The organism is Borreliella japonica (genome assembly GCF_030438115.2).
GTDB classification, from domain to species: Bacteria; Spirochaetota; Spirochaetia; order Borreliales; family Borreliaceae; genus Borreliella; species Borreliella japonica.
On the sequence record NZ_CP124062.1, the window covers coordinates 346,029 to 403,699 of the forward strand.

Annotated in this window: 55 protein-coding genes (2 of these 55 cut by a window edge); 19 read left to right on the forward strand and 36 right to left on the reverse strand. The window is 28.5% G+C overall.

Going from position 1 to position 57,671, the window contains the following annotated elements:
* The 3 genes in view from QIA21_RS02245 to QIA21_RS02255 are tightly spaced (at most 11 nt apart) and all read left to right on the forward strand, a layout consistent with a single transcriptional unit that may run on beyond the window.
* On the forward strand, positions 1–144 hold the end of the coding sequence (locus QIA21_RS02245; protein WP_301392977.1) for an ABC transporter permease. It extends 906 nt beyond the left edge of the window; 144 of the gene's 1,050 nt are visible here — the last part of the coding sequence; its start codon lies beyond the left edge, outside the window; it ends in the stop codon at positions 142–144.
* An 11-nt stretch (positions 145–155) separates the two neighbouring features.
* Positions 156–1,028, forward strand: coding sequence for an ABC transporter ATP-binding protein (locus tag QIA21_RS02250; RefSeq protein WP_301392978.1), 873 nt, complete (start codon positions 156–158; stop codon positions 1,026–1,028).
* Positions 1,029–2,000, forward strand: a complete 972-nt coding sequence (locus tag QIA21_RS02255; RefSeq protein WP_091972465.1) for an ATP-binding cassette domain-containing protein — start codon at positions 1,029–1,031, stop codon at positions 1,998–2,000.
* 13 nt (positions 2,001–2,013) lie between these two features.
* On the opposite strand, the gene QIA21_RS02260 is transcribed toward QIA21_RS02255, so the two are convergent.
* Complete coding sequence (locus QIA21_RS02260; RefSeq protein ID WP_301393367.1) at positions 2,014–2,745, reverse strand: early set domain-containing protein; 732 nt, start codon at positions 2,743–2,745, stop codon at positions 2,014–2,016.
* Between the two features lie 135 nt (positions 2,746–2,880).
* Here QIA21_RS02260 and eno point away from each other — a divergent pair, with 135 nt between their 5' ends.
* A complete protein-coding gene (eno, locus tag QIA21_RS02265; protein ID WP_301392979.1) occupies positions 2,881–4,182 on the forward strand; it encodes a phosphopyruvate hydratase in 1,302 nt (433 codons plus the stop codon).
* 67 nt (positions 4,183–4,249) lie between these two features.
* On the opposite strand, the gene rpsI is transcribed toward eno, so the two are convergent.
* Genes rpsI through QIA21_RS02310 form a run of 9 tightly spaced genes read right to left on the reverse strand, consistent with a single transcriptional unit; the run spans position 4,250 to position 13,126 of the window.
* Positions 4,250–4,660 carry a 30S ribosomal protein S9 gene (rpsI, locus tag QIA21_RS02270; protein WP_091972461.1) on the reverse strand — a complete coding sequence of 137 codons (411 nt, stop codon included), beginning with the start codon at positions 4,658–4,660 and terminating at the stop codon, positions 4,250–4,252.
* Positions 4,657–5,121, reverse strand: a complete 465-nt coding sequence (rplM, locus tag QIA21_RS02275; RefSeq protein WP_301392980.1) for a 50S ribosomal protein L13 — start codon at positions 5,119–5,121, stop codon at positions 4,657–4,659. Before rplM ends, rpsI begins: the two co-directional genes overlap by 4 nt.
* Positions 5,122–5,173: 52 nt before the next feature.
* The gene (locus QIA21_RS02280) at positions 5,174–5,983 is read right to left on the reverse strand and encodes a hypothetical protein (RefSeq protein ID WP_301392981.1); all 810 of its coding nucleotides are present in this window, start codon (positions 5,981–5,983) and stop codon (positions 5,174–5,176) included.
* Positions 5,976–7,433: an Asp-tRNA(Asn)/Glu-tRNA(Gln) amidotransferase subunit GatB gene (gatB, locus tag QIA21_RS02285; RefSeq protein ID WP_301392982.1), complete on the reverse strand. Its 1,458-nt coding sequence runs from the start codon at positions 7,431–7,433 to the stop codon at positions 5,976–5,978. Before gatB ends, QIA21_RS02280 begins: the two co-directional genes overlap by 8 nt.
* On the reverse strand, positions 7,423–8,868 hold the full coding sequence (gatA, locus tag QIA21_RS02290; protein ID WP_301392983.1) for an Asp-tRNA(Asn)/Glu-tRNA(Gln) amidotransferase subunit GatA: 1,446 nt from the start codon (positions 8,866–8,868) through the stop codon (positions 7,423–7,425). The genes gatB and gatA overlap by 11 nt, the downstream gene beginning before the upstream one ends.
* A gap of 12 nt (positions 8,869–8,880) precedes the next feature.
* A complete protein-coding gene (gatC, locus tag QIA21_RS02295; protein ID WP_301392984.1) occupies positions 8,881–9,156 on the reverse strand; it encodes an Asp-tRNA(Asn)/Glu-tRNA(Gln) amidotransferase subunit GatC in 276 nt (91 codons plus the stop codon).
* A 9-nt stretch (positions 9,157–9,165) separates the two neighbouring features.
* Positions 9,166–11,262 (reverse strand): ATP-dependent helicase, encoded by a 2,097-nt coding sequence (locus tag QIA21_RS02300; RefSeq protein WP_301392985.1) that lies wholly within the window; start codon positions 11,260–11,262, stop codon positions 9,166–9,168.
* 2 nt (positions 11,263–11,264) lie between these two features.
* Positions 11,265–12,464, reverse strand: coding sequence for a BB_0345 family helix-turn-helix protein (locus QIA21_RS02305; protein WP_301392986.1), 1,200 nt, complete (start codon positions 12,462–12,464; stop codon positions 11,265–11,267).
* An 11-nt stretch (positions 12,465–12,475) separates the two neighbouring features.
* Positions 12,476–13,126 carry a LolA family protein gene (locus QIA21_RS02310; protein WP_091972450.1) on the reverse strand — a complete coding sequence of 217 codons (651 nt, stop codon included), beginning with the start codon at positions 13,124–13,126 and terminating at the stop codon, positions 12,476–12,478.
* A 192-nt stretch (positions 13,127–13,318) separates the two neighbouring features.
* Here QIA21_RS02310 and QIA21_RS02315 point away from each other — a divergent pair, with 192 nt between their 5' ends.
* From QIA21_RS02315 to amrB, 3 genes are all read left to right on the forward strand, one after another.
* A complete protein-coding gene (locus QIA21_RS02315; RefSeq protein WP_301392987.1) occupies positions 13,319–14,734 on the forward strand; it encodes an NFACT family protein in 1,416 nt (471 codons plus the stop codon).
* A gap of 94 nt (positions 14,735–14,828) precedes the next feature.
* Positions 14,829–16,262: a pyruvate kinase gene (gene pyk, locus QIA21_RS02320; protein WP_301392988.1), complete on the forward strand. Its 1,434-nt coding sequence runs from the start codon at positions 14,829–14,831 to the stop codon at positions 16,260–16,262.
* Between the two features lie 17 nt (positions 16,263–16,279).
* A complete protein-coding gene (gene amrB, locus QIA21_RS02325) occupies positions 16,280–17,020 on the forward strand; it encodes an AmmeMemoRadiSam system protein B (protein ID WP_301392989.1) in 741 nt (246 codons plus the stop codon).
* 18 nt (positions 17,021–17,038) lie between these two features.
* Here amrB and rpmB read toward each other — a convergent pair whose 3' ends face one another.
* A complete protein-coding gene (gene rpmB, locus QIA21_RS02330; protein WP_091972434.1) occupies positions 17,039–17,317 on the reverse strand; it encodes a 50S ribosomal protein L28 in 279 nt (92 codons plus the stop codon).
* A gap of 17 nt (positions 17,318–17,334) precedes the next feature.
* Positions 17,335–18,900 (reverse strand): hypothetical protein, encoded by a 1,566-nt coding sequence (locus tag QIA21_RS02335; protein ID WP_301392990.1) that lies wholly within the window; start codon positions 18,898–18,900, stop codon positions 17,335–17,337.
* Positions 18,901–19,010: 110 nt separating this feature from the next.
* On the opposite strand from QIA21_RS02335, the gene QIA21_RS02340 reads away from it, so the two are divergent.
* Positions 19,011–20,138 (forward strand): hypothetical protein, encoded by a 1,128-nt coding sequence (locus QIA21_RS02340; RefSeq protein WP_301392991.1) that lies wholly within the window; start codon positions 19,011–19,013, stop codon positions 20,136–20,138.
* A gap of 3 nt (positions 20,139–20,141) precedes the next feature.
* On the opposite strand, the gene QIA21_RS02345 is transcribed toward QIA21_RS02340, so the two are convergent.
* The 6 genes from QIA21_RS02345 to QIA21_RS02370 are packed head-to-tail and all read right to left on the reverse strand — an operon-like array spanning position 20,142 to position 26,230.
* Positions 20,142–21,941: a hypothetical protein gene (locus QIA21_RS02345; protein WP_301392992.1), complete on the reverse strand. Its 1,800-nt coding sequence runs from the start codon at positions 21,939–21,941 to the stop codon at positions 20,142–20,144.
* Between the two features lie 12 nt (positions 21,942–21,953).
* Entirely contained in the window at positions 21,954–22,916 is a 963-nt protein-coding gene (locus QIA21_RS02350; protein ID WP_301392993.1) for a hypothetical protein, read from the reverse strand.
* 34 nt (positions 22,917–22,950) lie between these two features.
* Positions 22,951–23,439 (reverse strand): CarD family transcriptional regulator, encoded by a 489-nt coding sequence (locus tag QIA21_RS02355; RefSeq protein ID WP_091972425.1) that lies wholly within the window; start codon positions 23,437–23,439, stop codon positions 22,951–22,953.
* 39 nt (positions 23,440–23,478) lie between these two features.
* Positions 23,479–24,072, reverse strand: coding sequence for a hypothetical protein (locus tag QIA21_RS02360; RefSeq protein ID WP_091972423.1), 594 nt, complete (start codon positions 24,070–24,072; stop codon positions 23,479–23,481).
* Entirely contained in the window at positions 24,065–24,796 is a 732-nt protein-coding gene (locus tag QIA21_RS02365) for a 16S rRNA (uracil(1498)-N(3))-methyltransferase (protein WP_301392994.1), read from the reverse strand. The genes QIA21_RS02360 and QIA21_RS02365 overlap by 8 nt, the downstream gene beginning before the upstream one ends.
* Before the next feature lie 3 nt (positions 24,797–24,799).
* A complete protein-coding gene (locus tag QIA21_RS02370) occupies positions 24,800–26,230 on the reverse strand; it encodes a S41 family peptidase (RefSeq protein ID WP_301392995.1) in 1,431 nt (476 codons plus the stop codon).
* Positions 26,231–26,294: 64 nt separating this feature from the next.
* Here QIA21_RS02370 and QIA21_RS02375 point away from each other — a divergent pair, with 64 nt between their 5' ends.
* From QIA21_RS02375 to mgsA, 5 genes are all read left to right on the forward strand, one after another.
* Complete coding sequence (locus tag QIA21_RS02375) at positions 26,295–26,720, forward strand: hypothetical protein (RefSeq protein WP_363323797.1); 426 nt, start codon at positions 26,295–26,297, stop codon at positions 26,718–26,720.
* Between the two features lie 3 nt (positions 26,721–26,723).
* Complete coding sequence (locus tag QIA21_RS02380) at positions 26,724–27,866, forward strand: MinD/ParA family protein (RefSeq protein ID WP_301392996.1); 1,143 nt, start codon at positions 26,724–26,726, stop codon at positions 27,864–27,866.
* The gene (lgt, locus tag QIA21_RS02385) at positions 27,866–28,852 is read left to right on the forward strand and encodes a prolipoprotein diacylglyceryl transferase (protein WP_301392997.1); all 987 of its coding nucleotides are present in this window, start codon (positions 27,866–27,868) and stop codon (positions 28,850–28,852) included. The genes QIA21_RS02380 and lgt overlap by 1 nt, the downstream gene beginning before the upstream one ends.
* A gap of 20 nt (positions 28,853–28,872) precedes the next feature.
* Positions 28,873–30,885, forward strand: coding sequence for an EAL domain-containing protein (locus QIA21_RS02390; protein WP_301392998.1), 2,013 nt, complete (start codon positions 28,873–28,875; stop codon positions 30,883–30,885).
* Positions 30,886–30,963: 78 nt separating this feature from the next.
* On the forward strand, positions 30,964–31,347 hold the full coding sequence (gene mgsA, locus QIA21_RS02395) for a methylglyoxal synthase (RefSeq protein WP_091972410.1): 384 nt from the start codon (positions 30,964–30,966) through the stop codon (positions 31,345–31,347).
* A 42-nt stretch (positions 31,348–31,389) separates the two neighbouring features.
* Here mgsA and p22 read toward each other — a convergent pair whose 3' ends face one another.
* On the reverse strand, positions 31,390–31,977 hold the full coding sequence (gene p22, locus QIA21_RS02400) for a lipoprotein P22 (RefSeq protein WP_301392999.1): 588 nt from the start codon (positions 31,975–31,977) through the stop codon (positions 31,390–31,392).
* 122 nt (positions 31,978–32,099) lie between these two features.
* On the opposite strand from p22, the gene QIA21_RS02405 reads away from it, so the two are divergent.
* Both QIA21_RS02405 and QIA21_RS02410 read left to right on the forward strand, forming a co-directional pair.
* Positions 32,100–33,476 carry an aminopeptidase gene (locus QIA21_RS02405; RefSeq protein WP_301393000.1) on the forward strand — a complete coding sequence of 459 codons (1,377 nt, stop codon included), beginning with the start codon at positions 32,100–32,102 and terminating at the stop codon, positions 33,474–33,476.
* 11 nt (positions 33,477–33,487) lie between these two features.
* Positions 33,488–33,766 carry a PTS sugar transporter subunit IIB gene (locus QIA21_RS02410; protein ID WP_091972404.1) on the forward strand — a complete coding sequence of 93 codons (279 nt, stop codon included), beginning with the start codon at positions 33,488–33,490 and terminating at the stop codon, positions 33,764–33,766.
* 21 nt (positions 33,767–33,787) lie between these two features.
* On the opposite strand, the gene QIA21_RS02415 is transcribed toward QIA21_RS02410, so the two are convergent.
* From QIA21_RS02415 to QIA21_RS02440, 6 genes are read right to left on the reverse strand one after another with little or no spacing between them, the layout of a single operon-like run.
* Complete coding sequence (locus QIA21_RS02415) at positions 33,788–34,846, reverse strand: NAD(P)H-dependent glycerol-3-phosphate dehydrogenase (RefSeq protein WP_301393001.1); 1,059 nt, start codon at positions 34,844–34,846, stop codon at positions 33,788–33,790.
* 17 nt (positions 34,847–34,863) lie between these two features.
* Positions 34,864–37,158, reverse strand: a complete 2,295-nt coding sequence (locus QIA21_RS02420) for an AAA family ATPase (protein ID WP_301393002.1) — start codon at positions 37,156–37,158, stop codon at positions 34,864–34,866.
* A gap of 10 nt (positions 37,159–37,168) precedes the next feature.
* On the reverse strand, positions 37,169–38,386 hold the full coding sequence (gene tyrS / locus QIA21_RS02425) for a tyrosine--tRNA ligase (protein ID WP_301393003.1): 1,218 nt from the start codon (positions 38,384–38,386) through the stop codon (positions 37,169–37,171).
* Positions 38,383–39,720 carry a glycine--tRNA ligase gene (locus tag QIA21_RS02430; RefSeq protein ID WP_301393004.1) on the reverse strand — a complete coding sequence of 446 codons (1,338 nt, stop codon included), beginning with the start codon at positions 39,718–39,720 and terminating at the stop codon, positions 38,383–38,385. Before QIA21_RS02430 ends, tyrS begins: the two co-directional genes overlap by 4 nt.
* Before the next feature lie 17 nt (positions 39,721–39,737).
* Complete coding sequence (gene gltX / locus QIA21_RS02435; RefSeq protein ID WP_301393005.1) at positions 39,738–41,210, reverse strand: glutamate--tRNA ligase; 1,473 nt, start codon at positions 41,208–41,210, stop codon at positions 39,738–39,740.
* A gap of 12 nt (positions 41,211–41,222) precedes the next feature.
* Positions 41,223–41,990 (reverse strand): hypothetical protein, encoded by a 768-nt coding sequence (locus QIA21_RS02440; protein ID WP_301393006.1) that lies wholly within the window; start codon positions 41,988–41,990, stop codon positions 41,223–41,225.
* A gap of 125 nt (positions 41,991–42,115) precedes the next feature.
* Here QIA21_RS02440 and pdeB point away from each other — a divergent pair, with 125 nt between their 5' ends.
* The 4 genes from pdeB to QIA21_RS02460 are packed head-to-tail and all read left to right on the forward strand — an operon-like array spanning position 42,116 to position 45,633.
* Positions 42,116–43,252 (forward strand): cyclic di-GMP phosphodiesterase PdeB, encoded by a 1,137-nt coding sequence (gene pdeB, locus QIA21_RS02445; protein ID WP_301393007.1) that lies wholly within the window; start codon positions 42,116–42,118, stop codon positions 43,250–43,252.
* 22 nt (positions 43,253–43,274) lie between these two features.
* The gene (locus QIA21_RS02450; RefSeq protein ID WP_091972389.1) at positions 43,275–43,988 is read left to right on the forward strand and encodes a 5'-methylthioadenosine/adenosylhomocysteine nucleosidase; all 714 of its coding nucleotides are present in this window, start codon (positions 43,275–43,277) and stop codon (positions 43,986–43,988) included.
* Positions 43,985–45,163 (forward strand): methionine adenosyltransferase, encoded by a 1,179-nt coding sequence (gene metK, locus QIA21_RS02455; RefSeq protein WP_301393008.1) that lies wholly within the window; start codon positions 43,985–43,987, stop codon positions 45,161–45,163. The genes QIA21_RS02450 and metK overlap by 4 nt, the downstream gene beginning before the upstream one ends.
* Entirely contained in the window at positions 45,160–45,633 is a 474-nt protein-coding gene (locus QIA21_RS02460; RefSeq protein ID WP_301393009.1) for an S-ribosylhomocysteine lyase, read from the forward strand. Before metK ends, QIA21_RS02460 begins: the two co-directional genes overlap by 4 nt.
* A gap of 10 nt (positions 45,634–45,643) precedes the next feature.
* On the opposite strand, the gene QIA21_RS02465 is transcribed toward QIA21_RS02460, so the two are convergent.
* The 11 genes from QIA21_RS02465 to rpoC form a co-directional block, all read right to left on the reverse strand.
* Entirely contained in the window at positions 45,644–46,306 is a 663-nt protein-coding gene (locus QIA21_RS02465; protein WP_301393010.1) for a hypothetical protein, read from the reverse strand.
* Positions 46,307–46,332: 26 nt separating this feature from the next.
* Positions 46,333–46,752, reverse strand: a complete 420-nt coding sequence (locus QIA21_RS02470) for an HIT family protein (RefSeq protein WP_301393011.1) — start codon at positions 46,750–46,752, stop codon at positions 46,333–46,335.
* Between the two features lie 49 nt (positions 46,753–46,801).
* Positions 46,802–48,166 carry a magnesium transporter gene (gene mgtE / locus QIA21_RS02475; RefSeq protein ID WP_091972381.1) on the reverse strand — a complete coding sequence of 455 codons (1,365 nt, stop codon included), beginning with the start codon at positions 48,164–48,166 and terminating at the stop codon, positions 46,802–46,804.
* Between the two features lie 53 nt (positions 48,167–48,219).
* Positions 48,220–49,644 (reverse strand): MGH1-like glycoside hydrolase domain-containing protein, encoded by a 1,425-nt coding sequence (locus tag QIA21_RS02480; protein ID WP_301393012.1) that lies wholly within the window; start codon positions 49,642–49,644, stop codon positions 48,220–48,222.
* 111 nt (positions 49,645–49,755) lie between these two features.
* The gene (gene bmpB / locus QIA21_RS02485) at positions 49,756–50,787 is read right to left on the reverse strand and encodes a nucleoside ABC transporter substrate-binding protein BmpB (RefSeq protein WP_301393013.1); all 1,032 of its coding nucleotides are present in this window, start codon (positions 50,785–50,787) and stop codon (positions 49,756–49,758) included.
* An 87-nt stretch (positions 50,788–50,874) separates the two neighbouring features.
* A complete protein-coding gene (bmpA, locus tag QIA21_RS02490; protein WP_301393014.1) occupies positions 50,875–51,894 on the reverse strand; it encodes a nucleoside ABC transporter substrate-binding protein BmpA in 1,020 nt (339 codons plus the stop codon).
* A gap of 40 nt (positions 51,895–51,934) precedes the next feature.
* Complete coding sequence (gene bmpC, locus QIA21_RS02495) at positions 51,935–52,996, reverse strand: nucleoside ABC transporter substrate-binding protein BmpC (protein WP_301393015.1); 1,062 nt, start codon at positions 52,994–52,996, stop codon at positions 51,935–51,937.
* Positions 52,997–53,304: 308 nt separating this feature from the next.
* The gene (gene bmpD / locus QIA21_RS02500; RefSeq protein ID WP_301393016.1) at positions 53,305–54,330 is read right to left on the reverse strand and encodes a nucleoside ABC transporter substrate-binding protein BmpD; all 1,026 of its coding nucleotides are present in this window, start codon (positions 54,328–54,330) and stop codon (positions 53,305–53,307) included.
* Between the two features lie 99 nt (positions 54,331–54,429).
* Positions 54,430–54,903 (reverse strand): 30S ribosomal protein S7, encoded by a 474-nt coding sequence (gene rpsG, locus QIA21_RS02505; RefSeq protein ID WP_091972369.1) that lies wholly within the window; start codon positions 54,901–54,903, stop codon positions 54,430–54,432.
* A 24-nt stretch (positions 54,904–54,927) separates the two neighbouring features.
* Positions 54,928–55,302 (reverse strand): 30S ribosomal protein S12, encoded by a 375-nt coding sequence (rpsL, locus tag QIA21_RS02510; protein WP_002656492.1) that lies wholly within the window; start codon positions 55,300–55,302, stop codon positions 54,928–54,930.
* Between the two features lie 68 nt (positions 55,303–55,370).
* Positions 55,371–57,671, reverse strand: partial view of a DNA-directed RNA polymerase subunit beta' gene (gene rpoC, locus QIA21_RS02515; protein ID WP_301393017.1) — the 3' portion only. It continues 1,833 nt past the right edge of the window; the window shows 2,301 of its 4,134 coding nt (coding positions 1,834–4,134); its start codon lies off the right edge, out of view; the stop codon is at positions 55,371–55,373.

Sequence of the window (57,671 nt, forward strand, 5' to 3'; positions counted from 1 at the left end):
TTAGTACAAAATGGAATTGCTACATTTGTTGAATATCCATGGAAAGTTTTTATTCCGGCCATAGTTATGACAATATTTCTATTATTTATGAACTTTTTAGGTGACGGATTAAGGGATGCTTTTGATCCAAAAGATAGTATCTAGGGAGAAATTGAATGGAAAAAGAAAATATATTAGAAATAAAAAATTTAGCAATTGAATTTAGATTAAAACATACAACAATTCATCCCGTAAGCAATATTAACCTATCTGTAAAAAGAGGAGAAATTAGAGCCATTGTCGGAGAATCTGGAAGTGGAAAATCCGTAACAAGCATGGCTATTTTAAAATTATTACCAGAACTTACAACAGTATATAAAAGTGGAGAAATACTATTTGAAAATCAAGATCTGCTAAAACTTAGTGAAAAAGAACTTTTAAAAATCAGAGGGAATAAGATATCAATGATATTTCAAGACCCAATGACTTCATTAAACCCATTTTTAAGAATATCAACTCAGCTTGAAGAAACAATAATCCTACACCAAAGATTGGGAAAAAAAGAAGCCAAAGAAAAAGCAATAGAAATGCTAAAAACTGTTGGCGTCGTAAATGCAGAAGAAAGAATAAAACACTTCCCTCATCAATTTTCAGGAGGGATGAGACAAAGAGTCATGATTGCCATGGCGCTCAGCTGTCATCCGTCCTTACTGATAGCAGATGAACCGACAACAGCCCTTGATGTTACAATCCAAGAGCAAATATTATTATTAATCAAAAACCTATCTAAAAAATTCAATACTTCTATCATATTTATAACTCATGACCTTGCGGTTGTTGCTGAAATTTGTGACACAGTATCTGTCATGTATCAAGGAAAAATTGTAGAAGAAGGAACAGTAGAGGAAATATTTAACAACCCTAAACACCCTTACACCATTGGACTTTTAAAATCAATTCTTACTCTAGAGCACGATCCAAATAAAAAACTTTATTCAATAAAAGAAAATCCTGTTAAAATCACAAAAACTAGTATTGAGGAGTTTTAAATGAGTAGTAAAAAAGAAATAATTCTTAAAGTAGAAAACTTAATACAAACATTCACAACTGGAGAAGATTTTTTATTTTGGAAAAACAAACAAAAAGTAAATGCAGTAAACAATGTTAGCTTTGAAGTTGAAAAAAATAAAACTTTAGGACTCGTCGGAGAATCTGGGTGCGGAAAATCCACTACTCTTCGCTCAATAATGCAACTTTACACACCAACTTCTGGAAATATTTACTTTAACGAAAAAAACATAACTAAACTTTCAAAAAAAGAACTCTTAAGAACAAAAAAAGATATGCAAATGGTATTCCAAGATCCCCATACTTCACTTGATCCGAGAATGACAATAAAAGAAATAATAGCAGAACCACTAGAAATATATAATGAAAACAAAATTCTTCCAAAAACAAAACAAGAAATAGAGCAAAGGGTAAACGAACTAACAGATATTGTCGGGTTACATAAAAGCATGTTAGCTAGATATCCTCATGAATTTTCGGGGGGTCAAAGACAAAGAATAGGAATTGCTAGAGCACTAGCTTTAAATCCTAAACTTTTACTTTTAGATGAAGCCGTTTCTGCACTTGATGTATCAATCAGAGCTCAAATTTTAAATCTGCTAAAAACACTGCAAAAAGAATTCAATTTGTCTTATTTGTTCATTTCTCACGATCTTGCTGTAGTAAAATATATGAGTGATAAAATCGCTGTAATGTACCTTGGAGTTATACTAGAACTTGCACCCAGAGAAACACTATTTTCAAACCCAATTCATCCATATACTAAAATGTTAATAGCATCAATTCCCGAAATCAACCCTGAAAAAAGAAAAAATAAAAATATAAAGCTAGACGAACAAACTCTGGCAAACATTAGAAAAATTCACTTATCAACCCAAGTACACCCAAAACTTGAAGAAGTAGAAAAAGATCACTTTGTATCTCAATACCTTTTTGATGAGATGAATAAATAAACAATTTAAAAGCTCATTTATGGTCAAAATAGGAGACTTCAAAATCTATTTTATTATCAATCCCCTCAACAAAGTATAAATTAATTCTATTAACATTATTTTTATCTATTACTTTGTTACCAGAATCAATAAAATAATAATAAATTCTATCCTTGGGTAAATTTTTAAGCTTAATAGTATAAATTCCTTTATTGTCTTCTTTTTCAACAAGCCTATTTAAAAAAGGATTAAAATTGTTAAAACTACCAGCTATTGTAACTATTTGTCCAGGACGACCTATGTAAAAAATTTCAATCTCATTATTTTCATACGATTGTATTGGATTTCTCAAAGAAATATAGCTAGATTTCTCTTTAGCAACCTCAATTTTAGAAAACGGAATTAAATCCTCATTATAAACCACATTTTTATTATACTCGTCATTAGTCCAAACACCGTCTACAATAAGTCTATATTTTATATCACTTGTACCATGAGGAATATTAACTTTAACAAAAAAAACTCCATACTCATTTTTTTTGAATAAATATTTCTTGGAATACTGATCAAAATCAAAAGCAGCAAAAATTTTTCTAATTTCTCTACTAGGAGGATAAAACAATAATACCCGCTTGGAATCAACCATAGGTTCAAGATTGTCTTTTCTTGTTGAAACTTCTAAAAAATCATTTAAACTTAAATCAAAATCATACATTATATAATCATTCGAAAAAAGATTGTTAACACATAAAGTTGCAAAAATCAATAAACATAAAAGCCTTTCTCTCATAAATTATATACAAAACTCACAATAATTCTTTTGATAAAATACTACACATTTAGACTTTTTAACATTATACTAAAAACATACATTAAAGTAAATAATACAAGGAGTACAAAAATGGGTTTTCACATTTATGAAATCAAAGCCAGACAAATTATTGATTCTAGGGGGAATCCAACAGTTGAAGCTGATGTCATTTTAGAAGATGGGACTTACGGAAGATCTGCTGTACCATCAGGTGCATCAACAGGAATTAACGAAGCTGTTGAGCTTAGAGATGGTGATAAATCTGTATATATGGGAAAAGGGGTTTTAAAAGCAATTGAAAATATAAAAAACATAATTGCCCCAGAACTTGAAGGCATGAGCGCCTTAAATCAGGTTGCAATTGACAGAAAAATGCTTGAACTTGATGGAACCCCTACAAAAGAAAAGCTAGGTGCTAATGCAATCTTAGCAGTTTCAATGGCTACAGCCAAAGCTGCTGCAAAGTATCTTGGACTAAAGGTTTATCAATATCTTGGAGCGTACAAAGCTAACATTTTACCTACACCTATGTGTAACATAATTAATGGTGGTGCACATTCTGACAACTCTGTTGACTTTCAGGAGTTCATGATAATGCCAGTAGGAGCAAAAACTTTCAGTGAAGCAATAAGAATGTCAGTAGAAGTTTTTCATACACTAAAAGGTATTCTAAATGGCAAAGGGTATGCAACCTCTGTTGGAGATGAAGGGGGATTTGCTCCAAATTTAAAATCAAATGAAGAAGCCTGCGAGATGATTATAGAAGCAATAAAGGAAGCGGGATATGAGCCTGGAAAAGACATAGCAATAGCTCTTGATCCAGCAACATCTGAGCTTTATGATCCAAAAACAAAAAAATATATACTTAAATGGTCAACAAAAGAAAAGCTTACTTCAGAACAAATGGTTGAATATTGGTCAAAATGGGTAGAAAAATATCCAATTATTTCAATTGAAGATGGCATGGCCGAAGAAGATTGGGATGGATGGAAAAAACTTACAGATAAAATTGGAAACAAAATACAACTTGTTGGAGATGATTTATTTGTAACAAACACCTCATTTCTTAAAAAAGGAATTGAAATGGGAGTTGCTAATTCAATTCTTATCAAAGTCAATCAAATTGGAACACTAACAGAAACATTTGAAGCTGTGGAAATGGCTAAAAAAGCGGGTTACACAGCAATAGTTTCCCACAGATCGGGAGAAACAGAAGATACAACAATAGCTGATCTTGTTGTAGCTCTTGGAACAGGACAAATAAAAACCGGTTCACTCTCAAGAACAGACAGAATAGCAAAATACAATCAACTCATAAGAATAGAAGAAGAATTGGAAACGACTGCCGAATACCACGGTAAAAACGTCTTTTATTCTATTAAGCAAAAATAAAAAAAATCCCTTTTAAAGGGATTTTTTTTTGCTTAAATAAAAATGTAAAATTATAAAAAAAATAAAATTATCTTTTGGAAAATTGAAAACTTTTTCGTGCTTTTTTCTTTCCAAATTTTTTACGTTCAACTTTCCTTGAATCTCTTGTTAAAAATCCATTAGATCTCAAAATCATCTTATTAGATTCATCAAGTTCAAAAAGAGCCCTTGAAATACCGTGCCTTATTGCCCCCGATTGACCTGAAATCCCTCCCCCATAAACATTAATATAAAGATCATATTTTCCAAGCGTATTTGTCAAAACTAAAGGCGATAGTGCTATTGTTCTTAAATTTTCAAGTTGAATGTAAGAGTCAAGGTCTCTATTATTTACTTTTATATTGCCACTACCCTCTCTAATGTAAACTCTAGCAACAGAAGATTTTCTCCTACCAGTTCCCATTGATAAATTAACATTGCTAAAATTTGATTTTTTCATTTTACCTCTCTTGAATTAGATTCCAGTTTTACAGGATTTTGAGCTTTAAGAGTATGCTCTGAACCAGAAAATACTTTTAAATTTCTAAAAAGATCGCGCCCTAAAGGCCCTTTTGGCAACATACCCTTAATAGCAATCTCAAGAGGTGCGCAAGGTTTTCTCTCTGACAATGTTCTAAAAGTGTCAGAATAAAGACCTCCCGGATATCTCGAGTGTCTATAATAAAGCTTTTGTTGATATTTCTTTCCCGTCAGTCTAACCTTAGAAGCATTAATAATAATAACATTGTCACCTAAATCTTGATGGGGAGTATAATAAGCCTTATGCTTGCCTCTTAAAATCCTAACAACATCCACAGCAACTTTACCTAAAATTCTATCTGCGGCATCAATTACATACCATTTTTTCTCAACAGTCTTTGGCTTGATCCAAATCGTAACATTATTAGTTATTCTATTCATAATAGCACATTACCCTTACATATAATTTTATGCATAAATCTTATTCATTGTATTATTTGCAAGGATCACTGTCAAGCCCATCAATAAACTTATTCTTAAGAGCAAAACAAATTTTTTTAAAATTATCCAGATCCCCTTTAGAAAACTTCAAAGGAGCAATAGATGGAGTATTAAAATTTGGACTAATTAAATACCCATATTTGAGAAATTCATTAAAAATTTCAGCATGATAAGAAGCATTATAAAGGGGAAACATATATCTATCAGTCACTCTAAATAAGGGAGTAGCAAAAGAATTAAAATCAACATTAAGATTTTTCCTATAAAATAAAAGTTTGCTTAATGTATGTCTAGCCAAAGATAAAGTTACAGCATCAAAATTATCTTTAAATTCTATTTTTCTGGAAAGATTATCTAGAACAACAATACTAACGGACATATAATCGGGCAAAGGAATATTAAAAATCATAGGATATTTGATGTTTCTAAATCCTATTTTAAACTCATATATTCCTTCTTCTTTTTCCCAAGGCATAAAAACTTTATCTTTACCAGTTAAAGATAATAAAAATTCTTTTGCATCTTCTTCTAGTTTGAAAATATAAACAGATCCAGCCTCTTTAAAAAAAGTAAATACTAAGTTGGTAAACTGATTTTTAAAAACAGAAGGATAAGGGGATATCAAACCCCTTGACATAGTTTGCTTAAAAAGGCGATTTAACCCTTGAATCCTATAGCCTAAAAAATTTTTTCCACCATTTAAATATAAATCCAAATATCTCTTGCCATGAATATCGTAAAGATAAAAAAATCTTGCCCTTTTAATCACCGGCAAACTGTCTATTAAGGACAAATCATACATTTGACAAACTTTGTAAAAGAATTTCATTTGCAAGTATGGGATTAATCTTTCCTGAAGATTTTTTCATTACTTGCCCCATCATAAATTTGATAGCATGATCTTTACCCTTTTTGTAAAGTTCAATTGATTTAGGATTTTCATTTAAAACTTCAAGCACAATCTGATTAATAACAAGCTTGTCGCTTATTTGCTCTAATTGATCTTCACTTATAATAACAGAAGCACTAACTTCTCTGGTCATCATCTCTGAAAACACCTTTTTTGCCATTTTACCACTTATTTTACCAGCAATAACAAACTCAACAAGCTCTGTAATGTAGCTTGGAATCAAATTAAATTCAAGAACACTAATTCCTTTTTCATTAAGAACATTTAAAACTTCAGATAATATCCAATTGGCCACTTTCTTAGGATCACTTGCATTAATAACAGCCTCTTCAAAATATCTAAGCAAGTGTTTATCTGATGTTAAAGTAATAACATCAAAATCGCTTAGTCCATATTGATCTTTAAGCCTAACTCTTGCATCAAATGGAAGTTCAATTAACTTTAAATTTTTAATATTATCAATATAAAAATCATCAATCTCTATTAAAGGCAAGTCGGGTTCTTGGAAATAGCGATAATCAGATACTGTCTCCTTATCCCTTTGAATTACTGTCATTCCACTCTTATCATCAAATCCTCTAGTGTGCTTGCCACAACTATCAAGGGTTTTTCTAAATTGAACCCACTCCTCTTGCTGCCTTAATTCTTCATATTCAATGGCAGCTTTAATAGATTTAAAAGAGTTTAAATTTTTTATTTCAGCTATGGGAGTTTTATACTCAACGTTATTCTCTTTGACAATTAAATTGACATTTACATCACATCTAAAAGAACCATTCTCCATATTGCATTCCGACAAATCAAGATACCTAAAAATTTCTCTTAAAGAACTTAAAAAAGCAACTGCTTCATCCCCACTGCTAATATCTGGGGCAGAAACAATCTCAAGCAAAGGAGCACCTGAACGATTAAAATCAATATAGCTCTGATTTTCACTATCAGACAAATGTAGACTCTTACCCGAATCTTCTTCCATATGAATTCTAATAATGTTAATCTTTTTGACCCCTGAAGAGGTTTCGATCAATAAACTTCCGCCCTCACAAATCGGCTTATCATTTTGCGAGATTTGATATCCTTTTGGCAAATCTGGATAATAATAATGTTTTCTATCAAATTTAACAACATGTCTAATCTTTGAATTTGTGGCATGCCCTGCCAAAATTGCACTGTTAATAAGCTCTGCATTCACACTTGGCAATGAACCAGGCAACCCAAGACAAATTGGACAAACACGGGAGTTGGGAACTCCTCCAAAATCATTCTTACACCCACAAAAAGCCTTTGTTCTTAAACCCAGCTGAATGTGAATTTCTAATCCAATAACTAATTTATATTCCATTCAATCCTAATTCCCTAATCACATTTTTCGAAAAACTTAAAAGTTCAAAATCCTTCTTGCTGCGCCCGATAATTTGCATTCCAATCGATAGTCCTTCTTTATCCTTAAAATATGGAAGCGAAATAGCAGGAGCTCCAATAAGATTTGCAATCACCGTACAAATATCTGAACAATACATTTTAACAGGATCATCAAAATCCAAACCAACTTTAAAAGGTTTAACAAAGCTTGTTGGAGTAATAATAAAATCGAAATTTTCAAAAAGCTTGTTAAATTTAGGAATAATTAAATTTTGAAGAATTTCACAAGCTTTTGAATAATATTTGGCATCATAACCTTCTGACAATAAATAATTTCCAAGAACAATACGTCTTTTAACTTCTTCTGACAAGAAATCACTCCTATGCTTAAAATAAAAATCATTAAGACTCAAATTTTCTGATATTCTCTTACCATAACAAAGTCCGGTATAACGAGCAAGATTAGAGGATGCTTCAACAGGAGAAATTGTATAATAAATTGATAAGATAAAATTAATCTCTTCTATTGAAACTTCTTTTATATTAATACCTTTTGACAAAAGATCAAATTTAAATTTGGCAAAACCACTTGCAACATCTTTGTCCATTAGATCTTCACTGAGTTCTTTAATCACAGCTAAATTTTTACCTTGCAACGACTCAATTTTTAAAGGATAAAAATCATCAAGAATGTCTACACTGGTAGAATCCATTTTATCAGCTCCACAAGTATGCTTTAAAATCAAAGCAATATCTTCAATAGAATGAGAAAAAAATCCTATTTGATCAAAAGACGAAGCATAAGATGCAAGCCCATATCGAGAAAGGCCTCCATAAGAAGGTTTGAAGCCCAAAATTCCTGAAAAAGATGCAGGAAGCCTAACAGAGCCTCCAGTATCACTACCAAGCGAAAAAGGTGCTTGAAAAGATGCAACTACAGCTGCAGATCCCCCGGAACTGCCACCTATAACATATTTTCTATTTATTGGATTTAAAGTTGGACCATAATAAGAAAATTCACAGGTAGAACCCATAGCAAATTCATCCATATTGGTTCTACCAATTAGAATTGCTCCTTTATCCTTAAGCCTCTTGATCACGGTTGCATCATAAGGAGAAATATAGCCTTTTAAAATTTCAGAAGCACAAGTTAAAGATTTATCTTGAATTGAAATATTATCTTTAACAGCAATAAGCATTCCAATTAAAGGCAAATCTTCTAATTCAAAATTTTTTAAACAATCGTCATACTTTTTTGCAATCTCTAAAGAATCATCAAAAAATTCAATATATCCATTAATATCCTTATTTAATTCATAATTATTTCTATAAGCAAGTAAAATGTCATAAATTTTACATTTTTTGGTTAATACTAATTCTTGAATTTTGGTTAAAGTTAAATTGCTTAAGTCCAAGTCCTTATCCTTTTATTCTAATATTTTAGGAGATGCAAAATATCCATCTAAAAACGAATTACTAAGCTTTTTAATCGATTCAATAGAAAGAGAAAATCTTACTTTATCTTCACGCAATGCAGAAATCTTTTTCTTATTAGCATCAAAACTAACTTGAACATCAAAACTTGAGATTTCGTTAACCAATCTAATAACCTTCTCAAATTTTGAAATAAATTTATCTTCACTTTCTCTGCTAAGTATCACTAAGCTTAATTTTAAACTATTTTCTAAATGTATATCTTTCAAAATAAACCTCTAAGCTTTAATAATTTTTTTAATATACTCAGAACTCAAAATAGCTTTCTTACCATTTCTCAAACTAATCTTAACAAACTGAGAACTGCCTTGATGCCAACTATCGACAATCATTCCCCTTTCTCCATTATAAATTATATAGTCCCCAATATTAAATCTAATATCCCTTTTATTATCAATAAAAAAATTATTAAAATTTTCTTTCAAATACTCAGGAATAAAGATAATATCATAAGAATTTTTGTCAATGTCTTGGAAAAAAACAGAAAGCGCAGTACTTCTAAAAGAACCTCTAAAAGCTCGCTTCAAATTTAAGGTAATAATAAGCTCTGATTTAGCCCTTGTAATTGCAACATAAAAAAGTCTTCTCTCCTCCTCAAGTCTATCTTCTGTTAATTCTTCAATTTCAGCTGGCAAAAGACCTTTCTCAAGTCCGGAAATCACAACTCTATCAAATTCAAGTCCTTTAACACCGTGAATCGAAGACAAAAGTATACTGGACTTAAAATCTCCAGAAATCAAAGGGGAAAGTGAAGAATTTTCTAAAAATATAGCAAGGCCTTCAAATGTACCTGAATATTCAATTCCGCTATTAATAAGTTCATCAATATTTCTTAATTTTTCGTCCTTATCAAATTTTTTATAATAATCTAAAAGACCAAATTTAATTACAACATCCTCAATAAAAGCAGATAAATTAATATAATTATTTTCAAAAAGTTTTTTACCCATCTCATCATAAGCATTTAAAAACACCAAAAGAGACTCTTTGGCTCTATTTTTAAGCAAATTCAAAGCCTTTTTACTTGCACAAAACAAATTAAAATTAACATCACCATCATTTAAAGCACTAATTATTTTATCTAGAGTAATTTTTCCAATTCCTCTAGAAGGCTTGTTTATCATTCTAAAAAAAGCTATTTTATCTTTCTTGTTTATAAAAAGTCTAAGCAAACAAATAATATCTTTTATTTCCTCTCTCTCATAAAATTTAATTGCTCCTAAAATCTTGTATGGAATATTTTTCCTTAAAAAGGATGTCTCAAAAGGAAAAGATTGAGAATTAAATCTATAAAGTATTGCTGTTTCAATATCATTAGTAACAAACAAATTAGAAAAATATTCAGCTTCATCTGATGTGCTTTGAAAAACTAAAAACTTCATTCTCTTATCAGAAGTATTTTGAGTCGTTATTTTCTTCTCATACCTATTTTTATTTTTTGAGATAACCCCATTTGCAATACCCACTATATTTGAATTCGAACGATAGTTTTGAACTAAATAAAATTTAACAACATTGCTGAAAGTTTTTTCAAATTCAAGAATATTTTCAATTCTAGCTCCTCTGAAAGAATATATTGACTGATCTTCATCTCCTACAACCATAAAATACATACCATCCAAATAAAGTTCTTTCAAAAATAAAAATTGTGAATAATTTGTATCTTGATACTCATCTACAAAAATAACTTTAAATTTAGATTGAACAGATTCTTTTAGAGATTTAGAATGCCTCAACATTAAAATAGGCTTAATAATAAGATCTGAGAAATCAAAAGCATTATTCTTAGCTTTCTCTTCCTCATAAATTTTCATATACTCATATTTCTTTTCTGTAAATTCAATAAATTTTTCCAAGAAAAAATTTTCTTTGTCTTTTAAAATCAAAGTTGCAATATGCCTTGCCATTTCAAGATTTGAAGCAAGATCAATTTGTTTGACAAACCTAACAACATCATTAGTATCCCAAATTGTAAAATTTGAATCATAATTTTTATCAAAATCCTTATAGTAAACTCTCAAAAGCCACGCCCCAAAAGAATGAAAAGTCTGAATATGAAGTTTCTTGTCAAATTTTAAAAGATCATTTATTCTGTCATTCATTTCATTTGCAGCCTTATTGGTAAAAGTTAAAGCCAGAATTTCATCAGGATTTATATTCATATGTTTGATTAAATACACAATTTTTGCAATTATAACCCTTGTTTTACCACTTCCAGGCCCTGCTAAAACAAGAATTGGATTTTTACTTTCACTAAGAACAATTTTCTTTTGAAAAACATTTAAACTAGAAAAAAAATTTTTTATCTTATCCATTGCTAATAAACTTCAGAAACCTTAAGATCAAATCCTGAAGGTGTCTTTACCCAGAAGAATTGGACAGCAAAAATTTCTTTTCCCTGCTCTTTTAAAAAAGGAGTAATATCTCTGTCATTAAGAACAATATTAACATCAGAAAGTCTTGAAAAAAACAGTATTAAAGATTTTTCAAAAGCTAAATTAACAGGAATACCTTTGGATGCTAAAAAAGATTTACCATGAAGATTGCTTTCATCGGCATATCTAAAAAATGTATCATTTAAAAAATCGATTTTTAAATCAACATTTGAAAGTTTCTGAGAAGAATATAAGGTAAGATAATCGCTACTTAATAATTTTTCACTTCCCTTAACATCAAACTGCCAATTTAAAATATCAAATCTATTGTCAATATTAGTTTCAGATACATATTTAACGTTTAAATCAAAAGATTCTAAACTTACATGAGCTATTTTAGACTTATCATAATAATAATTCTCATAAATAATTTTGACTCTCATATTATCATCAAGATTTATCTCTTTAAACTCTCCTAAATTAAAAATATTTTCACTTTTTTTAGACTCATTAACAATAATCAAGTCATCACTAACAAACGATGCTCTATATTTTGCAATATTATCACCATGCATTAAAGATAAAAAATCTCCCTCTTTAAGAGAAACATTCCAAAAATTTTTTTTATCAAAAATCACTTCATGAGTATTTGAAATTATCTTCTCATCTTGACTAAGCTTAAAAAATTTTTTAAAAAAAAATTCAAATTCTCTAAAAGCAAAAATCACAAACAATAGCAAAATAACACCAACAATTCCTAAAAGGATTTTAGACATATTTAAAGACTCTAAATTAAAAAAAAATAATTTTTTGTTCAAAGCTTTATTATCGCTTAAAAAGCCTGAATTTGAAATTTTATCTTCAGATCTAATTCCAATATAACTATTATTAAGTCTATTTTTATAATCCTTAAAAAGAGTTGACATCAATCTAGAATCAATATCTAAATATTCGCTATAAGTTCTTAAAAATCCAACAGCCAAAACTTCATTTGGAAAAATTTCAATATTAGAATCTTCAAGAGCTTTAAGATACTTAATAGAAATTCTAATATCATCAGCCACCATTTCAAGGGTCAAATTTTTACTATTTCTAATTTTTCTCAAATAACTCCCAAATTTAATAAAATCATTTTCTTCCATAGATTTAAACCTTAATTTTTTTTAATATCATATAAAAAATTATCTACCTTATTTGAAGATTTTGGAGGATCATACTTAAATTTGCTATCAAGAATTCCAACATTAAACTTCACAGTAGTCAAATCAATAACTATTTCACGCCCACCACTAGTAGGATAAGCAGTAATTCTTCTGATTATTCCATCCGGGGTAAAAGCAATAATAAAAGAATTAATAGTAGCGGCCCCCTTGTAAAGCTTTCTAGAAAAGGTTAATTTAATATATTTTCCAGAATCAGATGAATCGAGAGCTTCTAGATTTGGAGAATTAGTATAAGACACGCTATACTCACTATTTAAAACTTTCATAAGACCTCCCCCACTGCTACCTTTTACTAATTGCTGATTAAACGAAGTCCCAAGGGATGGAACATAAACAGTCAAAAATTCACCATCACTTACAAAAACTTGATTATTTGAATCTAAACTAATAATAAACTTATCTGGAAACTTATAAAGCAAAACACCTGTTTGCTTTAATCCTTTTAAAGTAAAATTAATTGTTGCTTGCATATCCTCTATATTTTGATATTTAGCATAAATTCCTTCAAAATATTGATTTGCAGATACTTGAGCAAACACAGCAACAGGATATAAAACCAACAGAAGAATTGTTTTTATCATTTTATGAACTCTTATTATTAAGCTTAAGCTATTGACAAAAAACCACATTTACTATTTACTGCCAATAAACTTTACTTCCATAATACTACATATCACTAAAATAAACTATTATTGATAGTAATAGTTTAATACATAAAATAAAAATTTAAAGCTTGAGTATAAATATCTTTTAAGAATTAGGATTTGATAAAAATGTCTTTGAATTATGTTGAAATAAACACTTTAATTAAAGAAATCCCTTTCGAAAACTCTTTAATAAAAAAAATAATACAACCGGATTATAAAAGTTTGATTTTAGAGATTTACAATAAAATTGACAATAAAAAATTTAAAATATTAATTTCTTTAAATCCAAACACTACCAGATTTCATATAACAAAAAAAAATTTCAAAAGGAACGCTTTAAAATTAAGATTTTCTGACTTCCTAAAATCAAAAATTCAAAATGGAAAAATTCTAAAAGCTTTCCAAATGAAAAATGAAAGAATCATTTCTCTTGAGATTTTAAAAAAAGAAATAATTATCTTATTTATTAAATTGTGGCCATCCTCTCCAAATATAATAGCTACAAACTCAAACTTTAAAATACTAGATGCATATTACAGAAGACCAAAAATAAAAGAAACATCGGGTGAAATCTTTTTAAAAGCCAAAGAAATACATGAAAGTAATAAAATATCTGATAAAAAAATTATGAATCTAAAAGAAGAATATAGTAATGCCAATTTTACATCTTATTCTGAATTTCTTGAAAATTACTACGAATCGCTCAATAATCAAATTAAAAAAACTAACATAAAAGAATCGCTTATTGAAAAATATAAAAAAGAGCTAATTGTTTTAGAAAAAAGAATAGAATCTTTAAAAAAACAAATTAAGCTGATTGAAAACATTGAAAATGAAAAGGAAAAAGGTGAGTTGATTTTATTAAATATTAACAAAATACAAAAAGGAATTAAAGAAATACACCTCTTAAATTATAAAGAAGAAAAAATAAAAATATCGTTAAACCAATCATTATCACCAAAAGAAAATGCCTTGCAATATTTTAAAGCATATAAAAAAGGCAAAAATTCTTTTAAAACCATACAAAATCAATTGCAAGATAATCTTGACAAATTTAATTTCATTCAATCAAAAATAACGATGCTAAACGAAAATTTAATTCCAAAAGAAGAATATAACCAAGAAGTAAATACTATTAAAAAAAAAGAAAAAACGCTAAAAATAGGCTTGCATTTTACCTCTTGTGGATTTGAAATTATTATTGGAAAAAACGCAAAAGAAAACGATGAACTTTTAAGGCATTACGTTAAAGGAAATGACTATTGGCTTCATACAAGAGATTATCCTGGAGCTTATGTTTTTATTAAAAGTCAAAAAAATAAAACTCCTTGCCTTGATGTCCTTTTAGCTGCTGGTAATTTATGCGTATTTTATACAAAATTAGCAAAAAAATCAGGAAAAGCGGATCTTTACTACACTCAAGTTAAAAATTTAAGAAGGGTTAAAAACGGAAAGCTAGGTCTTGTAATTCCAAAAGCAGAAAAAAATTTACATATCAAGTTAGATGAAACTCTAGTAAAAAAATTAAAAAATCAAACCTAAATACTGCTAGCAAAGCAATATTTTGAATTTTTTACAAAATATTGTTATTCAAAGACAAAAAGCATAAAATTTATAAAAGTGGAGGAAGAACTTTATGATTTCAAAGTTAACAAAAATTGTAGCAACAATCTCTGATCTTAGATGCGAACCAGAACATATAAAAGATTTATACGATGCGGGAGTAAATGTCATCAGACTAAATACTGCTCATCAATCACACGAAGATACAATAAAAGTAATAGACAATGTTAGAAAAATTTCAAATAAAATAGCTCTAATGATCGATACAAAAGGACCGGAAGTTAGAACAGCAAATATTGAAAATCCTATTATTGTAAAAACTGGAGACACCGTAATCATCTCAACTTCGCCCATTAATGAGCCTAAAAACTTTCAAACTAATTATGATGGGTTTGTTAAAGAAGTACCCCAAGGATCTAAAGTGCTAATTGATGATGGTGAGCTTGAAATGACTGTTGTTGCTAAACTACCTGATCGATTAATTTGTGAAATTAAAAATGATGGTCAAATTAAAAATAAAAAATCAATCAATACTCCTGGCATTTCTCTTAAACTGCAATCAGTAACCGAAAAAGACAAAGGATTTATTGAGCTTGCAGCAAAATACAATGTTGATTTTATTGCCCATTCGTTTGTAAGAAATTCCAAAGACGTTCAAGATGTTCAAAAAATTTTAAATGCTGCTGGAAATCCTGATGTAAAAATCATATCCAAAATCGAAAATCAAGAAGGAATTGACAATATTGAAGAAATTGTAAAAGCATCTTATGGAATAATGGTTGCAAGAGGAGATATGGGAGTTGAAATTCCTGCAGAAGATGTACCTATTGCTCAACTCAAAATAACACGAACCTGCATAAAGTATGGAGTACCTGTGATTACAGCAACTCAAATGCTTCATACAATGATTGAAAATCCAAGGCCTACTAGAGCAGAAGTATCTGACATCGCTAACGCTATTTTAAACGGTACAGATGCAATTATGCTGTCTGGAGAAACCGCTTATGGAAAATATCCGATTGAAGCTGTAAAAATGATGACAAGCATTGCTAAAAATGTTGAAAAACATAGAAAAATGACCTCATATAAGGATGAACTTTTTTACGATAAAAGCATTACAAGAAACTATATTATCAAATGTGCAATCGATGCCACAAAACTTATAGATGTAAAAGCAATTATTGTAGATTCTCTAAAGGGCAAAACCGCAAGAATAATGGCAACTTACAGAGCAAGTGTTCCTTTGTTTATTACAACAAATAGCGAGAGATTGGCAAGAGAATTGACATTATCCTACGGAGTTTATTCTAATCTTGTAGACAATAATTTTAAAAGAACTACCGAATTTGTGGTAACTTCTCTTAAAATATTAAAAGAGCAAGGCATTGTTAATGATAAAGATACTGTAATAATTATTTCTGGCAACCCAAATAGAGATATCGACAAAGGAACAGAATTTATGGAAATAAACACAGTAGAAGATGCTATCAAGGGGCGAAATATATAAAGAAAGTTAGAAACCCTTTGGTTGAAAACATATTTTATTTAAATAATACAGACAACTTATCATTTAAGTTGGAAGAAAAAAAAACTCACAAAGCCATTATAACAAGTTATGGAAACTATGAGTTTTTTTTAAAAAATAAATATTTGTTTAAAAAAATAATATCAAATCAAACTAATAATGTATTTATAATCTCTGAAGCAGAAAGCAATTTTTTAATCAATATATCCAATCATCATGTATGGAGAATTTTTAATAAAAATATTAAGGTAAACCTAAAAATATTAAAATTGTTAAAAAATTTAAATTTTACAAATATAGACGATAAATTAATTGAAAATGACCACAAAATTGAAATTACATTGAATTTTATTAGCAATATAAAGAAAAATATAAAAATAATCCCAATAATTTTTGGGAAAACTTGCAATAAAAATTTATTAAAATTTTGTGAGTTTTTAACACCTTTTATAAGCAAAGAAGAAAATTCATTTATCCTACTATCTTACTTTATTTCAAAATCTACAAACATAAAAAAAGCCTTAAAACTTGAAGAAAATTTAAAGCACATCTTCCTCGAAGAAAAATCACCTAGCCCTAATCTAATATTAGAAAGCTATAAATCAAAAAAAATACTTCCAGAAAACATAAATGCAATCATGGCCATCTCTATTCTTTTTAAAAATTTTGAATTTACAGACCCAAAAATAACAGCCAACCCCCCAGAATACTTAATATCAAGCAATATTCTAATAAAATAAAATTGTCAAAATTAAAATTTATAAAAAGTTTTCTATTTTTTTGCAGTTTTTCTTTAAAAAAGAATCAAGCCCTATCTTAGAAATACTTCTTAATGCATTAGCAGAAACCTTAATGTAAATACTTCTTCCAAGCTCTGGAATAAAAAATTTCTTGTTTATTAAATTAACCTTAAAGGTTCTTTTGGTTTTTACTCCAATATGTTGCCCAGCCCCACCTTTTTTCTTGGCAAGACCCTTCCTTGGAACATTATTTCCAAACATAGTTTTTTTTCCTGTTATCTCGCATTTCCTAGCCATTTAGACACTCCTTTAATTTATGATTTTTTCTCCAAATATAAATCCATTAACTTTAAAAACAAAGCTAAACTACTTAAAATATTTTTCATTACACCCCCAAAGTTTAAATTGTTTCCGTAGCTTTTAGCAAAATCTATATCAATCTCTTTCCAATTGTAAATCAGCTCTCTTTCCAAAGAGACCTTTGAATAGTCTGAAAGACAATCTTGCAAACGCTGCTCAATAGAATGAATTTTGGAATAATATTCACTTGATATAGTAAACGCCTTTTTATTAATATCTGCTATTATATTTAACAATAATTTCTCCGAAGATTTATCCCCCACAGAAGCTCTATGCAGTAATGCATTTATTCTGTTACCATAGCCACCTTGATCCCCTAAATTAGAATCAAAATCAATAAGACTTGCATAAATATTAATCAAGGCGTGCATGTCATTAGACATTTCTCTCGAAAGCTCAATATGCTTCCATTGTCCTTTAATAATAAGTAAATTAACAATATCATTAAGATCTTTTTTAACAAAATGAATAGTATATGTTCTTAAATAAACTAAAAGCTCACAATAAACATAACCTGTAGTACTCACAATTTTAGATACAATCTTTTCATTCATTTTTTCATTATAATTATCCAAATTTAAAAAAGATATTCCTGGAAAAAGCTGTTCGGCCAATACTTTAGATTTACTATTTTTTTGCAAAACTTTAATTTTTTCAATTTCAGTGGAAACATGTTTAGTAAGATCATTAAAAAATATTCTCGCTACTGGATTAGGTTTTTGCCCAATAGAAATAGGAAAATAATCCGGATCTCCACTAACATATCTTATTAAATATAAAATTTCCTTACTCTTATTTATATCCAAAATAGAAGAAATAATCTTAATCCAGACATTCGATTTAATAGGAAAATCTTCTTTATTTCCATAAATTTCTAAAACAATGTCATAAAGGTTTTTCCAAATGGAAATATTCTTAATAGAAGATATACATTCTAACAAATCTTTAAGATCATCTATAATAACTCCACAACCTATAGAGCTGAATCTAGGTCTATACACAAAATCATCTTCTGGAAGCAAGTTATCAAAATTTTTAAGAACCAAATAGTATTGATATAAGACCAAATCAAAAAAATTGTGTAAAGCTTCATAAGTTTCATCAATCAATTTAATTTGCTCTTGAGTTATATTTTTAAACAAATGAGATAAATTATTATGCAACTTTTTAGGAAGATCTGAAGCGAAATTCATGTTATCGCTTGCAGAAAAAGAATAAATATAATCTAAAGATTTCTTTTGACTTTCATTTAAATATTTTTCAACAACAAAATGAACAATTTTATTAGAATTTTTATATCTTTGGGCAAATGGTCTTAAGGGAGAAAAAATTTTATAAAAATTATAAAGAAATCTAGAAAATTGAGGTAAAGCCTGAATTTTTGAAGCATTAAAAAAATTACTTGCCCTGCTTAAACTAACTTTAACTTCTTTTAGCCTTTTTTGCTTTATTTGTTCAGAAGTAAGCTCTTTATTGATATTAAACATAGAAAGTATAAAATCGAATAAACTCAAATTCATCATCCCCCTAAAAACTCTTCAGTTCCCTTACTCTATTTTCCAATTAAACATGAAAATCGATATTAACTATAAAAATTATACATAATTTATTGTAAAATAAAAGAAAAAACTTGAATAATTTTATGAGAATAAAAAATTTAGTACTAATAGCAATTTTATTGATTAGCCTCAGCTGTTCAATAAATAAGAACATAGTTATACTAACTGACAACAAAACAATACCATTTTATATAAATCAATTTAACATCGAAAATAAACTAAATTTTATAATTAAGTTTAGAAATAGCATTGACCTGCAAACAATAGAAAAAGAAAATGCACAAATAATTATTTCTAAAAATATTGGTAACACAAACATTACCAACCATTTTAAATCTATAAAAATCGATTATAATCCAGATTACCCCATCTTAAAACATATTTTCAAACAATTTAACTATAAAATTATCCCATTAAGTTTTGACATTCCCATTTTAATCTATAAAAATACATATCAAATTAAAAAATACATAAACACCAAATATTTAAAAGAAGAATATGAAAATTTCATAAAAGACGGAAAATTCTTTATATCACCCTATATTTCTGAAAATTTATTTTATGTGATTTCCGAAATAAATGATGTGGGGTTTTCCTTTGAAAGGAATAAATTAAATTACAATGAAAATAAAATTTTAAAAATGCTAGAATATTTCTCATCATTTTTAAATGCAAAACAAATGGATTTGCAAAAAGATTTCTTCAATAGATATGGCTACCTAAAACTAAATAAAATATTGCTTAATAATAAATCTCTTTTAGTAACAGGATTGAGCGATCTAACCTTTTACAATAGTTTAAGCGAACAAGAGAAAACGCAAATAAAATTTTCATATTTAACAAACAATAACAATGAAATTGTTATCTCAAACCCAAATTTTATTGGTATTTTAGAAACATCTACTTTAACTAAAAAATTTATCAACTGGATTTTAGATAAACAAATCCAAAAAACCCTAATCGAATTTAACAATCAATTTCAATCAAATATATATTTTGGATTTGCCAATGGTTTTACCCCTTACAAAGAATTAAATTTAAAAATAAAACACTCAATTGATGGAATATCTCCTTTTATTATTGACGAAACTCAAATCAATAGCTACTCTCATGTATTAAACAAAAAAACAATTGAAAAAGAAAACTTGCTAATAAATGAATGGTTTTTCTCTAGAATTAAAAATCTAAAAAAAAGTTAAAAATTAAATGTATTTTTCCTTGTAATTTAAAATAACTATTTTAAAAATAAGAAAAAACAATAACGCAGAAAGAATAGCTAAAGATATGTACACACTATTAAAAACGTATATAAGAAGAGAAGTAAAAACGATTAAAAAATAATTGGCAAAAAGACAAGCAATCCCTGAGAAAATAGCTATCATTAATGATACTAGAAAAATCATAACCTTGGAATTGAAATTAAATTCTATTTTAGAAAACAAAGAGATAAAAAACGCTCCCATTAAAACTAACAAAATGGGAGAAATCAGCAAAATCAAACTTAAGGAAAAAATATTAATTAATTTCAAATTTAATATAGCAACCTTATAAAAAGCGCTTGACAAACTTTGGATTTTTAGAAAAAATCCAACCTCAGTATTATTTGAGAATAAAGCTAAATTTTCTACATTTTCATTAATCTTAACAACTTCTAAAACGCTTGTATCAAAACTGTCCATAGACGCAAAGACTTTGGTAAGAGTAATTTCGCTATGCTCATTGTCTTTGTCTAAAACATTTTGGTACACAAAATTACCTCTCAAAGTAGCAAATGGAATTTTAATATGCAATATAACATTTCCTGTCTTATTAAATCTAATAAGTTCAAAATTTTTTATTATTTTAGAATAATTATTAAGGGTGACAATTTTTTGTATATAAATATAATCGTAAAAACCTCTCTTAGAATCTGGTTGCAATAAAAACACATCATTTATTCCATAATATTCAAAATATTTTTCAATTTCATCAAAGAAAAGATATCTTTTCCTAAGTTTTTCAAGCGATTTATTTTTATAATTCAAAATTTCATTATCACTGGGCAATAATTTATGAAGATTAGAAAAACCATAATAAGCTAATTTAAATTTTTCAGTATTAAGATACAAAAAATTTTTTTGCTTTTCTTCAGAAATCAACCGCATTTTTTCTTTTTCAAAATTCCTGTTTTCATTAATAAACTTTAAAGTCAAATTTAAAAGCTCAACAAACTTATCATCTTTTGTTGAAACATGGGCAATATAAGCAAAATAATTGGCCGTATAATAATCATTTTGAACAATAAATTCATTGATAATATTAAAAAAATCTTGCTTTTTAAGGCTTTGCAAAGGATATCGTGAAAAAGTTTTTTTAACCTTTTCCAAATCAACGTCATAGTTTGGAATTTTACTATACTCAGATTTCACTAAATAATAATTTGTTAAAAGCTCTTCATTATTTACATAAATAATTCGCATTTTATCATATATTCTAATCAAATTTTCAAGATGTTTTCTCTTTTGCTTCATTGAATCTGACAAATCAGAAGATAAAAAAAATCTATTTGAAGACAAACTTATATCTATATTTTTAATTTTAAGAGATATTTGATTTGCTTCACTTTCAAGAAGATTATATCTATCGTAACTAAACTTATACTCATTTCTCTGGGAAATTATATAAGGCAATATTAAATTAAATATAAAAGTAAAAAAAAGTCCCATAATAAAAAATAACAGCAAAAATGCATAAAGCCTAGAAAATAAATACCCATTATACGATTTTAAATAAATCTTTATTTCTTGCTGCACAAAAAAAGCAAAGTAAATACAAACAATAAAAATAAAAAATCCATAAAAATACTTATAAAAAAGTAAAATAGAATCAAAAAAAGCTGCTATTAATCTATGCTTTTCTAAAAAATTTTCTCCAAAAAAATAAGAATAACTAAATAATAAACCTAAAAAAACACATAGAAAAATAACAAAGTTACTCAAAAATGCATATATTTCTCTTTTCATAAGCTTTAAGAATTAACTATCCTTATATAAATCATTATCTAAATTATCTAAATCTTTGCTGATTTTAATATATTCTGAAACAAAGCCAAATAAATAGGTAGAAAAAAAAGTTAAAACACAAAAAATAAAAGGAATAAAATCAGAGATCATACTTCTTCCTATTATTACATTGTAAATCTTAGGAAACTCAATTGAATAGACATTATAAATTTTTAAAAAAAGTATAATAAAAATGGGATAAAGAAACATTGCAAAACTATTTGAAAAAATAAGATTAAAAACATAAGAAAATGCAAATAACAATAAAGAAATTCCCAATATATTAAAAATTAAATTTAAATAATTGAGTGAGAATAAAAAATTATTCAAAATTTTTAAATCCCTGAAAAGAAAATCAACAAAGTTATTATAAATTTTTTGCTCTGAAAAATTATTCCCAATAAAATTAATCATACTAAAATCAGAAAGATTTGACTGGTGATAAGAAAAACTTTTATCCTTTTTATCATCTTCTGAAACAATTAAAACTCCATTAAAACCATAAAATCTAAGTTTATTACTAGAAAATATTATTTTACCATTTAAAAAATGCACAACTTCATCTTTAAGGATAAAATTATTATGTTTATTGCTATTAATATAGTAAGAATGAAAGCTGTGGCTAACCAAAAATCCTAAATAAGAAAACAATAAAATAAAAATAAAGATAATACAATAAAAATAAAAAGTCTCTCTAGATGAGTTTAAAACCATTCCATAAAAAGGATAAGGCATCCTCATAAAAGTAACAACAAGCGACAAAGGGAAAGAATAAATATAGGCATTATAATAAAGACTATAACTAAAAATAGAAAAATTAAAATATAAAAACTTATACTTTAAATAAAATGTACAGATAAATATTAAAGAAAAAAGGCAAAATATTAAAATAAACCTATAAATTATTAAAAAAACCAATCTTAAAGAATCAAACACAGCAAATCCTACCTTCTCAAAAATTGAAAAAGCTTTAAGCCTTTTTACTATCGATCAAAATATTTTTGATCTTCTCCTTAGCTTCTTCAAAGCTAATTTGCAAAGCTAAACTAATCTCGTGCTCCAATATTAACTCAAAATCATTCAAAATCCTTTTCTCGTAGAAAGGAAGTTCTTTTTGAGTAGATTTTTTATATAAAAATTTATATAACTTTGCTGTATCTAAAATATCACTTTTTTTATAAAATTCATGACCGCCATCTTTTATTTTTTTTGAATCTATTTGACCTTCAAACTCTTTAATAACATCAAAAACTTCTTCTACCTTTTCTCTGCTAACCAAAGCTCTAATTCCAAAATCGTCAACCTTAGCAACAGGAACCATAAAAATCATATCACTAAATGGAAAATGTATTTCATAATAATCGATAATCTCACCATTAAACTCTTTAGTTCTAATATCCTTAATAGTACCTACTCCATGCATTGGATAAACTACCGATTGATTTAGCAAAAATGCCATATTCACCTCATAAAATATAGATAGTTAAAATTTAAAAGCTCATAAAAAAACACTTAAATTGGTTCTAATACTAAATTTATTATCGTAAAATAAATTTTCAAGATATCTATCATTACAAAAGCTTATTATTACACTAGGAGTAAGTTTATTAATATTTGCAAAAAACATTTCTTTATTTCTCTTTACAGCTTTTAAATCATAATACCCAATAAAACTAATTTCTTTATGAGATTCCTTCAATCTTAAAAATTTTTTCTTTGAAATCACTTTATCCTTGTCAATAATATAACATGTTTTATGGGTATTTTCCAGTATTCCCATTAAAATAAGAAGAACTGTATTTGAATCATAACAGTCAATATTAACTCTTTTAAAAATCTTACAAAAAAATCTTACAATCTTAGAATTTAAAAAAACAAGAGAAGAATTTTTAATGTGATTTCTAAACTTTTTAAAAATCAAAACCTTTAAGAAAGCTTTAAACCCGATAAAAATTACTATCGAATGATAAGGATGCCCTGAAAGATACACAAATCTGCTTATAAGCTTACTACGACTATCAAAAACATCTATAGGTACACCTAAAAAATAAAATCTGTCTGGTTTTGAATATATGTCTTTTAAATTAGCCATTAAAATCCTCTAATAATGCCTTAAAATAAGCAAGGGAATAAATAATAGCCGTATCTGCTCGTAAAATTGGAGTGTTAAACCTTACAAAATTAAAGCCTTTCTCCTTGAAAAAGGCAATTTCTGAGTCCGAAAAGCATCCTTCAGGACCTATTATAATTCCAATTTTGCTTAAATTGTCAAAATTTTCATTCTTGCTTAAAATCATTCCACTTTGATGGGCAACGTAATATCTAGTAGTACAAAAAGAATAAGGTAAATAAAAAAAATTATTATAAAAATTAATTTTGGGAACAATTTTATTGCCGCTTTGCTTTAAGGCCTCATCTATTATTTTTGAAAATCTCAAAGCTTTAGCAGATGTATTGCTTATATCTATTTTAGACACAGAATGATCTGCATTAATAATATTAATTTCTGAAACTCCAATTTCAACAACCTGTCTTAATACCGAATCTATTTTTTTACCCTTTAAACTAGAAATAAAAATACTTATCTCTAAGTTACTTTTTTCAATTTTATCTATTTTATTGGTAGCAAACTTAATAAAATTACTGCCAATCTTCAATACTTCTGACACCCTTAATTCCTTATTTTTTAAAAGAATGTTCAGCTTATCACCCTTTTTAAGTCGCCTTACATTAACAAGATGATGATATATTTTCACATCTTTAACAATAACAAAATCGCCTACTAAACAATTCGAATCTAAAACAATTTGCTTCACAATTTAATTACCTAATTTAGATAAATACTCATAAGCTGCTTTTAAAACTTTGTCATAATGCATGTTATAGATTGGTAGTTCTTTATTATTATCTTGATAGTAATTAAAAAACACATACTTGCCTAGAAATTCTTTATCAATTTTATATTTTGGATTTTCTTTAACAAGATTCTCAACAAAAAAATCAATCTCTTGTTCGGTAATGGATTTTTTGCCTTTCAAAAAGTCTTCTACCAGCTTTTTATCAAAAATTTCTTTATATATTAATGTTTCCTCCTCAGAAAAATCTGGAGATTTTATTTCCAAATCGGGTTCAATCCCAACTTTATGAATACTCTTTCCAGATGGGGTATAATACTTTGAGCTCGTAATTTTAAATCCACCAGTATAAAAAGGAACTACATGTTGAATAAGCCCCTTGCCATAAGACTTTTCACCTATAATATAGGCTCTCTTATTATCTTTTAAGGCCCCTACAAAAACTTCTGACGCTGATGCTGATGATCTATCTATTAAAGCAACGATTCTTACATTTGAAGGCAAAACCTGCTTTGAGCTTGCCTTATAATCAACAGGCTTGCTAGAATTTCTTGATTTTGTAGAAACAATAGTTCCTTTAGATAAAATATCATCCGCCATTTTTATAGCTGCCTGGAAATATCCCCCAGTATTAAGTCTTAAATCCAAAATTAAAGATTTAATATTTCTACTCTTAAGATTGTCTAAAGCTTTGCTAAAATCTACAGAAGTATGTGGATTGAAACTTACTATTCTTATATAACCAATATCTGAATTAATAACATCATACTTGATTGTTTGTATTTCTATCTTCTCTCTTGTAAGTTCAAAATCCAATATTAAATCTTTTCCCCTAAGAATAGACACTTTAACTTTTGTGCCCTCTTTGCCCTTTAAAAGATCAACAACTTGATCCACCTCCATAGAAGAAACACTCTTACCATCAACAGCAGTAATACAATCTCCAGATTTAATTCCAGCCTTATAAGCCGGACCTCCCTCAAAAGGGGTGACAATAGAAACACAAGAGCTATTAGGATCAAGATCTTTTGTCTTCTCCTGCTTATCTTGAGAATGCATTTTTTTTATTATAGAAATTCCAATACCAACATAATCTCCTACTGTTGTTTTTGAGATTTCTTCTAAATCCCTTTTTGTCAAATATTGAGAATAAGGATCACCTAAGGATTGAAATATTCCTTTTAAAGCACCTTCAAAAATTACTTCGTCGCTTACAGGATCAACATAATTCTCTTTTACAAATTCAAAAGCTTGAATCATCATTTGCTCATAACTAGATCTTGATAATTTACTATTATTAGATTCATCAAAGGCAAAAATAGATTCAACAATTACTAAAGAACTTATACCCAAAGTTAACAAAAAATACACGCATATTAAAAATTTATTTTTCATTTATTCATTCCTAATGCAAAAATTAAAACTTGATTTTATTTCCATAATATAATATTTTAAAACTATGTTAAACTCACATCCTAAAAAAAAACAAAGCCTTATACGAGCAAGCCTTATTATATTGCAAATACTCGAAAGCCTTTTAATCTTAGCCTTACTATACCAAGCCATTAATAGACTGATTTTTATTAACAATTACTCTATAAAATTTATGCTGACATTTATTTTATACTCACCTGAATTTTTCATGGCTAATTTAACACTCTATTATCTTATCTACGAAAAATTTAAAATTCTTCATGGCATCATAGTAATAACTAAATTATTTCAAATAATATTAACATTATTATTATTTATCTTAGGATTTACTTTTAAAATATACGCCTATCAAATCTCTCTGGCCATACTCTTAGGGATTACAGTAGTTTATCTAACATTTAATACAATAATTTTAGCACTAATTAAAGCAAAAATAAAAACAACGGAGTAAAGCTTGATTATTATTCCTGTAGCCAGTGGTAAAGGGGGAGTTGGCAAATCTCTTTTCTCGACAAATATAGCAATTTGCCTGGCAAATGAAGGAAAAAGTGTCTTGCTTGCTGATCTTGACCTTGGAGCATCTAATTTACATTCAATGTTAAATATTACACCCAAAAAAAGTATAGGCACATTTTTAAAAACAAATATTAATTTCTCAGACATTATTATTAAATCCGAAATCAAAAATCTAAACTTCATTGCAGGAGATTCTGACATCCCAGAACTTGCCAATATAGCTACTTCTCAAAAAAAAACTATAATAAAAAATTTAAAAGCTTTAAAATATGATTACTTGGTGATTGATCTTGGAGCAGGAACAACTTTTAATATCATAGACTTTTTTTTAATGTCAAAAAGAGGGGTAATAGTAACAACGCCAACAGTAACATCCACAATGAATGCATACTTATTTCTTAAAAATATAATATTTAGACTGTTATCAAGCGTGTTTAAAAGAGGGACAAAAGGAAATGAAATTCTCAGAACAATAAAACAAAATTCAATCGATCTTCAAAAGATATATATACCTAACTTGCTGTTAAAGCTCGAAAGTGAAGATCCTGAAAATTACTCTAAATTTAACAAATTGTTTAAAACAATTAGTCCTTTTATGATATTTAATATGCTCAAAAGTCCCAATGACATTGAAAAAACCGAAAAAATAATAAAATCGGCAAAAAACTATTTAAGCATAAATTTACAAAGCATTGGGGCAATCTATAAAGATGAAATAGTTGATCGAGCTTTAAACAGTAAAATCCCTATTACTATATACAAACCTACAAGTTTAACATCCAAAAGTATAAAAAAAATTGCAAAAAAATTGATCGAAATTGAAGATTTAACAAATGATGCTGAGCTTTTAAATGAAGAAGATTTAAATGAAAGTTACGATTTCGTACTAAGAGAAGCTCAAGAAGAATACATTGAAAAAATTGAATATCTTGAGTCACTGATAAAAAACAAAACAATAGACAGTATCGAAATTATTGATATAATAAAATCTCAGAAAAGAGAAATCGAAACCTTAAGAAAGCAAAATATGTTATTTAAAAAAAAGCTTTTTGAAAAGCTTGAAAAGACTAAGGAGGTCTAATGCCAAATTATATAAATTATCCAAGTTGGTTGCACCCTGAAGTAATTCAAGGCATACCAATTACATGGTATAGCCTATCTTACATTTTTATTATACTAATCTCTTATAAGTTTATTTGGTATCAAATACAATCGGACAATATTGATATCAAAAAAGAAGATTATGAAACATTTATGTTTTCGCTTGTACTTGGAGCAATATTAGGAGGTAGATTAGCATCTACCTTGATTTACGACAAATCAGGGATCTATTACTCTCATCCTTGGTTAATTCTTTTACCATTCGATCAACATTGGAACTTTACAGGCTTTAGAGGTATGGCAATTCATGGTGGTTTTTTAGGCGCAATAATTGCTCCTCTAATTATAATAAATACAAAACTTAAAAATACAAATGTACAAAAATATTTTTTAAAATTAACAGACTATGGGTCAATAGCTTTTTCTTCTGGCTATATACTTGGAAGACTTGCTAATTTCGCAAATGCAGAACTTTATGGAAGAGTAATAAAAGGGGGAATAATATTTCCTAATGCAGAACCATTTGACACAAATATACCGGGTGTAAAAGAATTTGCATCATCCGTAGGGCTTGAAATTTTGCCTCATGACCTACTAATTAACCTTCCAAGAATACCTTCTCAACTTATTGAAGGATTTTTCGAAGGGCCTGTAACTTTTATGTTACTATGGTTTTTATTTAGAAAAATCAAAAAACATGATGGGTTTATTTTTGGTACATATATAATGCTTTACGCTTTTTTCAGATTCTTTATCGAATATTTAAGAGAACCAGATAAAGAACTCGGATTTATAATAAACTATAAATCAATTAAAAGTCTGTTAGAATTTTCCTTTTTAAATATATCAATGGGACAAATTCTCTCACTAGCACTAATGTTATTGGGTTTAATCTGGATAATAATCACTAAAAAAATAGCAGATACAAAAATAAAAAATAATACAAACTTGGAATACAAAAATTAAAATAAGAGCAAACCAATAAAATGAAAGAGGCTAATAATTATCAAAATATAAATTCTGTTGTAATCTCTGAAAACGAAATCAATCTTAGAGATCTTGTAAAACTTAAATCTATTTTTAACTTAATTCAAATCGTAAAATCTGAAAAAGCTTTATACAGTGAATATGTAAAACAAAATAATATTAAATTCGCTATTATTTATAATTATGAAAAACCAATAGATTTTTCAATAAACATTGCGAATGAATTAAAAAACACAAACAAAATACATTCTATTATAATTAGCAATGAAAAATTCGATAAGGAATATTTAAAACTTAATCACATAGAAATAATAAAAGATATAAGCGAATTAGAATATAAGCAAAGCTTAATACATCAAAAAAAACTATTTTGTGACAATAAAAATACAACTCTGGATTTCTTCTTAAATTTATCAGAACTTATTAAAGAAATAGTAATCATCACAAACACCAAAAATGAAATTATTTATATCAATGAAAAAGGTAGTAAAAATCTTAATCTTCCAATAAAAACTTCTGGGAATACAATAAAAGTAACTGATATAGATATTCGAGATTGGGAAAAGTTGAAAAAAATAGATTTAAGCTGTCATACAAATTCTATTTCTGAATTTAAAAATATATTAATAACAAACTGTATTTTAACTTTAAAAAATAATAAAAAAATATACGTAGATGTATTTATTAGCACAATCGATCAAAACAATATTGATAAATTAATAACAATCAAAGAAATACCAAACCTTAATGAAACAGAAAACTATAAATATCTAGAAATTATTGATTCACAAGACGAGATTCAAAATGTCAAAGAAATTGAAAAATTGCTAGTAAACAATATGGATATTAACAAAAAAAAAAGAATATACTTACTTAATTTAGACCTATCCCTAACAACAGAATATGAATACAAAGGAGATAGAGAAAAGCTTAATATAAAAATACTTAAAATAATGTATTCAAAAATAATGTCATTATACTCTGAATATATTTTTAAGCTAAAAAACAATAATTTAATAGTAATTATATGCACAAGTGGCGGTGAAAAACAAATAATCTCAATTGCCAAAAAAATCAAAAAAACAATTATGTTGGCATTTCAAAAAGAAGATATTATTATATTCGAATTCAATATCGGAATAATAGAAGTAAATTTAAAAGAAAATTTAGAATTCAAAATCCCCAAATTAATGATGGCTACAAAAATATCATCAGAATACAAAGAATCTAATCCTATTATATACAAAGAAGAACTACCAGAAGCGGTGATTTTAAAAAATCAAAACAAAATCTTTCAATATATACTCAAAGCAATAAAAAACGATTTTTTTACTCTTTATTATCAAAAAATAAATCCTCTTAAAAAGAACTTAAAACCTAAAATAGAAATCTTGACAAGACTTTTTGACCACATGGGCAAACCAATTCCAAACGATCAAATTTTTAGCTTAATAGACAAATATAATTTAACTGTTGAAGTTGATAAATTGGTGGTTAAAAAGGCCTTAAGAGAATATAAAAGCTTTGTATCAAAAAATGGGATTCACGTTTTCTCAATTAACATATCTCCTTATTCACTAAAATCACAAAACTTTCGAATCTTTTTAAAAGACACTTTGTTGAAAAGTCAAATTCCACTTCAAAATATATGCTTAGAAATAACAGAAACTGGAATTCTTGAAAATTTTGAAATAATAAATAAATATTTTCAAGAATTAAAAAGTTTTGGAATCAAACTGGCACTTGATGATTTTGGAAGCGGACATACATCACTCTCATATATTAAAACACTACCAATAGACTTGCTTAAAATAGATGGCTCTTTCATAAAGGCCATAAACTCTAGTGAAATAGATTTTGTAATAATAAAATCCATTAAAAAAATAGCAGATACAAAAAATATAAAAATTATTGCCGAATTTGTATATAATGAAGAAATATTAAAAAAAATAAATGAGCTAGAAATAGACTATGGACAGGGATTTTTATGGCATAAACCAGAACCAATATAAATTCTAAAAACACAATAATGATTTAATTTATTAAATTTCAACAAAAGTTATTTTACATTGAAAAAAGGAATAAAGTTAATGGGAAAAAAAATAGCATTAATTGCACATGATAAAAAAAAGGATGATTTAGTAAATTTTGTCAAACAAAACCATCTCTTCTTATCCAAATTCAAGCTTATTGCAACAGGAACAACAGGGTACAGAATCCAACAAGCTACTGATCTTGCGATTATTAAATATAAATCGGGCCCCATGGGAGGAGATCAGCAAATTGGAGCTGAAATAGCTGAAGGAAATGTCTTGGCTATATTCTTCTTTAGAGATCCCCTAACAAACCAACCTCACGAACCAGATGTGTCGGCTCTCATTAGGCTTTGCGATGTACATAATATACCGCTTGCAACTAACATAAAAACAGCAGAAATTTTAATAAAAGGACTTGAAATCTCGATTTCAAAATAGGCTTTAATTTAAAATTAAAGCCTAAAAAATCAAAAATATAAATTAATTCATTGTCATAGGTGAAATTTTTTCAACACCGTCGATAATATAATTAATAGATTCAAGGAAAGTTTTAGCATCTGAATTATTCTCATCAACTGTAACTTCCAATTTTGAATTTTTAATATCAAGATCTTTAAAAGTGCCAATAAGATCACTTTGCGCACCATGCAAATTACTATTTATAATCTTTTTAAAATCCGAAGTAATTCCAACAAAAATAAACGCTTCTTTTCCAGAGATATTAATTGGGGCCTCTCCTGCGTAAATATTGTCATAAAGATAAACTATCAACTTTGCACCCTCTTTTGAAGGTATTGTTTCAAAGTATCCATCTTTTTCAGAAAAATATAAAACCTTTATATTTTTCCCCAATTCTTTTCGATCATTTTTTGAATGAACTACTCCCATAGCATGAAAAATATGACCAATAGTATGCTCATCTATTTGAGAAGCATCATCGAGTTTAGAAGAGTTATCCACTTCTTGCTCCTCAACATATTCATTTGAACTGTCTTTTGAGGTACACGCAATTATTAAAAAAAATAAAAACCCTACTAAATAGTTTTTCAAAAAACCATTTTTATACATAAAATTCTCCCTTATAATTTATTTATAATATTAAAATTAAAGGTAAGTTTACAATAAATAATTTATTTTGTACACACTTTAAAAACAATTAAAATGCTAAAATGAAATAGGAGGACTTATTAATGAAAAAACAAAATCCATGGATTTCTTTAAGCAAAGAAGAAAAAAATCAAATTTTCAATTTTTCTGAAAGTTATAAAAAATTTATAAGTAAATTTAAAACAGAAAGAGAAGTTACATCCTATGCCTTAGATAGAGCAAAAAAAAGGGGATTCCTTAACGCTGAAGAAAAACAAAATTTAATGCCTGGCGATAAAATTTTTTACACCTGCAGAGAAAAATCTGTTGCTTTTGCTATTATTGGCAAAAATCCTATTGAAAATGGAATGAATTTAATTGTTTCTCATACAGATTCACCAAGACTTGACGCAAAACCTTCACCAATCTCTGAAGAAAACGAACTTACATTTCTTAAAACCAACTATTACGGGGGAATAAAAAAGTACCAATGGTTATCCACACCCCTTTCAATAAGGGGTGTGATATTCTTAAAAAATGGAGAAAAAGTTGAAATCAATATTGGTGACAATGAAAACGATCCTGTATTCGTAATTCCCGACATTTTGCCTCATCTTGACAGAAAAATACAAAGGAATAAAAAATCAGACGAAATTGTTGAAGGAGAAAATCTAAAAATTTTAATTGGAAGCCTGCCAATTGAAACAAAAGAAAAAGATAAAGTTAAACTAGCAACTCTGCAATTAATAAAAGAACAATACAAAATAGAAGAAGAAGATTTCGTATCATCAGAAATTGAAATAGTGCCTGCAGGAACAGCAAAAGACATTGGATTTGACAAAGCGTTAATTGGTGCTTACGGACAAGATGACAAAATCTGCGCTTACACCTCGCTAGAATCCATATTTGATCTTGAAGAGATTCCAAACAAAACAGCTATTTGCTTTCTTGTAGATAAAGAAGAAATTGGCTCAACAGGTTCAACTGGACTAGACTCAAGATATCTTGAATATTTTGTTTCTGACATAATCTTTAAAATTAAAAAATCGGAATACAACAATCTTCAAGTCCAAAAAGCTTTATGGAATTCAAAAAGTATTTCTGCTGATGTTTGTGCAGCAATAAACCCACTATTTAACTCAGTTCATGACGAACAAAATGCTCCCAAACTTGGCTATGGTATACCCATAATGAAATACACAGGACATGGTGGAAAAAGTATGGCCAGCGATGCTGATGCCGAGCTTGTTTCTTATATTAGGCAATTATTAAATAAAAATAATATAGCCTGGCAAGTAGCAACACTTGGAAAGGTAGAAGAAGGAGGGGGGGGGACTGTTGCCAAATTCTTAGCTAGCTATGGAATAAGAACAATAGACATGGGACCTGCTGTTATAAGCATGCATTCTCCAATGGAGATAACTTCTAAATTTGACTTATACAATGCTTACTTAGCATACAAAGCTTTCTACAAGGAATAAAATTATTAACTATGGCAGACTCAGAAAAAACAAATAAAATCAAAGTAGCAGAGCATATTGTAGAATGCTTTGGGGGAATCAAAAATATTAAAAACATACACAAGGACATAACAAGAATAAAAATTTTAGTAGACAGCAATTCTTTAGTCAAAAGAGATGATTTAACAAAAAATGACAACATAATAGGAACTATTAAATCTAATGAGCTTACAGAAATTGTAATGAATTTTGAAATAATAGAAGATGTTTATAATAAAATTTTATATATGATGAATGAGCAAAAACAATAAAGCCTCTTTAGAGGCTTTATTTTACTGTATAATATCTCTCATGTGTTCAATAACAAATTTAGACTCCAATTCTTTATTCAAAATTCTATATATAACACTTAACAAACTATTGGGATTAATATCTCGATTTAATCCTTTTAAAAGAGAAAAAATTGATTTAGTAGCCAAAACTCCCTCTGGTAAATACCCAATTTTTTCAATATTACTTATTAAATCATCTATGCTAAAAAAGCTTTCTAAAATGTTTTTACTAACAATTTCATTACCAAATCGTCTATTTCTTCCAAACTTGCTTCTACAAGTAACATCTAAATCGCCAGAACCAGACAAAAATAAAAAAGTTTCAATATTTCTTCCCCCAAGCTCTATTGCAATATCTTTCATATTATTTAAAGATATTGAAAATAAAAATGATTCTGTATTACTACCTATCAAATTGGGATAATTTAATTTATACGCATCTAAAATTCCAAATGCAATTGCAAACACATTTTTTAAAGCTGCTGCTATTTGCACCCCAAAAACATCATTGCTATAAAACAAAGAAATTGAAGTCTTACTAAATAAATTAATAAATAAATATGCATTTTCTCTGTTATTGCTAGCTGCAACAAGTCCTGTTATTACACCAAGCCCAACTTCCTCAGCATGACTTGGCCCAACAATATAAGTAATTTCATCTTTATATCCTTTAATAATTTTTTCAGCGGTTTCAATAACTGTATTAGTTTTCCCATTAAAAGCAATAAACCCTTTTGTAAGTATTGCTAATTTCGGCTTTATCTTTAAAGAATGGAAAAATTGATCCAACTTTTTAAAAATATCAACAGTAAAAAGAGAAGGCGTTGCAATGAAAATGTAATCAGACATCGTTGCAACTTCAAACAAATCTGAACTTGCAACTAAATTTTTTGGCAATTTAATTCCCTTTAAATATTTGGTATTAACATTATTATTATTAATACTATTCTTAACATCTTCTTCAAAAGACCACAAAAAAATATTAAAATCAAATTTATCTGCCAAAGACTTTGCAATAGCCGTTCCCCAAGCGCCTGCTCCTATTACTGATATTTTCATAAATACTCCCTATAACCTTATAAAAACTCATATTTTATTGTTTCATCTAAATAGATTTTTATTTTACCAGAATTTTCAATTTTCTTAAAAAGAATTTCATCTATTAAAAGCTTTCCCACTTCTTTGAATATGAACTTTTTAACACTTTTTAATCCATAACCCTTTCCATAAATCTTTTCCCGAATATAATCAACAACACTTTTTTCAAAAAAAACATCAAATTTTCTATCTCTTAATATCCTTGCAAAACGATTAAGCTCATTAAAAATGATTTTTTCAAAACCTAACTCATCAATAGATTGAAACACAAAAACATAATCTATTAACTCTAAAAATTTATTAGGAAATCTCTTCTTCAATGTAAGATCAAAATGATTTTCTCCTGCCATTTTATTTTTAAAGCCAATACCATTAAGCTCATTACTCTCAGCATTGATACTTATTATTATTAAACTTTCTGATAAGCTTACCTTTTTTCCAAGACCATCAAAAAGTTTGCCCGTTTTAAACCCCTCCAAAAAAAAATTTAAAACCCTTTTATTACATTTATCAAAATCTGATAAGAAAATAATAGAATTAGAAGATTTGTTCAAAAATTTGAAAAATCTAGTAGATTCATAATACCCTTCATTACTTAAAACAGGACCAATCAATCTATCAAGAGAATTAAAATCGCTATACTCGCTCATATTAAGACTAAATTTCGGAATTTTAAACTCTTCTGATAAAATATCTGTCAATTTGCATTTTCCTGCTCCAGAAGCACCAATAAAGACAAATACACCAATAGTACTTCTGTTGGCAAGCATATTAAATTTTAATAGTTTGATATTTAATATCAAATCAAATACCAAACCATCTTGTATAATAAGTTCTTTTTTTATTCTATTTTCTAAATTAATTAGTAATTCACTATTATACTCTTCAAAATTAAAAATATTAGAGCCAACAACAGACTTAATAAAATCACAAACATCATCTTTTGTTATTATCCTTTTTATGTTTTCAAGCTTAAACTTAGAGCCTAGTTCATCCAAAATATCAAAAGCTTTATCTGGAAGAAATCTATCTTTAATATATTTTTGAGACATAACAATGCAAGTTTTTATTGCCTCATCTGTATATTCCACATTATGATATCTCTCATAATCTTCTTTAATCTCCTGCAAAATATCATAGGTGTCGTCAAAATTAGGTTCTTTAAGCTCTATGCTCTGAAACCTTCTCATTAAAGCCTTATCTTTTAAAAAAAATTTTCTATATTCATATTCTGTAGTAGCTCCAATAAATTTGATTTTTCCCAAAGTAAGAATAGGTTTTAATAAATTAGAAATATCCATACTGCCAAATGAAGTGGCTCCTGCACCTACTATCATATGAATCTCATCGATAAAAAGCATAACTTTTTTTCTTGTATTTAAAAAATCCAAAACTCTGTTAATTCTACTCTCAAGATCTCCTCTATATTTAGTACCCGAAATAAGCCTACCAATATCGAGAGAATAGATTTCATACCCCATTAAATCCCTTGGAACATTCTCTGTTTTTATTTTATATGCAAGACCTTGAATTAATACTGTTTTTCCAACACCAGGTTCTCCAAATAAAATAGGGTTACTTTTATGCTTCCTAAGTATTATTTGGATCAACCTAGATAATTCTTGCTTCCTACCAATTAAAGGCTTGTGCTTCAAATCCAAAGCATCAATAACATTTGTTAAAAAATTACTAATGGAGTCTTTATTTTCTAAAAAAACATTATTTTGATCCAACTTATCACGATTATCATCAAAAATGTGAAAGCCTCCTTTATTTTTTGGCGCATTATTGTGAATATATTCTGAAATTAATTCACTATCATGACCTGAATCAGATCTAGTATTTAAAGCCAAATGATCATGAACTTCGATAAGTTTGTCAAAAATAGTCAAATTAAACCCTGAGTTAAGTAAAGTATCTAAAATGCTATTTTTTCTTTTTTTGACAAGTACCCACAATAAATCTTTTTCTTGTATTTTATAAGGTTTTTTATAAAAAAAAAGAGTACTGATTATATCGTCATACAAATAATCCATACTAGAAACATAATCTGGAATATAATTGTCTCTTAGGGGGAGCTTGCTAAAAAATTCTACCAGCTGTTTGTTAAGTTTATAAGAGTCAATTGTACACAAATTAAGTAGTTCTTTAACTTTGTCGTTTTTAATCAAGCCGTAAAAAATATGCTCTTCTGTAAAAACAAGATGCTTAGACTCCATGAAAAACAAAAACGTGTTAAAAAACAAACAATTTAAAGTTCTTCTGTCATACATTCAAAATCAACTATAAAACAATTCGTAAAAAATTTTTTTTACCTACCCTTAATTCAATTTCATTGTCATTAAAATCCTCTCTAGCAAGACAATGATTCTGATTTTTCACCCTTTTACCATTGATATAAACTCCTCCAGAATTAATTAACCTTCTGCCTTCTGACTTACTAGGCACAATTTTTGAATCTAGCATTAAATTAACCAACAATACCTTTTCTTCTAAACTAGAAAAGCTAAATTTAAAAAATGGAATATTACTTCTATCGCCACTTCCCCTAAATGCAGCAAAGGATGCCTCTTGAACTTTCAAAGCTTCCGCTTCTCCATGAACAATTTTAGTTATCTCAAAAGCTAAAATCTCTTTAGCTTTATTTAAAGAATTTCCCTTAAAATTTGAAATTAATTCAATCTCATCTTCTTCTAAAAAGGTAAAAAGATATAAAAAAGTTTTCACATCAGAATCTGAAGTATTTCTAAAATACTGATAAAAATCATAAATACTGTAAAGACTAGAATCAAGATAAACAGCGCCTTTTTCTGATTTGCCCATCTTTTTCCCATCACTTCTTGTAATTAATGGAAATGTAAGCCCAAAAGCTTCTACCCCAATTTTTCTTCTAATCAAATCAACACCCGAGACAATATTCCCCCATTGATCATCGCCGCCAATTTGAAGTCGACAATTTTTAATTTTATTAAGCATGTAATAATCATAAGACTGCAAAAGTTGATAATTAAACTCAATAAATGAAAGTCCAAAATCTAGCCTTCTTTTATAAGTTTCAAAGCTCAACATGCGATTGACAGAAAAATGGATACCAATATCTCTTAAAAATTCAATATAATTGAGATTATCTAACCAATCTGAATTATGAATAAAACATCTTGAACTAAACTTCGTTATTCTTTGAAGTTGATTTTTTATTGACAAAGCATTATTGCTAATCTCTTCTGAATATAAAATCTTTCTCATTTCGCTTCTCCCAGAAGGATCGCCTATTCTTGTTGTAGAATCTCCAATCAAAACAATTGGCATGTGACCATGTTGTTTAAGATGCATCATTGCTAAAAAAGGAATCAAATGACCAATATGAAGAGAACTAGATGTTGCATCAACTCCTGCATAAAAAACTATTTTTTCACTATCCATTAAATCGCTTAAAACTTTTAAAGATGTACACTGTTTTAAAAATCCTCGCCTATGTAAAAGATTTAAAGCAAGATTCATTTATTAAAATCCTCTTTGTAATTCAAAATCTCTGTTTTAATGTATGAATATAAATCATTAATAAGAATTCTCTTCTGAGTCATATTGTTTCTTTCCCTAATAGTCACTGTTTCGTCCTCGATAGTGTCGTAATCTACTGTTACACAATAAGGAGTCCCTATTTCGTCTTGACGTCTATACCTTTTGCCTATTGTTCCACTATCATCGTAAAATATATGAAAATCATCACAAAGTTCTACATAAATCCTTCTAGCAACCTCAACAAGCTCAACTTTTTTAACAAGAGGAAATATAGCAACCTTGTAAGGAGCCAGCTTGGGATGCAATCTCAAAACAATGCGCTTGTCTCCTTCTGAAAGATCTTCCTCAGAATAAGCATCACAAAGAACCATTAAAACAGACCTTGTAAGCCCCGCAGAAGTTTCAATAACATAAGGCACATATCTCTCTTTTGTCAACAAATCATGATACTCAAATATTTTAGACTTGTTAGAAAATTTAGAATGTTGAGTTAAATCATAATTACCTCTATTATGAATACCTTCTACTTCCTGAAATCCAAATGGAAATTCGTACTCAATATCAAATGCAGATTTTGCATAATGAGCAAGTTGTGTTGAATCATGAGCTTTAAACCTTAATTTATCAGGCCTAATTTTAAGAGTTTCTTTAAAAAAATTCATTCTATTTTGCTGCCAATAACAAAACCATTCATCTATTTGATTAGGATGAACAAAAAACTGCATTTCCATTTGCTCAAATTCACAAGTTCTAAATATAAAATTTTTAGTAACTATCTCATTTCTGAACGCTTTACCTACCTGAGCAATTCCAAAAGGAATCTTAAGCCTTGAAGAATCTAAAACATTTCTAAAATTAACAAAAATTCCTTGTGCTGTCTCAGGTCTTAAATAAATCTCACTAGAACTGTCCTCCGCTACTCCAATATGGGTCTTAAACATTAAATTAAAACTTCTCGGAGAAGTAAAATTATTGCCGACTTTGCAATTTGGACAATTTTTTGATAAATCAATAAAATCAGCTCTAAATCTACTCTTGCAATCTTTGCAATCAACCATATAATCTGAAAAACCATCAATATGCCCAGATGCACTCCAAACTTCAGGTCTCATAAAAATAGCACTGTCTAAACCCACAATATTTTCATGCAAGTACACCATGCTCTTCCACCACTCTCTTTTTATATTTTTTTTAAGCTCAACTCCCAAAGGACCATAATCCCAAGCTCCAGAAAGGCCTCCATAAACCTCTGAAGACTGAAATACAAACCCTTTTCTTTTTGCAAGAGAAATAATATCTTCCATTCTAACCATAAAAATATCCTTAATAGCTATTCATTTATTCTTAAAAATTCCTGTGCCAATTTTATTCTTTCAAAAACTTTAGACTCGCCTATCAATTTTAAAGAATCGAAAAGTGGCGGAGAGACTTTGCTGCCAAGCACTGCAATTCTAATAGGAAGAAGAATTTCACCCAATTTAAAACCATTGTTTTCAGCAAAATCGTAAAAAATTTTATCATTTTCCTCTGACGACCTTTTTTCAAATCCTTCTAAAATAGGCTTTATTAATTCTAAAATAGAACAAACCTCTTTGGCTGTTTTTTTCCTACTTAAAAACTCATCTAAATTCCAAGATTTAATGTCCTCATAAAAAAATTTGGTCATATTCAAAGCATCACTTAGCTTTTTAATCCTACTCTTTATAAGAGGAACTAATAATTTTAATTTTTGACTCTCTTCTACAGTAATAAGCTTAGAAACATACCCTTTTTTTTGAAAAAAGGGAAGTAAAAGATTAAATAAATCTTCATCTTTTTTTTCTCTAATATAGTAGCTATTGAAAAAATCTAGCTTATGGTAATCAAAAATAGCAGAAGATTTATTGATCTTCTCAATTGAAAAAAATTGCTCAAGGTCATTTTTTGAAAAAAATTCTCTCTTATCATCGTAAGACCAACCAAGCAAAGTAACATAATTAATAATAGCTTCTGGAAGATATCCATCTTCGATAAACTGCCTTAAAGCTGTCGATCCATGTCTTTTGCTTAATTTTTGACCATCATTTCCCATAACCATTGGAAGATGACAATAAATGGGTGGCTTCCATTTAAAAGCTTTATAAAGAAGTATGTGAAATGGACCTGAAGAAACCCACTCTTGAGATCTTAATACATGAGTAATTTTCATTAAATAATCATCAACAACATTAGCAAGATGATAAGTCGGCAGTCCATCTGACTTGAGGATTACAGGATCAGGACTAATGTCTTTATTCGACCATGTAATCTTTCCAAGCAAAATATCATCAAAACTAGTGTCTCCTTCTAAAGGGATTTTAAATCTGACAACAGGTTTGATTTTTTTAATTAGCGCATTCTTAACTTCCTCATCGCTTAAATTTCTACAATGTCTATCATATCCAGGCGGCATCTTATTAATATTTTGAATTTTCTTAATCCTTTCCAATCTTTCAGGACTACAATAACAATAATAAGCATGCCCAGATTCAATCAAATATTTAGCATATCGCTTATATATTTCACTTCTTTGGGACTGCACATAAGGCGCATAATCACCTCCTACAATAGGACCTTCATCAAAAGAAATACCAAGCCATTTAAGACTTGAATAAAGATCATCTTCAGCTTCTGGAAAATATCTGTTCTGATCTGTATCCTCAATTCTAAGTAAAAACTTACCACCACAAGACTTTGCAAAAAAATAATTAAACAAAGCTGTCCTAATCCCACCAATATGTTGCAAACCCGTTGGAGAAGGTGCATAACGAACTCTTATACTCAAAACACAACTCCTTCAATAAAAAACATCTTTTTTAGAAAAATCATAAATATAATAAAAAACAACAAAAAATAAATTTGAACTAAGTAGCCTTGTATGCTTAGAATCTATCTTATTTTTAAATTTACAATATCGATTTCTAATCTCAATTTTCTTACTTTCAATCAAATCAAAAGATATTTTCGATTTTCGCAATAAATAATAGAAATAAATAGTAAAAATATCATTTTTTAAAAAAAACTTATCTAAAAAATTTACTAACTCTTCTAGCTTTAAATGTTCTTCAAATGACAACATGCTAAGAGCCTCGCAATATTTCACCCACTTGTGTTTACTGTACTTGTAATTTAAAATCAAACTAGAAGCTTTTTCTTTCTCCCTAAAACTAATAAGAACAGAATAAAGCTCTATTATTGTCTTATGTCTTAATTTATTGTCTTTTAAATAAAAATAAAGCTCATCAAGGCTTTTTTTATCTTGTTTTATTAAAATAAACCTAAGAAGAATAGATATTTCAAAAACGTTTTTAAGCTTTTTACGAACCATTTTAAGCTTTAAAAAGGTAAATGTATCTTCCATCCCATTTAAAATAAAATACAATCTTGAAAAAAAATATTGAGAATAAATAACATTAAAAACAATCACTAATAAAAAATAAATTACAATAAATTGGTAATTAAACAAAATAAAGCTTAATTCCATTTGAAATCTTAAAATTGTCAGAAAATAAACAAACAATCCAAGAAATGTAATGTTAAAGCCTAAACGTATTTTTTCTACCATAAAAATCTCTTCAAAAAAAGCTCAATTCAAAAATTGAGATATAATAAATACATTATACTAATAGATAGACAATTAATAAATAATATGATATACATGGTTAATGTAGCTTAATTTCAAGGTAATAAATGCAAAATTTTGAAAGCATCATCAAAAATATAAAAAATTCATCATATTTAATAGACAAGGAATTCTTAGTTTGGCCTGAAAATGCATTTATTGGGGACAAAAACATTGAGCTTATTGAAAAATGGAAATTAAAATCATACATTAAAAAAAGAGAAAATTTTTTCAGCGATGATTCTGTTAAAAAAGAATACGAAGAAATACACAAAAAATTCAACGAAGAAGCTATTTCCAGTTATCATGTAATAATAAGCAATTTAGAAGAAATTTATGAAAATTGCAAAAGAAATAAAAAAATATATTACCAAGATATTATGCCTACTGTAAAAAAAGTAATAGAATTTTATAAAAAACAGAAAAAAATTTTTATCAAATATTTTAGAATTCCTAAGCTTTCTGCAAACTATCACATTATTCATTCGGTAAATACGGCCATCCTAACAGTAGCACTTGGTAATGAAATGGGTATAAATAACTACAAAACAGTAGAACTTTGCAGTATTGCTCTTTTACATAAAATCGGATTTTTATTTATCCCTACAAAAATCAGCGAAAAAAAAGAAGCATTGACTGGCGAAGAACTAGAAATAATAAAAAAATATCCTATAATCAGTTATAAAGTAGCCTCAACAAGCAATTTGTCACGATCAATATGTCTAACACTTTTAACACATAAAGAAAATCTAGACGGAACAGGTTATCCTAAAGGTCTAACAAGTGAAAATATCAGCATAGAATCAAATATAATAGGAGCTGCTAGCGCCTATTCTGCTATCATTTTAGATAAAGCATACAAAAAATCTTTTAATTCTGGAGCATCTATTATTGAATTAATTAAAGATGCTGACAAAAAATTTGACAAAAGAGTCTTAAAGTTAATAATTAATACAATATCTTCTTGTCCTTTAGACTTTATTGTAGAGCTTAATGACAATTCTATAGCTAAAATAGTAGATATAGATAATTCTAAACCAAATTTCCCATACGTAAATTACATAATAAAAAATGGAAAAGTTGTGGACAAAAATGAGCCTAGCGTTCAGTCTATACCAAACACAAACACAGGAATAAAAAAAATACTCAATCAAAATGAAATAGAACTAATTAAAAATAAACATTCTTTAACAGATAGTATATAAGACGCTCAAAAGGAGAAAAAGCATGATTTTAATCATATCGGCTATGCAAGAAGAATCGGAAGAAATAAACAAAATGATTGACAACAAAGAAGAAATTGTATTAGACAGCTACTTAGAAAATAAAAAAATTTATAAAGGAAAAATTTTGGGAAAAGACGTAGTATCTTTGACTACAGGAATTGGAAAAGTTAACGCAGCAACTTGGAGCAATCAAATTATATCTAAATATAAAATCACTCATATAATAAACTCTGGAAGTTCTGGCGGAATAAAAGAAAACTCTAACCTTAAAATATTAGACATAGTGGTATCCTCAGAAGCAGCATACTATGATTTTGACTTAACCAAGTTTGGACACAAAATAGGACAAGTCCCTAATTTGCCACAAAAATTTAAAGCAGATGAAAAGCTCTTAAAAAAAGTAGTCAATATTGTTGACAAAAAGCTTTTAAACATTGATATCCATATTGGCTTAATACTAACAGGAGATCAATTTGTTGAAAGTGAAAAAAATCTTGAGACAATTAAAAAAAATTTCAAAGATGCTTTAGCTGTAGATATGGAAGGAGCTGCAATAGCTCAAGTGGCACACACGTTTAAAATACCATTCATAATAATTCGTTCAATTTCTGATTTACCAAACAATAAAAACAATCATGTAGACTTTAATAAATTTTTAAAAACATCCTCAATAAATTCAAGCAAAATGACAAAGGAACTTATTAAGCTAATATGAATAAAATAATAGCAGCTAACCAAACTTTAACTTCTGAGGCTGTATCTGAAGGACATCCAGATAAAATTGCAGATCAAATATCTGATGCCATCCTTGATGAAATGCTAAAAGTAGATAAAAATGCAAAAGTGGCTTGCGAAGTCATAATTGCACAAAATTTAGTAGTAATAGCGGGAGAAATAAATAGTCCTGTAAAAAAAAACATAGATATAAAAGAAATTGCTAAAAACATCATTAAAGATATAGGCTATACAAATATTGATTATGGACTTGATTACAAAACAATAACGGTAATAGACGCGGTTGGCAATCAATCACGTGACATTATAAACGCAATTGAAAAAAAAGGATCTAATACCCTTGGAGCAGGTGATCAGGGGATAATATTTGGATATGCTTGCGATGAAACAAAAAATTTTTTACCAGCTCCTTATGAACTTGCCAATTCAATTCTAAAAAAAGCTAGTAAGCTTAGAAAATCGGGAGCAATAAAGTGGTTGCGACCCGACTCAAAATCTCAAGTTACTATAGAATACGATAAAAACAGAAGACCTGTAAAAATAAAAAACATTATAGTCTCTCACCAACACCATCCAAATATCTCCCAAAAACTAATACGGCAAACAATAATTGAAGAAATTATTAAGCCCACCATTCAAGACAAATCAATACTTGATGAAAATACTACCTATTGTATTAATCCTTCTGGAAATTTTGTAATTGGAGGACCTACTGGAGACACAGGCCTTACAGGAAGAAAAATTATTGCTGACAGTTATGGGGGATTTGCAAGACACGGAGGAGGAGCATACAGCGGGAAAGATGCCACAAAAGTAGATAGATCGGCTGCCTACATGGCAAGATATATCGCAAAAAATATGGTAGCAGCCGGCATTTCCAAAGAATTTGAACTACAACTTGCATATGCAATTGGGATTGAAAACCCAATATCTATTCAAATAACTGCGGGAATAAATGATCCCAAATATGCAAACAAAATATTAAATTTCATTGTCAATAACTTCGATTTAACTCCTAACGGTATAATTAAAAAATTAAAACTAAAACAACCCATATATCTTAAAACTTGTACTTATGGTCATTTTGGAAAAAATGAATTCGAATGGGAAAAATTAGATTTTGTAAAAAAAATACAAACGGTGCTAAAAAAATGAAAAAAATAACAAGCTTTACAATAGATCATACAAAGTTAAAACCTGGCATATATGTCTCAAGAAAAGATACCTTTGAAAATGTAATATTTACTACAATAGACATTAGAATCAAATCTCCTAACATCGAACCAATAATTGAAAACGCAGCAATACATACAATAGAACATATAGGAGCCACTTTACTTAGAAATAATGAAGTTTGGGCCGAAAAAATAGTATATTTTGGCCCCATGGGATGCAGAACTGGTTTTTACTTAATAATTTTTGGAAACTATGAAAGTAAAGATCTTGTTGACCTAATATCATGGCTTTTTTCCGAAATTGTAAATTTTTCAGAGCCCATTCCAGGCGCAAGCCATAAAGAATGCGGAAATTACAAAGAGCATAACCTTGATATGGCTAAATATGAATCTTCTAAATACTTACAAATATTAAACAATATCAAAGAAGAAAATTTAAAATATCCTTAGTTCATAAAATTTACAAAATAGAAAGTACATCGCTATCATTTCTTGTTGCCACGTCAAACTGGAAAATAAAGCCCAATGTTATTTTATGCATTTGATTTAGAAGTAAAAGTTTGTTATAAAAAATAGGAGAAATTGTATATTCCAAAAAAATAAAATCTACATTAATTCTAGCTCCAATATCTAATCCCAAAACAATATTATTAAATAATTTCCAATTACTTGAACCTCTAAAATTAACTTCAGCACCAATATATGAAAATTTTAAACCTGTAAAAAATATTAAACTAAACATTGGAGTATAAGGTAAAAAGAAATAATTACCATACATCCTCATTGAAACTGAAACATCTTTTACCATGAAATAACTTAGAGAATGATTTAAATATGCTTGATCGTCCAACATGAACATAATCTCTTTGGTATAAGGAGTATAGCTTGGCAAAAATTTAATATCTAAATTAAATTCTCCACCAAATGCAAAATTTTGAGAAACATTAATACCAAGCCCGCTGAAAAATTGATACTTAAGTCTTTCATAGAAGAATAAATCTCGAGTAAAATTATCAACACCGACCCCAACTCCACTGTATACATTAAGATAACCAGGAATTCCTGAATAAATTCTTAATGTATTAAACATAAAAACAAAAAAGAAAAATAAGTTTCTTTTCATAAAGAATCCTTTTTGGCAAAGTAAAATTAAATATTCATGCCTATTTGTATAGACAACTCTTTAAATTTTTCAATCTCAAGATTAAGTTTATTGCCTCTCTTAAAACCAAAACCATCACTTTTAAATCTTGGAATTACATGAAAATGAGTATGAAAAACTTCTTGCCCTGCACCAGCCCCCAAAGAAGAATAAATATTTATTCCATCACAAATGCTAGAATTTATTATTTTTAAAGCATTCGAAACTTTTTTACATACTCTTAAAATTCTATCGTTAAATTTATCATCCATATTCAATAAATTCTCACTATGTTCTTTAGGGATAACAAGAGTATGCCCAACAGTTAAAGGATTGATATCTAAAAATGCTAAAACTAAATCGTCCTCATAAACTTCATATCTAGGAAGCTCTTTTTTTACTATTTTACAAAAAATGCAATCATACATTAACATGTCCTATTATAAAAAACCAACAATTAACATGTTTAAATAAAGTTTAAACAGCATAGCTAACCAAAACCCATTTTGCTATATTGAAATATGCTATTAAAGTAATAGCATCTGCAATCGTAGTAATCAAAGGACCTGCCATAAGTGCTGGATCCAACTTGAAAATTTTAGCAACAATGGGCAAAAGACCTCCCAATATCTTTGATACTGTCAAGCTTACCATCAAACAAGCTGAAACTACAAACGCTATTTTTAGCTTATCAGAATGTTGGGGAGCTACAAAAAATACAATTCTTAAAAAATTAACACCGGCAAGAATTATTCCTACCAAAATACTGACACATATTTCCTTTAAAAAAACTTTAAAAAAATCTTTTACCTTAACAGTGCCAAGAGCAAGTTCACGAATTATTAAAGCAGATGCTTGGGAACCGGCATTGCCTGAAGTGTCCATTAAAAGGGGGATAAAACTAGCCAAAACTACTAAAGACAACATTAAATTTTGATAATTTGAAATGATCGTTGCTGTAAAAGTAGAAGATATCATAAGAACTAAAAGCCAAATTATCCTATTTTTTGTCATAACCAAAATAGAAGTATCAAGATAAGATGTACCTAAGGGCTTAACAGCCGCAATCATTTGAAAATCTTCAGTATTTACAGATTGAATAACTTCTAAAATATCATCTATAATAATGACTCCTATCATTCTTCCTTCGTTATCAACAACAGGAACACTGGTAATATCATACTTTTGAAAAAGAAGTGCAACATCCTCTTTTTCATCATTGACTCCCACAATATAAAACCCACTACTTCTCATTATTGACGATAATATGACATCATCTTTAGCTAATATTAAATCCTCAATTTTTATAACTCCTTTTAAATGCTTTTCATCATCTGTAATATAATAAGTGTAAATATCTTCTTTGGTTTTAGCTACCCTTCTAATATAATCGAGAGCTTGACCAACAGTGAAATCTTCTTTAAGTTCAACATACTCAATTGTTACAATCGAACCTGCAGAATCATCGCTGTAAGACAAAAATTTATTAATAATTTCTCTATTTTCTTCTGTAGAGCTTGCTAAAAATCTCTGAACAACATTTGCAGGAACCTCTTCTAAAAGATCAATAACGTCATCAAGATTTAGCTCATCAATCATTTCGCTTATTTCTTTATTTGTAAAAGAATTTGCTAATTTGCTTTTTGTAGATTGGTCAAAATTAGAAAAAGTTTCAACTGCTATTTTTTTGGGCAAAAATCTGTAAAGTAAAATCAATTCAGATCCATTAAGTCTTTTAAGAGCCTCAGCAATGTCAAAGGAATCGTGTTTTAAAAATTTTTCTTTAATTTTAGAATAACTCTTCTCTTTAAGAAAAATTCTCAATTCATCAATATCTATCATTAAAAGGCCTCCAAAAATTTAAATTTCACAAGACATTTAATGAATCTAATTCATTAAAGCTTATCCAATAACATAGAACATCTTCCCGAAGGAATAGGAAGAGTTTTTTCTTTTTTATTTAATATATTTATTGTAAAATAATAAAGTTTCTCAGATTCCATTTTTATTTCCCAACCTCTTTTTCCTTTATTGCAAATTATTGTAGTTTGATTCTTTTTAAGAGACAAGCTTTCTATCCCCATAATCTCAAGAGTGGGGATGTTCCAATATACAGTTTTATCGGGCAAGCTAATTGTAAGTCCAATAATATTTTCTATCATCAAACTAATGCTAAAAAGCGCAAGATAACAGACAAGATTTCTCTCAGTATAAGTTTTTTTATTAGAATCAAAATATGCAGGTCCTTCTTGCATAGGCTTATAAGCTTCCCAAATATGCCCTTTAATTTTATTAAAAGGCATTAAAGTGTCTAATATATAATACAAATGTCTTATGGTAAATTCTCTTGCAATATTTGCACGACCACAATATTCAAGACCCTTGATTACAAAAAAATTCATATAAGTATAAACTGAACCATAATATCCATTGCCATCCTCACTAAAACCTGACTCACTAACAGAAAGCGTTGGAAAAGGATTTGGAGTCCCAAAATGCTCAGTGCTTTTTAAATAAAAAATCATCCTCTCTATTCTATCTTCACTAGGAATCTCGGAAAGCATTGGGAAAAACCCCACTATTGTCTTAATTTCAAGAATATTTTCATTAACATCAAGATCATAATAAAATCCATCTTTTTCACTCCACATTAAAGAATTGATTTTGGCCTTAAGAGAAAAAAATCGTTTTTTGTATTCAAGTGATAAATTTTTATCATTTAAAATATCTGCTAATTTAGAAATACAATATGCACTATGAACTTGTAATGAATTAAAATCTATAGGATAGTGCGCATCTACTCTTGGAGAATTTTTATAAAAAACTCTATTTACATCAATTGAATAAAGACCATTTCCCTTTAAAAATTTGCTCTCTATCCACTTATAATACTTATCAAGAATTGGCAAAACTTCAGAAATTCTCTTTTTATTTCCTGTTTTATGATACAAATTGTATTCAGCCCATGCAAAAATAGGAAACCCAATATTCTCTTCATTCTCATCAAGATCAATAATAGCATTATTATTATCATATCTAGCTCTGATTGCACCAGATTCTTCTTGCAATTGATAAAACTTATCAATTGCAGATGTAGATGAATATTCCCCATTACTATAGACAAGAAAAAAGCTTGACATACAAGCTTGCATCTGATCTATATAATTGCAATTCTCCGAATAATAATTTTTATCTTTTTTGCTCTTATCGGCAATTTTTTGTAAAATAACCTTGTCTTGAATCCAAGATAAACTTTTATTATAAATATCAATAAAATCTTGATCATAATAGTAAATTTTGGGAAACATTTTTTTATTCAATGCTAAATCCTCTAAAACAATAGAAATGAACTTCTATTTATTATAACACAATAAATATAACATAATTAAAAAATTAGAAACTAGAAAATTAAAATCTTTTATTTGAAAAGTCTATAACTTTAATAACTGTTTTATAAAAATTTCATATTCTTCTTGATTGGAAGGAACAATAATCTCTTTATTGATTATTTTCCTTTCAAGGACTTTTATGTATTCAAATTCATTTGCATTAGACAAACCAACAACGCCATCTCTTAATCCCATTTGAATAATTTTTCCACCTTCCCAAACATTATTATTTTTAATATATTCGCTAGTAATCAAATATAATGCGTAGCCAACATTTTTTATAACAGAAGTAATAAAATTTTTAGGAGCAAGATGAGACTGATCTTGATCAGCTCCAATGACATAGTAACCATCACCTAATTCTTTTGCTACTTCAATAACACCAACTCCTGCCAAACCAGCCGCAAAATGAATTATATCTATTCCTTTAGAATACATTTTATTAGCCATGACCCTACCAATACCAATATCAGAAAAAGAATTAGAGTATTCACTGGCAATCTCTATGCCTTTATTAGCATACTTTGCACCGGCCTCATAACCGTAACGAAATGCATCTACTATATCGCCTTTTACTCCCCCTATAAAACCTATTTTACCAGAAACACTTTTTTTAGCCGCAATATAGCCAGCTAAAAAAGCACCTTGCTCTATATTAAAAACAATACCAATCAAATTTTTAGGAATCTGAACATCATCTCTATCTCTATAAACAGGATCTATTATTCCATAACTAATTTTTGGATTTTCTAATGAAACCGATAAAGAAACGTCCGTAAGCATATATCCCACAAGCCAAATCAAGGTCGAACCATTCATTTTTAAACTATCAAGATCTGAAACATAACTAGAATAAACTCCAGAAGAAGCGCTAGAAAAAACTTCTTCAATACTTTCTGGAAAATCTTTTTTCAAATTCAATAAAGCCTTATTAGCACTAGAATTAAAAGATTCGTCATCAAGAACACCATCTACCAACATAGATATCTTAATTTTATTTGAATCAGATTCTACTTCATTCTTACCCAAGCAAGAAGCCAACAAAATACCGAATATAAAAATTGCAATCCTCATATAAAACGCTTCCTTATTTTAATCATTCAAACAAAACCAATAAGTTTTTTATACTTAAAAATAAAAAAATACAAATTGATTTTTTACTTAAACAAATTCTTTAAGAAATCTTTTATAACTTTCCTCATTATATGGAACAATGACTTCTTTGTTGATTATTTTGCTAGAAAGGCTATCAATTTCTTTCTCAAGTTCAAAAGAAATCATTTTAGGATTTCTTACAAATCCTACAACTCCTTCTTTAAGGCCATAATTTATTAATTTTCCGCCTTCGAAAGTATTGGTTTTTAAATAATTAGATGTAAAAAGATTTAAAGATCTACCAACATCTTTGGTTGTAGATGTAATTACATTGTCTGGAGCAAGATATGACTGATCCTCATCAACTCCAATAATGTAATGCCCAGAACCAAGTTCTTTTGCAACCTCAATAGCTCCAATTCCTCCAAGACCTGCAGCATGATGAATAATATCTATCTCATCAGAATACATTTTAGTTGCAATACTTCTACCAGCTTCAATGTCGACAAAACTACCAATATACTGAGTAAATATAATGATATCTTTATTGGCATACTTGGCACCAGCTTCATATCCATACCTGAAACTATCTACTATCTCGCCCTCTATTCCCCCTAAAAATCCAATTTTACCTGTTTTAGAAACTTTTGCAGCAATATAGCCTGCCAAAAACGCGCCTTCTTGAGCTCTAAAAGTCATGCCCACTAAATTCGCAGGAATAGGCTCATTAGAATAAACAGGATCAATAATTGCATATTTCATCTCGGAATTCTGCAAAGAAACAGTCTTGGCTACATCGCTAAATCTATACCCAATAAGCCAAATTAAATTTGAACCCGCATCTTTAAGACCTTCAAGATCCGATAAATAAGAATTTATTGAAGATTCTTTTAAAACAAGATCAACCTCAAATTCCTCTTTAACTTTTTTTATGCCATTTAAAGCACTCTCATTAAAAGACTTATCATCAAAAGTTCCATCAATTATTAAAGATACCTTAGGAATCCCACTCTCAAGACTGCCTTTACCACTACAAGATAAAAAAATAATACCTTCAAATAAAATCAATAATAATAATTTATTCATAAATTATTCACCTTTTTAAAATAAAGCTATAGCTAATAGTTTATAACTTTGATTTAAATAAATCAAATGCATATTCACTATCAGGAACAATAATTTCTCCACTTATTATTTTATTCTCCAGAGCGACAACTTCATCAAGCAACCTATTATTTAAAACATCGGGATCCTTAACAATTTCAATTACTCCTTCTTTTAACCCCCGATCAATAACGACCCCACCTTTAAAAATTCCATTTTTAATATAATCTGATGATACAGAATAAATAACCTTACCAATATCCTTAAGTATTGAAGTAATAACATTTTGAGGCGCAATATATGACTGATCTTGATTTAAACCAATAACATAATACTTGGATCCAAGCTCCTTAGCAGCATCATAAACTCCAAGTCCAGTTATACCGGCTATTGGAAAAATAACGCCCACTTTATCCTCTTTATACATGAACAGAGCCATTTCTTTGCCTTTCTCTTTATCAAAAAAAGAGGATGCCTTTTTTGAAACTAATCTTAACTTGGGATTAGCATAAAAAATTCCAGCCTTAAAACCAAACTTAAAATCATTCAAATGTTCACTTCTAGGGCCTGTCAAAAATCCAATCTTTTCCCTTCTATTCATCTTAGCAGCAATATACCCAGCTAGAAATGCAGCCTCTTCATTTCTAAATTTAATAGCCAAAGAATTCCTGGGAACTTGAATATCACCATAATCAAAAGAATCTATAATTCCATAACAAATATCTGGACGTTCATACGAAAGTTTAACCGACAAACTAGAAAATTGGTATCCAATCATCCAAAAAAGATTTAAAGGATTTTTTTGAACCTCATAAGCATCCTCTGTCATTGCCTCATCAACAGTAAGAAGTCTTTTGCCCTCAATAGGATAAGGCCTTAAAGATTTGGTTATAAGTTTTACCCCAAAATTATCCTTAAGTTTTACAACACCATCATAAACACTTTGATTATAGCCCTTATCATAAAAGCTACCACTAGCCAAAACACCTATAACAACTTTGTCGGATTTAGAAACCTTTTTATTAGATTGAAAACAGGCCAATACTAATAAAGGCAAAGCAATAAAAATAAACCTTTTAAACAAAATCGATCCTCTCCTTACAAAATTTATTTAAAAAATTCAGAACTTTTTAAAAATCAAAATACTAACTTTAGTTTACTAACAAATAGTATTCTTTACTTATAAAATAAAAACCTCAATAAACCTTTTAAAAAAATGCCTTTAGCATTAACAAAAATATGGTGGTAAGAAAAATTATTTTTCCTACATCACCATAATATCCAAATTCAAACTCTTTTGCAAGATTAATCTAAATTAAAATTACAACAATAAAAAGACTCTCTAAAAATAACTAAAAACATTTTCCACAGGTCAACTCCACAAAGATCAAGTTAATCTGCCATTTGCAAAACAAAGTTATCATAAGACACTTTGTCATAAGGCACTCTTATTATACCATTCATTATATTTTGTCCAATTTTCAATGATTTGTTATAAATCTCAGAATAATTTAATTTTAAGTTTTCATTTAAAACCAAACCAAGTCCATCTTCTTTAAGTCCGAGCAACATAGTCTTGCCTCCATCCCAAATTCCAGTTTCTAAATACTTTTTTGTTAAACTATATATCAATGAATCAACTTTTTTTACAGCAGAAACAATAACATTATTAGGAGCAAGATGTGATTGATCCTGATCGACTCCAATAATATAATGGTCAGGCCCTAATTCTTTTGCAGCCTCAATTACCCCTATGCCAGAAAGTCCTGCAGCTGCAAATATAATATCAACCCCATCTCGATACATATTAGATGCTGTTGAGCGACCAAGTCCGAAGTCCCCAAATGTTCCAACATATTGGGAAACCACTTTAATATTAGAATTTGCATACTTAGCACCAGCTTCGTATCCATACATAAAAGATTCTAAAACTTTTCCCCTCACTCCCCCAATAAATCCAATCTTGCCTGTTTTAGAAGCCTTTGACGCAAAATATCCTGCTAAAAAAGCCGCCTCTTCGGATCTAAAATTAATGTTAAGAAGATTTTTGGGTATTTGAATTTCGTTGTAAACTCCTTCCATGATTGCATAATTAATAGAAACATTCTCACTGGCTCTTTGCAAAAGAATATCCGACAATCTAAATCCAACTCCCCAAATCAAATTTGAATTACCATCCTCTAAATTTGTAACATCTCCCAAATAAGAATTACCTGTAGATGCTTTTTCAATTATATTTACATTAAAATCAGCCTTTAATTTTCTTATCGCCTTAGAAGAACTTTCATTAAATCCTTTATCATCAAAAGCGCCATCAACCATAAGCGAAACTGTTTTTGACTTTGGCTTACCATCATCAGAACTAGAACAGGCAACAATAAATAAAAAAATTAAAAAACAATAAACTTTTTTTAACACAAAAATATCCCCCTTCCTTTTAATAAAATTAAAACAAAAAATAACCCTAACAATCCTACAACATATAAACAAAGAAGGCACCTTAAAAAAGGTGTCTTCTTACCATCTATAATGAGTAAAAGCTTTATTTGCTTCAGCCATTCTATGAGTATCTTCTTTCTTCTTAAAAGCAACTCCAGTAGAATTATATGCATTTAAAAGTTCGTTTGACAACTTTTCCTTCATAGACTTACCACTAGATTTTCTAGCAGCAAAAATAATCCACTTCATGGCCAAAGCCTCTCTTCTCTCTTCTCTAACTTCAACAGGAACTTGATATGTAGCGCCACCTACCCGTCTACTTCTCACTTCTACCAATGGCTTAACATTGTCTAAAGCTTTATAAAAAACAGCCATCTTATCAGTATCTTCAAGCTTATCGGCAAGCAAATCAATCGAACTATAAAGTATGCTCTCGCTTATTGACTTTTTTCCATCATACATCATTCTGTTTGCAAACTTTGCAACAATTCTAGAATTGTACTTAGTATCAACAAAAATTTTCTTTTTGATTTTTTTATTTTTTCTTGACATATTTAATATTAACCCACCTTTCAGTTAAGCTTTAGGCTTTTTTGTTCCATACTTAGATCTACCCTTTTTTCTATTGTTAACACCAAGAGTATCCTTGGCTCCTCGAACAATATGATACCTTACTCCAGGTAAATCTTTAACTCGACCACCTCTAATCAGAACCACAGAATGTTCTTGCAAATTATGACCAATTCCTGGAATATATGCTGTTACCTCAAATCCATTTGAAAGTCTAACACGCGCTACTTTTCTTAAAGCTGAATTGGGCTTTTTAGGAGTCACGGTCATTACACGAGTACAAATCCCTCTTCTTTGGGGGCAATTTTGAAGTGCAGGAGACGCGGTCTTCTCCGTTTGACTTTTTCTAGGTTTTCTAATTAACTGATTAATTGTGGGCATTTATCAACGCTCTCCTTTTTTTTGGAATCATTAGTAAAATAGTAGCAAATATGTCACTTATTTTCAAGTTAAACTTCAGAATCGATATTTTCACTAACTTTAATTTTTTTATAAAGTCCCATACCAGTTCCAGTAGGGATTAAATGCCCAATTACAACATTTTCTTTCAATCCCCTAAGATCATCTATTTTCCCAGCAATAGAAGCATCAGTTAATACTTTTGTTGTTTCTTGAAAAGAAGCTGCAGAAATAAAAGAATCTATATTAAGAGATGTCTTAGTCACTCCTATAAGAATGGGACTTGCTATTGCTGGCTCACCACCTTGTTCAATTACTTTTCTATTTTGTTCATAAAAAGTATGCTTATCTACCTTTTGCCCATAAACAAAATTAGTATCACCAACTGCCACAATCTTAACTTTTTTCATCATTTGCTTAATTATCACACCTATATGTTTGTCATTAATACTAACACCTTGTTTTCGGTAAACGTCCTGAATTTCTGCTAACAGAAATTCTTGCAAGCTAATCCCTCCTAAAATTTCAAGCACATCATGAGGATTAATTCTGCCATCACAAAGCATATCTCCCGCTTTAACAACATCTCCATCTCTAACCAAAAGATGCTTGCCAGCTGGAATATAATGCTTATGCTCAACCCCATACTCATCTAAAATATTAATAAGTCTTTTACCTTTTTGAATTGATTTAAATTGCACAATTCCACTTACTTTAGCCATTTCAGTTAAATTTTTAGGAATTCTTGTTTCAAAAAGATCATTAACTCGGGGCAATCCCCCCGTAATATCTTGAGTTTTTTCAGACCCCTTGGAAAGTTTTGCAATAACATCTCCTATATTTATATTCTGACCATCTTCAACTTGAAGATAAGCATCACCTGGTAACACATAAGATGCAACTTCCATACCACTACTATCAATAATAAAAATTCTAGGATCAAGAGATTCAAAAACATTATCCGTAATTCTTTTCTCAACATTACCTGTTTCGGTATTTATCTCCTCTTTAAGGGTAGTTCCTAAAATAATATCTTTAAATTTAATTTTACCCTTAACCTCTGCAATAATAGGCTCTGCAAATGGATCAAATGTACCTATAACTTTACCCGATTCAACATAATCACCAACCCCTATTTCAAGCTTTGTACCAGCTTTCAAGGAAACTTCTTGTTCTTCTGATACTATGAAAAATTTATCACCTCTTAATTTAACATAACCAATATAAGAAGAGAAAATCTCTACACCCTTTTTATTGACAAACAAAGAAATACCTTTGATTACTCTTTGAGAATCTAAAACTTTAATCTCTTCTATGTTCTTAATTTTTTCCTCATAAAAAACATTGATTATTTTTAAAGTTCCCTTTCTTGTGAAAAGAATTCCATTATCAACCTTAACATTAAAACCTTCTATACCATTAAGTATAAAAGCATTCTTTAAAGATATTTTATCATCCTCACTACCAGCCTGAGCAACCCCGCCAATATGAAAAGTCCTCATGGTCAATTGAGTACCTGGTTGACCTATTGACTGAGCAGCAATTATTCCCACAGCCTCGCCGATATTAACAGGCTTGTTCTTTGAGAAATCTCTACCATAACATTTTTGACAAACACCATGTTCAGCTTCACATGTTAAAACAGATCTAATCACAAGTTTTTCAATACCAATTTTCTCTAACAATTCTATCTTAGCTTCTGAGATTTCTTCATTTGCATCCAAAACGATCTCACCAGTAATTGGATTTTTTATTCTTTCAATAGAATAACTCCCAACGGCTTTTTCTTTCAAAGATTCTAATATTTCTTCGCCATTTTTTACAGTTTCAACTTTTATTCCGTTTATAGTTCCACAATCTTCTATTCTAACAACAACATCTTGAGCAATGTCTACTAATCTCCGAGTTAAATATCCAGCATCAGCTGTCTTAAGAGCAGTATCTGCTAAACCCTTTCTTGCTCCATTTGTAGATATAAAAAACTCTATCACAGAAAGACCTTCTTTAAAGTTAGAAATAATTGGAAGCTCGATAATATCACCAGAGGTTTTTGCCATCAATCCTCTCATACCAGCAAGTTGCCTTATTTGATTTCTACTTCCCCTAGCACCAGAATCCGCCATCATATATATAACATTAAATCCATCTTTGTCTTTCTTTAAAATTTCCATCATCTTGTTAGTAAGTTCTTCGTTTGTCTTCAACCAAACAGAAACTACATTATTATAACGCTCTTCACCAGTAATAACACCCTTGGCATAATCATTTTGAATTTTAGCAATCTCTTTATTAGCCCTGTCTATATAAGTTTTCTTTTCATCAGGAACAATAATATCACTCATACTAATTGT

Bases quoted from the DNA above. Each gene is read 5' to 3' on its own strand.
- QIA21_RS02375 (WP_363323797.1), top strand. From the start codon at position 26,295: ATGTTAAACTCACATCCTAAAAAAAAACAAAGCCTTATACGAGCAAGC.
- bmpB (WP_301393013.1), bottom strand. From the start codon at position 50,787: ATGAGGATTGCAATTTTTATATTCGGTATTTTGTTGGCTTCTTGCTTG.
- QIA21_RS02440 (WP_301393006.1), bottom strand. From the start codon at position 41,990: ATGGTAGAAAAAATACGTTTAGGCTTTAACATTACATTTCTTGGATTG.
- bmpA (WP_301393014.1), bottom strand. From the start codon at position 51,894: ATGAATAAATTATTATTATTGATTTTATTTGAAGGTATTATTTTTTTA.
- QIA21_RS02370 (WP_301392995.1), bottom strand. From the start codon at position 26,230: ATGAAAAATAAATTTTTAATATGCGTGTATTTTTTGTTAACTTTGGGT.
- QIA21_RS02420 (WP_301393002.1), bottom strand. From the start codon at position 37,158: ATGTATGACAGAAGAACTTTAAATTGTTTGTTTTTTAACACGTTTTTG.
- QIA21_RS02250 (WP_301392978.1), top strand. From the start codon at position 156: ATGGAAAAAGAAAATATATTAGAAATAAAAAATTTAGCAATTGAATTT.
- rpsG (WP_091972369.1), bottom strand. From the start codon at position 54,903: ATGTCAAGAAAAAATAAAAAAATCAAAAAGAAAATTTTTGTTGATACT.
- QIA21_RS02450 (WP_091972389.1), top strand. From the start codon at position 43,275: ATGATTTTAATCATATCGGCTATGCAAGAAGAATCGGAAGAAATAAAC.
- gatB (WP_301392982.1), bottom strand. From the start codon at position 7,433: ATGGAATATAAATTAGTTATTGGATTAGAAATTCACATTCAGCTGGGT.
- rpsL (WP_002656492.1), bottom strand. From the start codon at position 55,302: ATGCCCACAATTAATCAGTTAATTAGAAAACCTAGAAAAAGTCAAACG.
- pyk (WP_301392988.1), top strand. From the start codon at position 14,829: ATGATTTCAAAGTTAACAAAAATTGTAGCAACAATCTCTGATCTTAGA.
- QIA21_RS02255 (WP_091972465.1), top strand. From the start codon at position 1,029: ATGAGTAGTAAAAAAGAAATAATTCTTAAAGTAGAAAACTTAATACAA.
- QIA21_RS02415 (WP_301393001.1), bottom strand. From the start codon at position 34,846: ATGAAAATATCAGTAATAGGAGCAGGCGCTTGGGGAACGGCTATTGCA.
- QIA21_RS02300 (WP_301392985.1), bottom strand. From the start codon at position 11,262: ATGGATAAGATAAAAAATTTTTTTTCTAGTTTAAATGTTTTTCAAAAG.
- lgt (WP_301392997.1), top strand. From the start codon at position 27,866: ATGCCAAATTATATAAATTATCCAAGTTGGTTGCACCCTGAAGTAATT.
- QIA21_RS02355 (WP_091972425.1), bottom strand. From the start codon at position 23,439: ATGGCATTTTTGCTAAATCAATCGGTAGTTTATCCAATGCATGGAGTA.
- QIA21_RS02315 (WP_301392987.1), top strand. From the start codon at position 13,319: ATGTCTTTGAATTATGTTGAAATAAACACTTTAATTAAAGAAATCCCT.
- QIA21_RS02405 (WP_301393000.1), top strand. From the start codon at position 32,100: ATGAAAAAACAAAATCCATGGATTTCTTTAAGCAAAGAAGAAAAAAAT.
- mgsA (WP_091972410.1), top strand. From the start codon at position 30,964: ATGGGAAAAAAAATAGCATTAATTGCACATGATAAAAAAAAGGATGAT.
- tyrS (WP_301393003.1), bottom strand. From the start codon at position 38,386: ATGAATCTTGCTTTAAATCTTTTACATAGGCGAGGATTTTTAAAACAG.
- QIA21_RS02310 (WP_091972450.1), bottom strand. From the start codon at position 13,126: ATGATAAAAACAATTCTTCTGTTGGTTTTATATCCTGTTGCTGTGTTT.
- QIA21_RS02280 (WP_301392981.1), bottom strand. From the start codon at position 5,983: ATGTATGATTTGTCCTTAATAGACAGTTTGCCGGTGATTAAAAGGGCA.
- QIA21_RS02305 (WP_301392986.1), bottom strand. From the start codon at position 12,464: ATGGAAGAAAATGATTTTATTAAATTTGGGAGTTATTTGAGAAAAATT.
- QIA21_RS02360 (WP_091972423.1), bottom strand. From the start codon at position 24,072: ATGGCTAATTTAAAAGACATATATTCAAAACCAGACAGATTTTATTTT.
- eno (WP_301392979.1), top strand. From the start codon at position 2,881: ATGGGTTTTCACATTTATGAAATCAAAGCCAGACAAATTATTGATTCT.
- QIA21_RS02470 (WP_301393011.1), bottom strand. From the start codon at position 46,752: ATGTATGATTGCATTTTTTGTAAAATAGTAAAAAAAGAGCTTCCTAGA.
- p22 (WP_301392999.1), bottom strand. From the start codon at position 31,977: ATGTATAAAAATGGTTTTTTGAAAAACTATTTAGTAGGGTTTTTATTT.
- pdeB (WP_301393007.1), top strand. From the start codon at position 42,116: ATGCAAAATTTTGAAAGCATCATCAAAAATATAAAAAATTCATCATAT.
- metK (WP_301393008.1), top strand. From the start codon at position 43,985: ATGAATAAAATAATAGCAGCTAACCAAACTTTAACTTCTGAGGCTGTA.
- mgtE (WP_091972381.1), bottom strand. From the start codon at position 48,166: ATGATAGATATTGATGAATTGAGAATTTTTCTTAAAGAGAAGAGTTAT.
- QIA21_RS02410 (WP_091972404.1), top strand. From the start codon at position 33,488: ATGGCAGACTCAGAAAAAACAAATAAAATCAAAGTAGCAGAGCATATT.
- QIA21_RS02460 (WP_301393009.1), top strand. From the start codon at position 45,160: ATGAAAAAAATAACAAGCTTTACAATAGATCATACAAAGTTAAAACCT.
- rpsI (WP_091972461.1), bottom strand. From the start codon at position 4,660: ATGAAAAAATCAAATTTTAGCAATGTTAATTTATCAATGGGAACTGGT.
- QIA21_RS02465 (WP_301393010.1), bottom strand. From the start codon at position 46,306: ATGAAAAGAAACTTATTTTTCTTTTTTGTTTTTATGTTTAATACATTA.
- QIA21_RS02335 (WP_301392990.1), bottom strand. From the start codon at position 18,900: ATGAATTTGAGTTTATTCGATTTTATACTTTCTATGTTTAATATCAAT.
- rpmB (WP_091972434.1), bottom strand. From the start codon at position 17,317: ATGGCTAGGAAATGCGAGATAACAGGAAAAAAAACTATGTTTGGAAAT.
- QIA21_RS02345 (WP_301392992.1), bottom strand. From the start codon at position 21,941: ATGAAAAGAGAAATATATGCATTTTTGAGTAACTTTGTTATTTTTCTA.
- QIA21_RS02430 (WP_301393004.1), bottom strand. From the start codon at position 39,720: ATGGTTAGAATGGAAGATATTATTTCTCTTGCAAAAAGAAAAGGGTTT.
- rplM (WP_301392980.1), bottom strand. From the start codon at position 5,121: ATGAATAGAATAACTAATAATGTTACGATTTGGATCAAGCCAAAGACT.
- QIA21_RS02390 (WP_301392998.1), top strand. From the start codon at position 28,873: ATGAAAGAGGCTAATAATTATCAAAATATAAATTCTGTTGTAATCTCT.